Source organism: Kitasatospora sp. NPDC094019, from assembly GCF_044764505.1.
Taxonomy (GTDB): Bacteria; Actinomycetota; Actinomycetes; order Streptomycetales; family Streptomycetaceae; genus Kitasatospora.
This window is the reverse complement of sequence record NZ_JBIWIF010000003.1, coordinates 517841-561113: the sequence shown is the minus strand read 5'-3', so window position 1 is coordinate 561113 and position 43273 is coordinate 517841. Positions and strand designations below refer to the sequence as shown.

Annotated in this window: 37 protein-coding genes (1 of these 37 only partly in view); 21 read left to right on the top strand and 16 right to left on the bottom strand. The window is 73.9% G+C overall.

From position 1 onward, the window contains the following. Positions 1-235 precede the first annotated feature (235 nt). The 3 genes from efeB to ACIQ9P_RS10125 all read left to right on the top strand — a co-directional run bounded on the left by efeB (position 236) and on the right by ACIQ9P_RS10125 (position 3424). Positions 236-1549 (top strand): iron uptake transporter deferrochelatase/peroxidase subunit, encoded by a 1314-nt coding sequence (gene efeB, locus ACIQ9P_RS10135; RefSeq protein ID WP_402352697.1) that lies wholly within the window; start codon positions 236-238, stop codon positions 1547-1549. A 49-nt stretch (positions 1550-1598) separates the two neighbouring features. Further along, entirely contained in the window at positions 1599-2498 is a 900-nt protein-coding gene (gene efeU, locus ACIQ9P_RS10130; RefSeq protein ID WP_402352694.1) for an iron uptake transporter permease EfeU, read from the top strand. A gap of 278 nt (positions 2499-2776) precedes the next feature. After that, entirely contained in the window at positions 2777-3424 is a 648-nt protein-coding gene (locus ACIQ9P_RS10125; protein ID WP_402352691.1) for an HNH endonuclease family protein, read from the top strand. Between the two features lie 102 nt (positions 3425-3526). Here the strand turns inward: ACIQ9P_RS10125 and ACIQ9P_RS10120 are convergent, their stop codons facing one another. From ACIQ9P_RS10120 to ACIQ9P_RS10105, 4 genes are all read right to left on the bottom strand, one after another. Next, positions 3527-6088, bottom strand: coding sequence for an ABC transporter permease (locus tag ACIQ9P_RS10120; RefSeq protein WP_402352688.1), 2562 nt, complete (start codon positions 6086-6088; stop codon positions 3527-3529). Positions 6089-6162: 74 nt separating this feature from the next. Continuing rightward, a complete protein-coding gene (locus ACIQ9P_RS10115; protein WP_402352686.1) occupies positions 6163-6933 on the bottom strand; it encodes an ABC transporter ATP-binding protein in 771 nt (256 codons plus the stop codon). A 206-nt stretch (positions 6934-7139) separates the two neighbouring features. Beyond that, positions 7140-9341 (bottom strand): restriction endonuclease, encoded by a 2202-nt coding sequence (locus tag ACIQ9P_RS10110; RefSeq protein ID WP_402352683.1) that lies wholly within the window; start codon positions 9339-9341, stop codon positions 7140-7142. Between the two features lie 137 nt (positions 9342-9478). Continuing rightward, positions 9479-10168, bottom strand: a complete 690-nt coding sequence (locus ACIQ9P_RS10105; protein ID WP_402352680.1) for a maleylpyruvate isomerase N-terminal domain-containing protein — start codon at positions 10166-10168, stop codon at positions 9479-9481. Positions 10169-10312: 144 nt separating this feature from the next. Here ACIQ9P_RS10105 and ACIQ9P_RS10100 point away from each other — a divergent pair, with 144 nt between their 5' ends. From ACIQ9P_RS10100 to ACIQ9P_RS10085, 4 genes are all read left to right on the top strand, one after another. Further along, positions 10313-11227, top strand: coding sequence for a DUF2797 domain-containing protein (locus tag ACIQ9P_RS10100; protein WP_402352677.1), 915 nt, complete (start codon positions 10313-10315; stop codon positions 11225-11227). Positions 11228-11472: 245 nt separating this feature from the next. Continuing rightward, positions 11473-11646, top strand: a complete 174-nt coding sequence (locus tag ACIQ9P_RS10095) for a hypothetical protein (RefSeq protein WP_402352674.1) — start codon at positions 11473-11475, stop codon at positions 11644-11646. A gap of 268 nt (positions 11647-11914) precedes the next feature. Next, positions 11915-13360: a hypothetical protein gene (locus tag ACIQ9P_RS10090; RefSeq protein ID WP_402352671.1), complete on the top strand. Its 1446-nt coding sequence runs from the start codon at positions 11915-11917 to the stop codon at positions 13358-13360. 175 nt (positions 13361-13535) lie between these two features. After that, complete coding sequence (locus ACIQ9P_RS10085; protein WP_402352668.1) at positions 13536-14828, top strand: transglycosylase family protein; 1293 nt, start codon at positions 13536-13538, stop codon at positions 14826-14828. Positions 14829-14902: 74 nt separating this feature from the next. Here the strand turns inward: ACIQ9P_RS10085 and ACIQ9P_RS10080 are convergent, their stop codons facing one another. The 4 genes from ACIQ9P_RS10080 to ACIQ9P_RS10065 form a co-directional block, all read right to left on the bottom strand. Next, the gene (locus tag ACIQ9P_RS10080) at positions 14903-15208 is read right to left on the bottom strand and encodes a hypothetical protein (RefSeq protein ID WP_402352665.1); all 306 of its coding nucleotides are present in this window, start codon (positions 15206-15208) and stop codon (positions 14903-14905) included. Positions 15209-15522: 314 nt separating this feature from the next. Further along, the gene (locus ACIQ9P_RS10075) at positions 15523-16269 is read right to left on the bottom strand and encodes a succinate dehydrogenase/fumarate reductase iron-sulfur subunit (RefSeq protein WP_402352662.1); all 747 of its coding nucleotides are present in this window, start codon (positions 16267-16269) and stop codon (positions 15523-15525) included. Next, positions 16266-18212, bottom strand: a complete 1947-nt coding sequence (locus tag ACIQ9P_RS10070; protein WP_402352659.1) for a fumarate reductase/succinate dehydrogenase flavoprotein subunit — start codon at positions 18210-18212, stop codon at positions 16266-16268. The genes ACIQ9P_RS10075 and ACIQ9P_RS10070 overlap by 4 nt, the downstream gene beginning before the upstream one ends. Then, positions 18209-18913: a succinate dehydrogenase cytochrome b subunit gene (locus tag ACIQ9P_RS10065; RefSeq protein WP_402352656.1), complete on the bottom strand. Its 705-nt coding sequence runs from the start codon at positions 18911-18913 to the stop codon at positions 18209-18211. The genes ACIQ9P_RS10070 and ACIQ9P_RS10065 overlap by 4 nt, the downstream gene beginning before the upstream one ends. Before the next feature lie 83 nt (positions 18914-18996). Between ACIQ9P_RS10065 and ACIQ9P_RS10060 the strand changes: the two genes are divergently transcribed. The 3 genes from ACIQ9P_RS10060 to ACIQ9P_RS10050 all read left to right on the top strand — a co-directional run bounded on the left by ACIQ9P_RS10060 (position 18997) and on the right by ACIQ9P_RS10050 (position 23361). Then, positions 18997-19920, top strand: a complete 924-nt coding sequence (locus tag ACIQ9P_RS10060; protein WP_402352653.1) for a LysR family transcriptional regulator — start codon at positions 18997-18999, stop codon at positions 19918-19920. Between the two features lie 212 nt (positions 19921-20132). Next, complete coding sequence (locus tag ACIQ9P_RS10055) at positions 20133-22169, top strand: protein kinase (RefSeq protein ID WP_402352651.1); 2037 nt, start codon at positions 20133-20135, stop codon at positions 22167-22169. Positions 22170-22248: 79 nt separating this feature from the next. Beyond that, on the top strand, positions 22249-23361 hold the full coding sequence (locus ACIQ9P_RS10050; RefSeq protein ID WP_402352648.1) for a hypothetical protein: 1113 nt from the start codon (positions 22249-22251) through the stop codon (positions 23359-23361). 263 nt (positions 23362-23624) lie between these two features. Here ACIQ9P_RS10050 and ACIQ9P_RS10045 read toward each other — a convergent pair whose 3' ends face one another. The 3 genes from ACIQ9P_RS10045 to gcl form a co-directional block, all read right to left on the bottom strand. Next, on the bottom strand, positions 23625-24116 hold the full coding sequence (locus tag ACIQ9P_RS10045; RefSeq protein ID WP_402352735.1) for a glutathione peroxidase: 492 nt from the start codon (positions 24114-24116) through the stop codon (positions 23625-23627). Positions 24117-24214: 98 nt separating this feature from the next. Then, positions 24215-24763, bottom strand: coding sequence for a pyridoxamine 5'-phosphate oxidase family protein (locus tag ACIQ9P_RS10040; RefSeq protein ID WP_402352645.1), 549 nt, complete (start codon positions 24761-24763; stop codon positions 24215-24217). A 144-nt stretch (positions 24764-24907) separates the two neighbouring features. Continuing rightward, positions 24908-26689, bottom strand: coding sequence for a glyoxylate carboligase (gcl, locus tag ACIQ9P_RS10035; protein ID WP_402352642.1), 1782 nt, complete (start codon positions 26687-26689; stop codon positions 24908-24910). Between the two features lie 777 nt (positions 26690-27466). On the opposite strand from gcl, the gene ACIQ9P_RS10030 reads away from it, so the two are divergent. The 4 genes from ACIQ9P_RS10030 (at position 27467) to ACIQ9P_RS10015 (ending at position 30927) form a co-directional block, all read left to right on the top strand. Further along, positions 27467-28957, top strand: a complete 1491-nt coding sequence (locus ACIQ9P_RS10030) for a SulP family inorganic anion transporter (RefSeq protein WP_402352732.1) — start codon at positions 27467-27469, stop codon at positions 28955-28957. Between the two features lie 81 nt (positions 28958-29038). After that, positions 29039-29344, top strand: coding sequence for an MTH1187 family thiamine-binding protein (locus ACIQ9P_RS10025; RefSeq protein ID WP_402352639.1), 306 nt, complete (start codon positions 29039-29041; stop codon positions 29342-29344). 94 nt (positions 29345-29438) lie between these two features. Then, positions 29439-30029: a TetR/AcrR family transcriptional regulator gene (locus tag ACIQ9P_RS10020; protein WP_402352636.1), complete on the top strand. Its 591-nt coding sequence runs from the start codon at positions 29439-29441 to the stop codon at positions 30027-30029. 127 nt (positions 30030-30156) lie between these two features. Further along, positions 30157-30927 carry an SDR family NAD(P)-dependent oxidoreductase gene (locus ACIQ9P_RS10015; protein WP_402352633.1) on the top strand — a complete coding sequence of 257 codons (771 nt, stop codon included), beginning with the start codon at positions 30157-30159 and terminating at the stop codon, positions 30925-30927. 78 nt (positions 30928-31005) lie between these two features. Here the strand turns inward: ACIQ9P_RS10015 and ACIQ9P_RS10010 are convergent, their stop codons facing one another. Next, positions 31006-31281: a helix-turn-helix domain-containing protein gene (locus ACIQ9P_RS10010; RefSeq protein WP_402352630.1), complete on the bottom strand. Its 276-nt coding sequence runs from the start codon at positions 31279-31281 to the stop codon at positions 31006-31008. A gap of 128 nt (positions 31282-31409) precedes the next feature. Here ACIQ9P_RS10010 and map point away from each other — a divergent pair, with 128 nt between their 5' ends. From map to ACIQ9P_RS09995, 3 genes are all read left to right on the top strand, one after another. Further along, a complete protein-coding gene (gene map, locus ACIQ9P_RS10005) occupies positions 31410-32177 on the top strand; it encodes a type I methionyl aminopeptidase (protein WP_402352627.1) in 768 nt (255 codons plus the stop codon). Positions 32178-32407: 230 nt separating this feature from the next. Further along, complete coding sequence (locus tag ACIQ9P_RS10000) at positions 32408-33310, top strand: universal stress protein (RefSeq protein WP_402352624.1); 903 nt, start codon at positions 32408-32410, stop codon at positions 33308-33310. Further along, the gene (locus tag ACIQ9P_RS09995) at positions 33303-34163 is read left to right on the top strand and encodes a universal stress protein (RefSeq protein WP_402352621.1); all 861 of its coding nucleotides are present in this window, start codon (positions 33303-33305) and stop codon (positions 34161-34163) included. The genes ACIQ9P_RS10000 and ACIQ9P_RS09995 overlap by 8 nt, the downstream gene beginning before the upstream one ends. Before the next feature lie 48 nt (positions 34164-34211). On the opposite strand, the gene ACIQ9P_RS09990 is transcribed toward ACIQ9P_RS09995, so the two are convergent. Next, positions 34212-35126, bottom strand: coding sequence for a hypothetical protein (locus tag ACIQ9P_RS09990; protein ID WP_402352618.1), 915 nt, complete (start codon positions 35124-35126; stop codon positions 34212-34214). Beyond that, the gene (locus ACIQ9P_RS09985; RefSeq protein ID WP_402352615.1) at positions 35123-36157 is read right to left on the bottom strand and encodes an SPFH domain-containing protein; all 1035 of its coding nucleotides are present in this window, start codon (positions 36155-36157) and stop codon (positions 35123-35125) included. The genes ACIQ9P_RS09990 and ACIQ9P_RS09985 overlap by 4 nt, the downstream gene beginning before the upstream one ends. A 159-nt stretch (positions 36158-36316) precedes the next feature. Between ACIQ9P_RS09985 and ACIQ9P_RS09980 the strand changes: the two genes are divergently transcribed. Together ACIQ9P_RS09980 and ACIQ9P_RS09975 are read left to right on the top strand one after the other, a co-directional pair. Then, positions 36317-37384, top strand: a complete 1068-nt coding sequence (locus ACIQ9P_RS09980; protein ID WP_402352612.1) for a hypothetical protein — start codon at positions 36317-36319, stop codon at positions 37382-37384. Between the two features lie 217 nt (positions 37385-37601). Continuing rightward, the gene (locus ACIQ9P_RS09975) at positions 37602-39998 is read left to right on the top strand and encodes a transglycosylase domain-containing protein (protein ID WP_402352609.1); all 2397 of its coding nucleotides are present in this window, start codon (positions 37602-37604) and stop codon (positions 39996-39998) included. 145 nt (positions 39999-40143) lie between these two features. Here ACIQ9P_RS09975 and ACIQ9P_RS09970 read toward each other — a convergent pair whose 3' ends face one another. Together ACIQ9P_RS09970 and ACIQ9P_RS09965 are read right to left on the bottom strand one after the other, a co-directional pair. Next, positions 40144-41430, bottom strand: a complete 1287-nt coding sequence (locus tag ACIQ9P_RS09970; RefSeq protein ID WP_402352606.1) for a glycerophosphodiester phosphodiesterase — start codon at positions 41428-41430, stop codon at positions 40144-40146. Between the two features lie 275 nt (positions 41431-41705). Next, positions 41706-41921 carry a hypothetical protein gene (locus tag ACIQ9P_RS09965; protein ID WP_402352603.1) on the bottom strand — a complete coding sequence of 72 codons (216 nt, stop codon included), beginning with the start codon at positions 41919-41921 and terminating at the stop codon, positions 41706-41708. A 308-nt stretch (positions 41922-42229) separates the two neighbouring features. Here ACIQ9P_RS09965 and ACIQ9P_RS09960 point away from each other — a divergent pair, with 308 nt between their 5' ends. Next, positions 42230-42796, top strand: a complete 567-nt coding sequence (locus tag ACIQ9P_RS09960; RefSeq protein ID WP_402352600.1) for a DJ-1/PfpI family protein — start codon at positions 42230-42232, stop codon at positions 42794-42796. 289 nt (positions 42797-43085) lie between these two features. Beyond that, positions 43086-43273, top strand: the beginning of a protein-coding gene (locus ACIQ9P_RS09955; protein WP_402352597.1) for a serine hydrolase domain-containing protein. Its footprint extends 1081 nt past the window's final position; the window shows 188 of its 1269 coding nt (coding positions 1-188); the start codon lies at positions 43086-43088; its stop codon lies beyond the right edge, outside the window.

The window sequence follows — 43273 nt, the reverse complement described above, 5'->3', positions numbered from 1 at the left end:
GTCACCGACCCCGAGCGCAAGACCTTCTCCGACGCCGTCAACTCCCTCGGCGAACCCCTCTCCAAGCTCGCCGCCGCCGTGGTCGTCAAGTAACCGCCGCGGACCGGTGCGCGCGGCCGTCCGCGGCGCGCGCACCGGGTCCCGCACCGCGCACCGCACCCGGTACTCCGCCGTGGCGGCCCCTGCGGCCGCCACGGCATCCGTGAGTTCAGCACAGAGAAGGGTCCACCCGCCCATGGACGCCGAGAACCAGCAGCAGAACGCGACGCCGGCCGCCGCTTCCGACAGCGCCCCCGCGGCCGGCCGCGCCCCGGTCAGCCGCCGTGCCGTCATCGGCTGGGCCGGTGCCGGGGTCGCACTGGGTGCCGCCGGTGTCGGCTCGGTCGCCGCCGCGACCCGCCAGGACGACGACGACACCCCGGCCGCGCCCGCCGCCACCGCGGACATCCCGTTCTTCGGCGACCACCAGTCGGGCATCGCCACCCCGGTGCAGGACCGGCTGCACTTCGCCGCGTTCGACGTCTCGGCGACCGCCACCCGTGACTCGCTGGTCCGGATGCTGAAGGAGTGGACCAAGGCCGCCGCCGCGATGACCGGCGGCCGCGAGGTCGGCAGCGGCGCCGCCAGCGGTCTGCCGGAGGCGCCGCCGGACGACACCGGCGAGGCCCTGGGCCTGCCGGCCTCCCGGCTGACCCTCACCATCGGCTTCGGCCCGAGCCTGTTCGAGAAGGACGGCATGGACCGCTTCGGCCTCAAGGCCCGGCGGCCCGAGGCCCTGATCGACCTGCCGAAGTTCAAGGGCGACAACCTCGACCCGCAGCGCAGCGGCGGCGACCTGTGCGTCCAGGCGTGCGCCGACGACCCGCAGGTGGCGGTGCACGCGATCCGCAACCTGGCCCGGATCGGCATGGGCACCGTCAACATCCGCTGGTCGCAGCTGGGTTTCGGCAAGACCTCCTCCACCACCCCGGACGCGCAGACCCCGCGCAACATGATGGGGTTCAAGGACGGCACCCACAACATCGCCGGTTCCGACACGGCGAAGCTCGCCGAGCACGTCTGGGCCGCCCCCGGGGAGGGCCCGGACTGGATGACCGGTGGCTCCTACCTGGTGGCCCGCCGGATCCGGATGCACATCGAGACCTGGGACCGCACCTCGCTCAAGGAGCAGGAGGACGTCTTCGGCCGCACCAAGGGCGAGGGCGCCGCGTACGGGAGGACCAAGGAGCACGACGCCCCGGACCTCAAGGCGATGCCCGCCGACGCCCATGTCCGGCTGGCCCACCCGGAGTCCAACGACGGCCTGATGATCCTGCGCCGCGGCTTCTCCTTCACCGACGGCACCGACGGCCTCGGCCGGCTGGACGCGGGCCTGTTCTTCCTGGCCTACCAGCGCGACACCCGGAAGGCGTTCGTCCCGCTCCAGCAGCGGCTCGCGGCCTCCGACGCGCTGAACGAGTACATCCAGCACGTCGGTTCGGCCCACTTCGCCTGCCCCGCGGGCGTCCGCAAGCCCGGCGAGTGGTGGGGCCAGGCCCTGTTCGGCTGACCTCCCGCCCGTTCCACCCGTACCACCTCCTCACCCCCAGGGAGCCGGCGTGTTCGCCAACTATCTGATCGGCCTGCGCGAAGGACTCGAAGCCAGCCTGGTCGTCTGCATCCTCATCGCCTATCTGGTCAAGACCGGCCGCCGGGAGAAGCTCCCGCCGGTGTGGACCGGCGTCGGCGCGGCCGTCGTGCTGTCGATGGCCTTCGGCGCGGTCCTCCAGTTCGGCTCCTCCCAGCTGTCCTTCGAGGCCCAGGAGGCCCTCGGCGGCTCCCTGTCGGTCGTCTCCGTCGGCCTGGTCACCTGGATGGTCTTCTGGATGCGCCGCACCGCGCGCCACCTGAAGAGCGAACTCCAGGGCAGGCTCGACGCCGCCCTCGCCATGGGCACCGGCGCCCTGGTCGCCACCGCCTTCCTCGCCGTCGGCCGCGAGGGCCTGGAAACCGCCCTGTTCATCTGGACCGCCGTCCAGGCCACCCAGGACGGCTACAACCCGATCATCGGCGCCGCCCTCGGCCTGCTCACCGCCGTCGTCCTCGGCTGGCTCTTCTACCGCGGCGCCCTGAGGATCAACCTCGCCAAGTTCTTCACCTGGACCGGCGCCATGCTCGTCGTCGTCGCCGCCGGCGTCCTCGCCTACGGCGTCCACGACCTCCAGGAAGCAGGCTGGCTCCCCGGCCTGCACAGCCTCGCCTTCGACATCTCCACCACCGTCCCCAAGGACAGCTGGTACGGCACCCTCCTCAAGGGCGTGTTCAACTTCCAGCCCGACCCCACCGTCCTGCAGCTCGTGGTCTGGCTCGCCTACCTCGCACCCACCCTCGCCCACTTCTTCGGCCTCCTCGGCGGCCCCGCCAAACCCACCACCCCCGGCACCACCACCACCGGCACCACCACCACCACCGGCACCACCAGCGGCACCGGCGACACCGAGGCCCGCCCCACCGCCTGACACCACCACCCGACACCACCGGCCCGCGCCACCCGGCGCACCCGCACCACCACGCAACGCCCCGACCGGAACCCCCGGCCGGGGCGTCCGCGTTCCCCGGGCCCGACGGGAAAGGTTCGGTGGTGTTCTGACGGTTTGTGTACCTGACATCCGGTCAAAAAATTCACCTCTCGGATCTACCCGCGTAAACCCCTGGGGCGACATGCTGGTCGGCAGCCCGGGCCGGTTCCCCGCCCGGGGGCCTTCCGCTGCCCTTCCCGACCCAGGAGTTCCCTGTCATGTCCGCGATACGCGTGCCCCGCCGCGTCCTGGCTGCCGCCTTCGGCGCCCTGCTGCTCGCCCTCACCGCCCTGCTGACCGGCGCGGGCACCGCCCAGGCCGCCCTGCCGACCCCGGTCTCGGCCGCCACCGCCCGCGGCTACCTCGCCGCGATCACGGTGGCCGCGGAGTCCCACGACTCCACCTACGACCGCGCGCTCTTCCCGCACTGGATCACCATCTCCGGCACCTGCAACACCCGGGAGACGGTCCTCAAGCGCGACGGCAGCAACGTCGTCACCGACTCGGCCTGCGCCTCCGTCAGTGGCAACTGGGTCTCGGCCTACGACAACGCCACCACCACCAGCGCGTCGAGCTTCGACATCGACCACCTGGTGCCGCTGGCCGAGGCGTGGCGCTCGGGCGCCTGGGCCTGGACCACCGCCCAGCGCCAGGCGCTCGCCAACGACCTGGTCCGCCCGCAGCTGATCGCCGTCTCCGCGAGCTCCAACCGCTCCAAGGGCGACCAGGACCCGGCCCACTGGCTGCCGCAGACCTCCTACCGCTGCACCTACGCCCGCGCCTGGGTGCAGGTGAAGTACTACTACGGCCTCTCCGTCGACAGCGCGGAGAAGAGCGCCCTCTCGTCGATCCTCAACGGCTGCTGAGGAAACGTTTGCCCCGGGCGCCCCAAAGCTCCCGACGGCCGCAGACAGCGCGACGCCCGCCGGGAGGAGTCCCGGCGGGCGTCGTCGTTCCAGGGGTGGTGGCTACTCGCTCTTGATCGCGCCCAGGATGTCCGTCCGGGCCGCCCGGCGGGCCGGCCAGACGGCGGCCAGCAGGCCGATCACCGCGGCGGCGACCAGGAAGAGCCCGATCTGCACCGGCGGCACCACCAGGGTGATGCTCTTGAGCGCGCCCGAGATCGTCCGGACGGCGGCCCAGGCGGTCACGATGCCGAGCAGCACGCCGACCACACCGCCGAACAGCGCGATCATCAGCGACTCCAGCCGCACCATCCGGCCGATGCCCCGCCGGTCCAGGCCGATCGCCCGCAGCATGCCGATCTCCCGGCGGCGCTCGAACACCGACATCGCCATGGTGTTGACCACACCGAGGACCGCCACGATCACGGACATGCCGAGCAGCCCGTACATGACGTTCAGCACGGCGGTGACGTTCCGGCTGTTCTCCGCCTTGATGTCCTTCTCGCCCTTGACGGTGATCAGCGGGTTGCCGCCGCTGGCGTCGCGCAGCGCCTGCTTGAGCGCGGGGGTGGCGCCGTCGGCGCCCTTGACCAGCACCTTCTGCAGGCCGGAGCCGGGGGCGGCGTGCGCGCCGACCACGTGCTCCGGGGCGATCAGCCCGGCGACCCCGCTGGTGCCCTCGACCAGGGCGCCGACGGTCAGGCTGCCGCGGGCGCCGTCGGGGTAGGTCACCTCCATCGTGGAGCCGAGCTCCAGGTGGTTGCGCTCGGCGTAACCGGTGGTGGCGATCAGCTTGCCCTGCTTCAGCGCGTCGGCCGAGCCGGCGGTGACCTTGAGCTCCACCAGCCGGTCGTAGGCCGCGGCGTTCACCGAGGTCAGCCACGACGTCTCGCCGTCGGCACCGGTCTCCACCGGCAGGTCGCGCTCCGCGCTCACCGCGGTCACTCCGGGAGCCTTGGCGATCTGAGTGGCGACCTCGGGGGCGAGCATCGAGTAGTTCGACATCGCGACGGCGTAGTCGGCCTTGAGGTCGGCCGCGAAGGCGTCGTCGGACGCCTTGTTCACCGAGGCACCGACCACGGTCAGGGTGGTGATCAGGGTGACGCCGATGGTGAGCGCGGAGGCGGTGGCGGCGGTCCGGCGCGGGTTGCGCACGGCGTTCTCGCGGGCCAGCTTGCCGGGCGTGCCGAACATCCTGCGCAGCAGCGGGGCGAACAGCGCGATCACCGGGCGGGAGAGCAGCGGGGTGAGCACGAAGACGCCGATCATCAGCGCGGCGGAGGCGAGGCCCACCAGGTTGACCGACTTGGCGGCCGCGCCGGCGACCAGTCCGGCCGCGCCGACGGCGGCGAACAGCAGACCGATGATGTTGCGCACCAGCAGCGACTTCTGGGTGGCGGGCTGGTCGCCGCTGCTCATCGCGGCGACCGGGGCGATCCGGGCGGCGCGCAGCGAGGGCAGCAGGGCGGCCAGTACGGTCACCACGGTGCCGACGGCGAGCGAGCCGATCACGGTGCCGGGGGCGATCACCAGCGGGCCGTCCGGCAGATTCGCGTCCCACGGGCCGTTGAGCAGGGCCTGCAGCCCGGAGGCGATGCCGATGCCGGCGACCAGGCCGCCGACCGAGGCGCCCAGGCCGACCAGCAGGGCCTCGGCCAGGACGGAGAGGGTGACCTGCTTGCGGCTGGCGCCGACGGCGCGCAGCAGCGCCAGCTCCCTGGTGCGCTGGGCGATCAGCATGGTGAAGGTGTTGGCGATGATGAAGATGCCGACGAAGAGGGAGATCCCGGCGAAGACCAGCAGGATCGTGGACAGGCCCTTGGTGGCGTCGTCGATCATCCGGTCCTGCTCGGCGGCGAGGTCGCGGCCGGTGCGGGCCTCGATGCTGTCGGACGCCGGGGCGGCCTGCTTCACCGCCGCGAGCAGCGCGGTGTCCTCGGCGCCGGGCTTGCCCCTGACGTCGATCTCGGAGTACTGGCCGGGGGAGAGGTAGAGCTGCTGGGCGGTCGCGGTGTCGAAGGCGGCGAGCGAGCCGCCGGCGCGGATCCGCGGGTCGTTGGTGTTCAGGGTGCCGGTGAGCTTGAGCTCCATGACCGGGCCGTTGACGGCGACGCGGACGGTGTCGCCGACCTTGAAGCCGCCCTTCTGGGCGGTCTTGGCGTCCAGCGCGATCTCACCGGTGGCGCGCGGGCCCCGGCCGTCGACCAGCGGGTAGCGCGGGTCGTTGCCGTCGGCGCCGGGGACGTAGTTGGTGCCGGTGGTGGAGAAGCCGTCGCCGATCAGCGCGCCCTTGTGGTCGGCGATGCCGGCGAAGCCGCTGACCACGCCGCGCGCCTCGGCGGCGCCGGGCAGCGCGGCGATCGCCTTGCGGGTGTCCTCGGTCAGGGAGGGGCCCTCGGAGTGCTTGCCGCCGTGGTCGTACCCCTTGCCGACGGCGCCGTTGTCACTGACGGTGACGGCGATGTCGGTGTAGCTCTTGGCGCTCTGGGAGCGCCAAGCTGCGGCCAGGGTGTCGGTGAACACGAGGGTGCCGGCCACGAAGGCGGTGCCGAGGAGGACGGCGAGCGTCGTCATCAGCAGTCGGGCCTTGTGGGCCAGCACATTGCGCAGTGCGGTGCGGTACATGGGGTGGTGTCAGTCCTGGAGGTCGGGGGTCGGCCGGTTCGGGATCGGGGCGCGCGGTCGGCTGGTGCGCCGGGTCAGCTGGTGCGGCCCTTGGCGTCGAAGCGGCGCATGCGGTCCAGGACGGTGTCGGCGGTGGGGTGGGCGAGTTCGTCGACGATGCGGCCGTCGGCGAGGAAGACGACGCGGTCGGCGTAGGCGGCGGCGACGGGGTCGTGGGTGACCATGACGACGGTCTGGCCGAGTTCGCGCACGGAGTTGCGCAGGAAGGAGAGGATCTCGGCGCCGGAGCGGGAGTCGAGGTTGCCGGTGGGTTCGTCGGCGAAGACGATGTCGGGCTTGCCGGCGAGGGCGCGGGCGCAGGCGACGCGCTGCTGCTGGCCACCGGAGAGCTGGCTGGGGCGGTGGGAGAGCCGGCCGGAGAGTCCGACGGTCTCGACCACGGCGTCGAGCCACTGCTTGTCGGCCTTGCGGCCGGCGATGTCCATGGGGAGGGTGATGTTCTCCAGGGCGGTGAGGGTGGGGAGGAGGTTGAACGCCTGGAAGACGAAGCCGATGTGGTCGCGGCGCAGCTGGGTGAGCTGCTTGTCCTTGAGGCCGACGAGTTCGGTGTCGCCGATGGTGGAGGAGCCGGAGGTGACGGTGTCGAGGCCGGCCATGCAGTGCATGAGGGTGGACTTGCCGGAGCCGGAGGGGCCCATGATCGCGGTGAACTCGCCCTGGGGGAAGGTGACGCTGACGTTGTCGAGGGCGACGACGCGGGTCTCGCCCTCCCCGTAGACCTTGTTCAGGCCAGTGGCGCGGGCGGCCGCCCGGCCGGTGCGGACGGCGGTTGCGGACATCGTCACGAGGGGTCTCCTGAGGGCGTGCGAGGGAACAGCGGAAGCAGAAATCGGATGATCGTCTTCCTGTCCATTCTCGCAATCGGCCCGTACCCGGAAGGTCGCTCCCGGGTACGGACCGCCCCCGCCGACCCGGCGGTCCGACGGGGGCTCCTCTCCTCCTCGGGTATGACGGGGACTCCTCTGCCGGTCGCAGTCCCGGCCCGGCCCGGCTACTCGACCGCCACGCCCCAGCGCACCGCGAGACCGGCCAGCCCTCCCGGCACCGGGGTTCCGGCCGGCTCGAACCGCCAGGCGCCGCCGCGGCGTTGGAAGGATCCGACGGCCATCGCGCTCTCCGGCACCCCGCCGGTCGCCGCCGCCCAGTTCGCCGGGCCGTCCGCGTCCGGACCGAACGCGGCCGTCAGCGTCAGACCGTGCACATAGCCCAGCGGCAGCGCCGGCGACTCCTCCTCCTCGGTCGACACCGCCACCACCACCTCGTCCACCGCCGGGGCCAGCCGCGCGGTGTCCAGGGTGAGTTCGGCCCGGCGCACCGGCTCGCCCGGCACCGAGCGGGTGGGGTGCAGCCGGACGGCACCGTCCGGGTCCTGCGGGTTGTTGAAGAACACGAAGTGCTCGTCGTCCAGCACCCGGCCGCCCGCGCACAGGAACGCCGAGACGTCCAGCTCGACCGGGTCCCCGCCGGCCGTGCGGCTGCTCCAGGACAGGGCCACCGTGGTCACCGTGCCCGGCGCCCCCGCGTCGGCCGTCGACCCGTTCGCGTCGCCGTTCGCGTCGCCGTTCGCGCTCCGGCCGGAGCCGGACCGGCCTCCGTTCCCGCCGTCGGACCGCCCGCCCAGGCGGCCGCGCAGACCCTGCTCGGCCAGCAGCTCCACCAGCTCGGGACCGCTCACCAGGGTCAGCGGCTTGTTGCGGATGTAGTCGTACGAACCCGGCCCGAACCCGGCCGTGGTCACCAGGATCCCCTTGATCGCACCGTGGTGGCGGACCGTCGAGTCCAGGTCGCGCACCGCCGTCGGCGAGACCGTCGAACGGTAGCGCTTCGCCTGGATGACGATCCGCCCGCCGGTCACCGGATCGAGGTCCTCCGCGACCACGTCCACCCCGGCGTCCCCGCTGCGGGCCGTGGTCATCACCCGGAAGCCGCGCAGCCGGAACAGCTCGGCGATCAGCTCCTCGAACTCGATCGGGTCCATCTCGAAGAGGTCCGGATCGTCCTCGCCGCCCTGGCCCGCCACACTGCCGCCGACCGTCTCCGGCAGCCGGTCCGGCCGCACCTCGTCCAGCCGCTCGGGACGCGCGGACAGCACCCCGCCCAGCCCCTGGAAGCACTCCACCGCCGCCACCCGGTCCAGCGCCAGACCGGCGAACTCGCCCCGGTCGACCGTCACCGTGGTCAGGAAGCGCTCCGCCTCCCGGCCGGTCGCCGGGTCGATGCCGCGCACGAAGCCGTTCAGCACCACCGAGGCCAGCAGCCCGTCCCCGTCCGCCCGGTACAGCTCGGTCACCACCCGCAGCGCGCTCTGCGCCAGCACCTCCCGGTACAGCGCCTTGCGCTCGGTGGCCGGACGGGCCACCTCGGCCTCCCGGTCGTCCGTCTTCACGTACCGCACCCGGCCGGTCGCCGGGACCACGTCCGCGCCCGGCAGCTCCCAGTTCACCACCAGCTGGCGGCTGCTCGCCTCCCAGGCCGCCACCAGCCGGTGCGGGAAGCCCTCCGGCCAGCCTGCCGAGGCGTACAGCACGGCCGAGAAGTACTCCTGCACCGCCTCCGCCTCCCCGGACCGCAGCCGGCTCAGCGACTCCTCGGTCCGGGCGGCGCGCTCCTCGTCCTCCCGGCGGCACCGGGCCACCCACTCCAGGTACTGCCCGTGGTACTCGCCCAGCCGCCGCTGCCGCTCCGCCTCGGCCGCCTGCGCCGCGTACCAGTCCTGCTCGAACCGGGCCCGCGCCTGCGCCACGTACTGCTCGTACTGCTGCCGCACCCCCGGATTGCGGGCCTGCGCCCGGTCCGGCGGCGGCACCTGGTAGCGCGCCTGGTCCGGCATCGGCACCGGCTCGCCCAGCCGTCCGGGATCGAACGGCGGCACCGGGCGCGGTGCCAGCAGGCTCTGCGCCCGGAACGCCGGACGGGCCAGACCGGCCGCCAGCAGACCCCGCAACTCCTCCACCCGGCCGTCGAGTTCGGCCGTCCGCCGGGCGGCCTCGGCCTCCCGGGACTGCTGGTACTCCCGCTGCGCCTCCCGCTCGGTACGGGCCGCCGCCTTCTGCGCCTCGCGCTGCTCACGCTCCCACCGGCGCTGCTCGGCGGCCTGGGCACGCCAGCGCGCCTCCTCCCGGCGCTGCTCCTGCCGCTGCGCCTCCGCCCAGACCGTCAGCACCCCGTTGTTCCGCCGCCCCGCCACGTCCACCCCTTCGCTCCATGCCGCTCCGGCCCGGCACCGGCCTCCCGGCCGCGCCACCGCCCGCGCCCGCCACAATAGAACGTGCGCCGGGGGAGCGCGCAAAGGGCCCGCGACCTGCGGCGTCGCCCGGCGGTGAGCGGGCGTCAGGCTGCGCCGGGGGCGGTCGGGACATCCGCGTGCCAGCGCCACCCGGTGCGGCGCGGGCGGCCGGGGAGGTCGGCGCGGCCGGTCGCCCACAGCAGGGTCGGCCACGGGCCGGCGGCATCGGGCCGGACGTCCGGGAACAGCCGGGCCAGGGTGCGGGCGCAGACCCCGGCCGGCGGCTCCCACGGCAGCCCCAGTCCCTCGGCCACGTCGTGCAGGTGGACCAGGGTCTCCACCAGGCTCATCGCGACGAACCCGGCCGGGTCGGCCAGTCCCCAGGGGTGGAAGGCGCGGACCCCGGGCCCCCTGGTCCGGGCGATCGAGACCATCAGCCCGCCGCCGGCCTCCAGCACCTCCACGAGCGCCGCCGGTCCGCCCGCCCGTTCGGCGAGGACGAAGTTGTTCGGCCCGCCGGGGAAGGGGCGCCGGGTGACGAACGGCACGTAGCGGTCGCGCGGCGGCTCCTCCGGGCCGAGCTGGGCCGCGTACGCGAGCAGGTCGTCCGCGAGGTGTTCGACGGTGCTCCAGCAGTCCCAGTCGACACCGCCGGCCGGCCGGGACCAGTCGGCGTCGGCGGGGGCGGCGCGCAGGGTGTCGGTGGCGAGCCGCAGGACGGCGGCCAGGTCGTCCGGGGTCACGGGCCCGGGCGGGGTGGCGCCGGTCGCGCTGTCGGTGTCGGTGGTGATCATGCGGCGACGCTACCGGGCCGCAGGGGCGCGGGTCGGCGCGAGCGCGAGCGCGGTCGCGGTCGCACCGGCGGAGCCGGCCGCCGGCGGCCGCTGTCGGCGCCACCGGGTACCCTCGGCGGTTCGGACGGCGCGGGCGAGGTGCGGGTGAGCGGGGCGGACGGGTGGGTTTCCACCGGACTGGCGTGGCGGGACGGCCGGGCGTTGCTGAGCGCCGTCCACGGCCGCCGGACGCACGAGCGCGAGGTAGTGCCGGGCACCGAGGTGGGCTGGTCGCTGGGCGGGCCGCGCCGCTGCATCGGGGCGCTGCTGGCCGGCCGGGACGAGCGCACCCCGTGCCCGCACCGGGCCGGGATCGCCCCCGACGGCGCCTCGGTGCAGTGCGCGCCCTGCCAGAGCGTGGACCGGGGCCTGGCGCTGGCCCGCGACCGGATCCTCGACGACGGCCGCACCTACCGGCTGTACCTGGCCTGGTTCGGCGAGGGGCTGCTGAAGGTCGGCCTGACCGCCGAGCAGCGCGGCACCAGTCGGCTGCTCGAACAGGGCGCGCTGGCCTGGACGTTCGCCGCCCGGGGCGGACTGCCCGCCGTCCGGCGGGCCGAACTCACGCTCTCATCCTCCGGGTTGGCCCGGGAACGGTTCAAGGCCCGGGCCAAGGTGGAGCACTGGTGGGAGCACGGTGACACCGACCACCGCCGCGCCGTGCTGACCGACGCCCGCGCCCGCGCGCACGAGCTGCTGCACGGCCACGACGTGGAGCTGCTGCCCGGGCACCCGGTGGTCGACCACGTCGCGGTCTTCGGCCTGACCGGCGGCGCCCCCGACGCCTACCACGCGGTCGAGGGCCTGGCGCACGGCGCGGTGGTGGCCGGGCGGCTGCGGGCGCCGATCGGCCGGCACCTGCTGCTCGACCGGCCGGACGGCGAGCCGCCGTTGCTCCTGGACACCCGGCTGCTGACCGGCTGGACGCTCACCCCGGCACCCGGCCGCCCGGCGTCCGGGCTGTCGCTGGTCCCCAGGGTCCGACCGGAGGCTCCGGACACCCAGGAACCGCTGTTCTGACAGGAACCGCTGTTCTGACCGGCGGCGGGGCCCGCTCGGCGCCGTTCCGCCGACGCCCCGCGCGCGTACCCGTGACACCCGGGCCGGTGGCGGCCGAGGTGTTCCGGAGAGGCCGGTGACCGGAACGGTCCAAGGACGGTTCCGGCAGGCCAGGAGCCCTTCCACCCGGGTCGGCCAGCGACGAGAGTAGTGATCGCCGCCAGGGGAACAGCCCGGAGCGGCACCGGGAGAAACACCACCGCGGGGTGCGTCCACCGGTTGATCGCCACGACGTCGAACCAGCCGAACCGGCCGAACCGGCCGAACCGGCCGAACCAGGAGAGGGCACCCTCATGCTCCGCACCGTCGTCACCGAGGCCACCGCGGTCGCCGCACCCGCCGTACCCGCCGCACCCGGTATCGGCACCGTCCGGAGCTGACGCCCGCTCCACCCCGCCGCCGTCCGATCCGGGCCCGGCCGGCTGTTCCTGCAGGGCAGCCGTCCCACCGGTCCCGTGAGGCGGTCCGACACAGCACTTCTCCCGGCGCCTCCGTGCCGGAGCGCCAGGCGCGCCGACTGCTCCCGGAGAGCAGTACGCCGGTCCGAGCACCGTGCCGCCGCGTCCTCCTTCTTCGTCGACGAGCCCCTGAACCCGCCAGCCGCGGGCGGCCGCCGACCCACCATTACCTCTCTGGAGATCCTTCACCATGTCCGTGACCCGCTCCAAGCTCGCCAACATCGCCCTGACCGGTGCCCTCGTTCTCGGTGCCGCCCTCTCCACGGTCTCGCTGACCGCACCGGCCCAGGCGGTCGGAACCTCCGCGGTCAACGGCCCGATCACCCGCTCCGAGATCATCGCCCGGGCCCAGAACTGGGTCGACCAGGCGGTGCCGTACAGCCAGAGCCTGTGGCACTCCGACAGCAACGGTTCCTACCGGCAGGACTGCTCGGGCTTCGTCTCGATGGCCTGGCACCTCAACTCCAGCCGGGTGACCTCCACCCTCGACGACGTGTCGACCCGGCTCAACAGCCTGGACGACCTGCAGCCGGGCGACATGATCGACAACATCACCACCCACGTGGTGCTGTTCGTGGGCTGGACCGACGGCAGCCACACCACCGCGAACATCATGGAGGAGCCGCGGTCCGGTCTGACCGCCCGCAGGACCACCTACTCGCGCAGCTACCTCGTCAACAACGGTTTCCTGCCCTACCGTTACGACAAGACCGTGGACAGCACCCCGCTGCCGCCCAAGCCGGCTCCGGTGGGCTGGGGCGCCCAGGTGATCGTGAACGGCGGCGGTGACGTCTTCCACTCGACCCGCAACAGCCAGGGTTCGTGGACCGGCTTCGGCAACGTCGAGGCCGCGGCCGGGAACATCGGCGGTGTCCAGGCCATCGCCGACGCCGGCATCAACGGCGACACCCACGTCCTCGCGGTCGGCGGCAACGGCAGCATCTACCACACCATCCGTCACAACACCGGTTCGTGGGACGGCTTCGCCGACATCGGCCCGCAGACCAACCAGCTGGGCAGCGTGACCAAGCTCTCGGCGGTCTCCATCGGCGGTGACCTGCACGTCGTCGCGGTCGCCAACGGCCGGCTCTTCCACACCGCCCGGCTCGCCAACGGCACCTGGCTGCATTTCGGCGACATCACCCCGGCCTCGGGCACCGTGACCAGCGCCGCGGCCGCCAGCGTCAACGGCCAGCTCCAGGTCGTCACGGTGGCGGGCGGCGTCGTCCAGCACACCATCCGCGCCGTCTCCGGCAGCTGGCAGCCCTGGGCCAGCGCGTACGACGCCGCCGGCAACGTCGGCGCCGCCCAGGACGTCGCGATCGCCGGCACCGGTGGTGACGCGCAGATCGTCGTGGTGACGACGAGCGGTGAGCAGTACCACGGTGCCCGCTACGCCAACGGCACCTGGCAGCCCTTCAACCAGCTCGCCCCGGTGATCGGCTCCTTCACGGCGAACCGGGTCAGCGCCGCGAACGTCGACGGTGAGCTCCAGGTCGTCTTCATCACCAACGACGACCGGATCATGCACACCATCCGCGACGGCTCCGGCAGCTGGGACCCGGCCGCGCCGATCCAGCTCAGCGGCGTGGTCGGCAACCACTGGGACGTCTCGATCGGCGGCACCTACAACTGATCGACGGCGCGAGCCCTCCCGGCCGGCCCACCCGCGGTCCCCGCGCGGTGGGCCGGCCCGCTCCGCCCGCCCCGCTCAGCCCGTCCCCGGTCCGGCCCCCGCCGCCGGCCCCTGCTCAGGCTCCTTGCTCCGGCCCCGGTCCGGTAGCCGCCCCGCCGTCCTGGAAGAGGTTCCGATGTCCCGCTCGACCCGCCGTTCCCTCGCCGCCTCCCTCACCTTCACCGCCCTCGCGGCCCTGGGCCTGCCGGCCGTCGCGGCCGGTTCCGCCCACGCCGCCTCGGTGGCCACCTGGGACCGGGTGGCACAGTGCGAGAGCAGCGGCGACTGGAGCTACTACCGCGCCGGATGGCCGTACTACGGCGGCCTGCAGATCACCAGGAGCACCTGGGAGGCGTTCGGCGGGACGCAGTATGCGGCGCTCCCGCACCAGGCCACCAAGCAGCAGCAGATCCTGACGGCCGAGCGGATCCTGGCCGGCCAGGGCACCGGGGCGTGGGCGGCCAAGTGCAACGGCGGTCTGGGTACCGACCACGCCGACCCCTACCCCGCGCCGTCCGTGCCGGTGAGCTCGCCCGGGGACCTCTTCCACGCGACCCGTCTGGTGGACGGGAACTGGACGTCCTTCCAGCCGCTCAAGGGGGTCGGCACCGCTCCGTTCTTCAACGGCTCGCAGGAGGCGATAGCGGCCACCCCGGACGGGTCGACGCAGACCCTGGCCACCGGGACCGACGGCAACCTCTACCACACCGCCCGCTACGCGAACGGTTCCTGGTCGGGCTGGGCGCCCCTGGGCGGGTACGGCGGAGCGCCGCGCTTCGCCGCCAGGGCCGAGGCGATCGCGGGCATGCCGAACGGCGACACCCAGGTGACGGCGATCGGCGCGGACGGCAAGATCTACCACAACGCCCGCTTCGTCTCGGGCAGTTGGCAGGGCTGGGTGCCGATCGGCGACTGGGGCGCCGACCGGATCGCGGCGGCCGGCCTGCCGGACGGCAGCCTCCAGGTGCTGATCATCGGCTACGACGGCAACGTCTACCACACCACCCGCGCGGTGAACGGCACCTGGCAGGGCTGGAACGCGGTGGCGGGCTTCGGCGCCGACACCTTCCAGGCCAAGGACATCGCCTTCGCCGGCATGCCGAACGGTGACACCCAGGTGATGGCGACCGGTGCGGACGGCAAGATCTACCACAACGCGCGCTTCGCGTCGGGCAGTTGGCAGGGTTGGAACGCCGTGGCCGGCTACGGCGGCGCGGCGGGCTTCCAGGCCGGGAGCCTCGCGATCACCGGGATGTCCAACGGTGACGCGCAGATGCTCGCGGTGGGCAACGACGGTCAGGTCTACCACAACGCGCGCTACTCGGCCGGTACTTGGCAGGGGTGGTGGAACACCGGCTTCGGCGGGCGGAAGGTGTCCATCGCGGGGATGCCCGACGGCGGTGCCCAGATGGTCGTCGTCCGGAGCTGAGACCCGGAGCCGAGACCCGGAGCCGAGCCCCGGGTTCGAGATCCCCGGCTGTCGGCCGGGGATCTCGAACCCGGTTACGCGAGCTTGCCCCGCACACCGCCCGGGCCCGAGCGCGCCCGTCGCGACAGCGGCGGGCGCGACGGCCGTACGTCCCCCCGCCCGGTCGGCGGCCCCTCGGCCCCGGCCGCCAGCGCCCGGGCCGCGCGGGCCGTCGCCAGGGCGACCCGGGCCAGCAGCGGGTCCTCCCGGACCCCGGCCGCCCGCTTCGCGGTCTGGCAGGGAGTGCACCAGACCGGCGAGGCCGGCCCGTCGGGGTACACCATCGCTTCCGGCGGCAGGTAGTGGCTGCCGCATTCGACGCATTCGAAGACCAGTCTCATCCGACGATCACCGTCCCGGATCCGTGGCACCGACCGCATGGCGACCAAAAGGTGTGGATCTTCGGCACCATGCTCCCTTCCTCGTCCAGTTCGACCGTGGCTTCGGTCTTCTGGGTCCCCCCGGACCCACCGCACCCGGAGCAGGACTGAACCTCGGGCATATGCGTTCCTCCTCGGCGCGGGGACCACCGTAGCGCGAAATCCGAGGGGCCAGCACCGATCCTGACGAACAGTCGAAGAAGCGGGGCGCGCACGAGCACCACGCGCGCCCCGCTCCGGCTCGACGGGGGCCGTCCTCGCGGACCGCCCCGGGGTCAGCGGCCCCCGCGCAGCGAACCGCGCAGGAACTCACGGTTCATGGCGGCGATGCTCGGCAGCGGGATGCCCTTGGGGCAGGCCGTCGCGCACTCGCCGGTGTTGGTGCAGCCGCCGAACCCCTCGGCGTCCATCGCCTCCACCATGTTCCGCACCCGGGACGCGCGTTCGGGCGCGCCCTGCGGCAGCACGTTCAGGTGGACCACCTTGGCGGAGGTGAACAGCATCGCCGAACCGTTCGGGCAGGCCGCCACGCACGCCCCGCAGCCGATGCACTCGGCGTGCTCGAACGCGGTGTCGGCGGCCTCCTTGGGGACGGGCGTGGCGTGGGCGTCGGGCGCGCTGCCGGTCGGGGCGGTGATGTACCCGCCGGCGCCGATGATCCGGTCGAAGGCCGACCGGTCCACCACCAGGTCCTTGACCACCGGGAACGCCGCCGCCCGCCACGGTTCGACGTCGATGGTGTCGCCGTCCTCGAAGTGCCGCATGTGCAACTGACAGGTGGTGGTGCGCTCGGGGCCGTGCGCCCGGCCGTTGATCACCATGCCGCAGGCGCCGCAGATCCCCTCGCGGCAGTCGTGGTCGAAGGCGACGGGCGCGTCGCCGCGCAGGATCAGCTCCTCGTTGAGGGTGTCCAGCATCTCCAGGAAGGACATGTCGGGGCTGATCCCGCCGACCTGGTAGGTGGTCATCGAGCCGGGCGTGTCGGGGCCCGCCTGGCGCCAGATCCGAAGGGTGAGGTTCACGCGTAGCTCCGCTGGGTGGGGTGGACGTACTCGAAGTCGAGGTGCTCCCGGTGCAGGACGGGCGCCCGGCCGGTGCCGGTGAACTCCCAGGCGGCGGCGTAGGAGAAGTCCTCGTCCCGCCGGGCGGCCTCGCCCTCCGGGGTCTGGCTCTCGGTGCGGAAGTGGCCGCCGCAGGACTCGGCCCGGTGCAGCGCGTCCAGGCACATCAGCTCGGCCAGCTCGAAGTAGTCGACCAGCCGGTTGGCCTTCTCCAGCGACTGGTTGAGCTCCTGCCCGGTGCCGGGCACCTTGATCCGGCGCCAGAACTCCTCCCGCAGGACCGGGATCCGCTCCAGCGCGCGGCGCAGCCCCGCCTCGTCGCGGGCCATCCCGCAGTTGTCCCAGAGCAGTTCGCCCAGCTCGCGGTGGAAGGAGTCGGGCGTGCGGTCGCCGTCCACCGCGAGGATGAGGTTCAGCCGGTCCGCCACCTCGGCCTCGGCCGAGGCGATCTCCTCGTGGTCGGCCGGGACGGGGGGCAGCGACTCCCGGGCCAGGTAGTCGTTGAGCACCGGCGGCAGCACGAAGTAGCCGTCCGCGAGCCCCTGCATCAGCGCGCTGGCGCCGAGCCGGTTGGCGCCGTGGTCGGAGAAGTTGGCCTCCCCGATCGCGAACAGGCCCGGCACGGTGGTCTGCAGGTCGTAGTCGACCCACAGCCCGCCCATCGTGTAGTGGATCGCCGGGTAGATCCGCATCGGCACCCGGTACGGGTCCTCGGCGGTGATCCGCTCGTACATCTCGAACAGGTTGCCGTACCTGGCCTCCACCGCGTCCCGGCCCAGCCGGCGGACGGCGTCGGCGAAGTCCAGGTAGACGCCCTGCCCGCCGGGGCCGACGCCGCGGCCCTCGTCGCAGACGTTCTTGGCGGCCCGGGAGGCGATGTCGCGCGGCACCAGGTTGCCGAAGGACGGGTAGATCCGCTCCAGGTAGTAGTCGCGGTCCTGCTCCGGGATCTCGGCCGGCGGCCGGGTGTCGCCCTTGGCCTTCGGCACCCAGATCCGCCCGTCGTTGCGCAGCGACTCGCTCATCAGCGTCAGCTTGGACTGGTGCTCGCCGGAGCGCGGGATGCAGGTCGGGTGGATCTGGGTGAAGCACGGGTTGGCGAAGTGCGCGCCGCGCCGGTGCGCCCGCCAGATCGCGGTGGCGTTGGAGTTCTTGGCGTTGGTGGAGAGGTAGAAGACGTTGCCGTAGCCGCCGGAGGCGAGCACCACCGCGTCGGCGGTGTGGGTGGAGACCTCGCCGGTGACCAGGTCGCGGGCGACGATCCCGCGGGCCCGGCCGTCGACCACCAGCAGGTCGAGCATCTCGGTGCGGGCGTGCATCTCCACGTTCCCGGCCGCGATCTGCCGGGACAGCGCCTGGTAGGCGCCGAGCAGCAGCTGCTGGCCGGTCTGGCCGCGCGCGTAGAAGGTCCGCGAGACCTGGACGCCGCCGAACGAGCGGGTGTCGAGCAGGCCGCCGTACTCGCGGGCGAACGGCACGCCCTGGGCCACGCACTGGTCGATGATCTCCACCGACACCTGGGCCAGGCGGTGCACATTGGACTCGCGGGCGCGGAAGTCGCCGCCCTTGACGGTGTCGTAGAACAGCCGGCGGATCGAGTCGCCGTCGTTGCGGTAGTTCTTGGCGGCGTTGATGCCGCCCTGGGCGGCGATCGAGTGGGCCCGGCGGGGCGAGTCCTGGAAGCAGAACTGGACCACGTGGTAGCCCTGTTCGGCGAGGGTGGCGCCGGCCGCGCCGCCGGCCAGGCCGGTGCCGACCACGATCACGGTGTGCTTGCGCCGGTTCGCCGGGTTGACCAGCTTCGCCTCGAACCGCCGCTGGTCCCAGCGCTGTTCGATCGGTCCCCGGGGGGCCCTGGTGTCGGCGATCGGCTCGCCGACGCGGTAGTCCGGGTACGCGTTCACTTCACCACTCCGGTCATCACGGCGACGGGGACGGACAGGAAGCCGACGGTCAGCAGCAGCGCCAGCCCGTTGGCGGTCAGCTTCAGCACCCGGTCCCGGCGGGCGTTGTTGGCGCCGAGGGTCTGCGCGGCGCTCCAGAACCCGTGCCGGACGTGCAGGCCGACGGCGAGCATCGCCACGATGTAGATCACGCACGAGTACCAGTTGCCGAAGGAGGCCACGATGTTCTGGTACGGCCGGCCGTGCTCGGCGTTGGGGTTCACGGTCAGCGTGGTCAGGTCGAGGACGTGCCAGACGATGAACAGCGCCAGGATCACCCCGCCCCAGCGCATGGTCCGGGTCGCGTAGCTCGCCCGCCGCCGCTGGTGGGCGTACTTGTCCGGCCGGGCGGCGACATCCCGCCGGCTCAGCTGGAACGCGGCCACGCCGTGCAGCACGACGGCGACCAGAAGGCCGACCCGGGCGATCCAGAGGAACCACTCGTGGCCGAGGAACGGCTGCCCGATCGTGCGCAGCCAGGCCGCGTAGCCGTTGATGTCGTCCGGGCCGAAGAAGACCTTGAGGTTGCCCAGCATGTGCGCGACCAGGTACAGCAGCATGGCCAGTCCGCTGACGGCCATGACCGCCTTCTTGCCGACGGTCGACCGCCACAGGGTCGCCAGGATGGACGGATGCCGGGCCGTCCGAGTCGCGGTTGTCATGGCTTCAACGGTAGGGACGGGGCCAGGGTGCGTCCAAGACATGATGCGGCTCACGACGATAGGCCCTGCCTATGATGGGAGCTGTGCAACTCCAGCAGCTCCGCTACTTCCTCGCCGTGGCCGAGACCCGCCACTTCACCCGCGCGGCCGACGCGGAACACGTCGCCCAGCCGTCACTCTCGCAACAGATCCGCTCCCTGGAGCGGGAGTTGGGCGCCGAACTGTTCCACCGGACCAGGGGCAACATCGCCCTCACCGACGCCGGGGACGCCCTGCTGCCGCTCGCCCGCCGCATCCTCGCCGACACCGAGAGCGCCCGGCTCGCGGTGCAGGAGACCGTCCAGCTGCGCCGCGGCCGGGTCCGGCTGGGGGCGCCGCCGAGCCTGTGCACCAGCCTGGTGCCGGACGTCCTGCGGGTGTTCCGCGACCGCTACCCGGGGGTGGCGCTGGTGGTGCGCGAGGGCGGCTCCCGTGACCTCGTGCGCTCCCTGGCGGCGGGGGAGCTGGACCTCGCGCTGATCATCACCCCGCCGAGCGGCGAGGCCGCGCCGGCGCTCGCCGTCACCGAGCTGCTGCACGAGGAACTCGTCCTGGTCTCCGCCGGGCCGAGGACCCGTCGCACGGTGCGGGTGACGGAGCTGGGGAAGCAGCCGCTGGTGATGTTCCGGGAGGGCTACGACCTGCGGGAGGCCACCTTGGCGGCCTGCCGGGCGGCGGGTTTCGAGCCCGAGTTCGCGGTGGAGGGCGGGGAGATGGACGCGGTGCTGGGCTTCGTCCGGGCCGGGCTCGGGCCGGCCGTGCTGCCCGGCATGGTCGCCGACCGCTCGGGTCTCACCGTGGCCCACTTCGCCGGTCCCGGCCTCGGCCGCACCATCGCCGTCGCCCACGGCCACGAGGTGCCGCCGACCCGGGCGGCGGCGGCGCTGCGGACGACCCTGCTGGCACACCTGCGCGACGCGGCCCGGACCGGTGGACTGCCCCCGGGCACCAGGCTGCTGCTCGACTGAACACGCCCCTGCACGCGCCCGTGTGCGCCCCCGTGCGCCCGTTCCTACGCGCGCACGATTGGCACGGTGTGCGAAGCACCCGAATCGTGATCCGGTGGCTCCGCCGGCCCGGAACCCGCTGTTCACCGGGCGCGTCCCAGGGAGCGTCGGCGGTGCCGTAAGGTGCGTCGCCGCAGAGCCGAGCGGGCCGTGAACGGGGAGAGCACGAAGCGATGGACGACCGGAAGCAGCAGGACGGCAGACGGGACGGGGGCCGCACCGCCCCCGCCGCGGGGACCGCCCCGGAGCCCGCCGACGAGCGGCCCTGGGAACTCCCCGAGTACCTCCACGAGCGCGAGCTCGGCGCGGGCGCGAGCGGCCGGGTGGTGCTCGCCCGGCACCGGGCGACCGGCACCCCGGTGGCGGTCAAGTACCTGCACCGCGCGGCCGGGACGGCCGCCCTGCGGGCCGAGGCCGAAGTCCTGGCCGGACTCGACTCCCCGCACGTCACCCGGCTCTACGAGTACGTCGAGGGCGAGCGCGGCGCGGCGATCGTGATGGAGCTGGTGGACGGCATCGCCCTGCGCGACCTGCTCCGCGCCGAGGGCGCCACCACCCCCGAGGCGGCCCTGGTGGTGCTGAAGGGCTCGCTGCTCGGTCTGGCCGCCGCGCACGGCGCCGGGGTGGTGCACCGGGACTACAAGCCCGCCAACGTCCTGGTGGACACCGCCGGGACGTCCAAGCTGGTGGACTTCGGGATCGCGGTGCCGAGCGGGGACGAGCGGGACGTCTCCGGCACCCCCGCCTACATGCCCCCCGAGCAGTGGGCCGGCCGCCCCGCCTCCCCGGCGGGCGACGTCTACGCCGCGACCGTCACCTTCTTCGAGTGCCTGACCGGCGCCCGCCCCTACGGCGGCACGACCTTCGCCGAACTCGCGGTCCAGCACACCGAGGCCCCGATCCCGGCCGAGCTGACGCCGGACCCGGTGCGGCCGCTGATCCTCTCCGGCCTCGCCAAGGACCCCGGGGAGCGCCCCGACAGCGCGACCGCGCTCCTGGTCGAGCTGGAGGCGGTCGCGGCGGCCGGGTACGGAGCGGGGTGGGAGGAGAAGGGGCGGCTCGACCTGACGGCGCTGGTCGCCCTGCTCGCGCTGCTGCTGCCGGGCGCGGGCGGCGCGGCCGCCGGGACCTCGCTGGCGCACACGGCGCTGGGCGGCGGGTCGTCGGCGCTGGACTCCTCGGCCGGGGCGTCCTCGGCCACGGGCCCGGTGTCCGGGACCGGGGCGGCGCCGGCCGTCGTCGTCCGGGAGACGCTGATCCGGCGCGCCGCGCGCACCGGCACCCGCGGCAAGGCCCTCACCGGCGTCGCCGCCGGCGCGCTGACCCTCGCCACCCTGGCCGGGATGGCCATCGCCGGGGCCGTCGACGGCGACTCCCGCACGGTCGTCGGGGGAGTCGCCCCCGAGGCGACCACCAGCATCGGTCCGTTCGACCCGGCCGGTGCCGCCTCGCCCGTGGCCTCCGCCGCCGCGACCGAGGGCCCGGACACCCCGAGCCCCGAGCCCTCCGACCCCTCCGCGACGCCCGCGCCGGACGCGCCGGACGCCTCGCCCAGTGGCGCCCCGACCTCGGGCCCGCCGTCCCCCGGCGCGCCCTCAAGCCCGGGCGGCCGGAGCACCGGCCCCGCCGCCGCACCGACCGGCCGGACCTCCCCGGGGACGCCGACCGGCCCCGGCACTGTCCGGCCGCCGCTCCCGCCGGGTTCCGCCGTGCCGTCCTCGGGCCCGGCCGCGACCGGGAGCGTCCCGCCGCCCGCCCCGCCGGTGACCGTCCCGTCCACCGCTCCCGACGTCGCCCCGTCCTCGGCGACACCCGCCGGACCCGGCAGCACGCCGCCGTCCCCGACCCTCACCGCCGCGCCGACCCGGACCGTCGCCCCGACCATCGCGGTGAGCTCGGTGAACCTGGACGCGCTGTCCTGCGCCGGGCGCTGGAGCACCACCGCGACGGTCACCGTGGTCGCCCAGGGCGCGGCCACCGGGACGCTGACGCTGACCTGGTTCCACACCCTCGGCGAACGCACCGTCGACGTCGCGACCGACACCGTGGCGGTGCACGACGGCCGGGCCACGGTCAGTCGGACCCACGACTTCACCTCGGCCGACACCTTCCCGACCTGGGGCGTGCGGATCGGCACCGCCCCGGCCGCGGCGAGGCCGGGGCGGACGTCGGACACGGTGGCGGCTTTCCTCTGCGACCCGCCGCGCTGAGTCGTCCCGTCGCCGCGCAGGTCCGTCCCGCGCTCCCCGCCCCGCACTCCCCGCCCCCATCGCGCTCACTGGAGGAGCCATGTCCACGCCCCGACCCGACTCCGACCCGGCCCCGGTCGCGGACGGCGATGCCGACCGGACCGTCCGAGTCGACCCGCCCGCCGACGGCGGTACGGAGACCGTCCGGCTCGGGTCCGGGGCCGGGTCCGGCTCGGGGACCGACGCGCCGGGTGGTCCGGTCGGCGGCGGCCCGGCCGGCGAGGTCACCGTACGGATCGACGCGAGCGAGGCCACGAGCGCGACCTTCCTCGACGCCGGGGTCTGGGGAGGCGCGGGGGAGACGGTGGAGGCGCTCACGTTGCTGGACACCCCGGCCCACGGCACCGCCACCCCGGCGGAGGCGGACCCCGCGCTCACGGTCACCGTCCCGGCGGCCGGTCCGCCGTCGGTGGTCGCCGCCCCGGGCCCGGCGCCGGCCGACCTCGCCCCGGCCGTGGCCGAGGCCGCGCTCACCGTGACCGCCCCCTCCTCGACCCCCGTCCCGGCCGGTGCCACGCCCCCGCCGGGCCCGGCGCCCGCACGGCTCGCGTCGTCCGGGTCCTCGGTCTCGGGCTCAGCCGCCTCCGTTCCTTCCGTCGCGGCTCCGGCTGCCTCTGCTCCTTCCGTCGCGGCTCCGGCCGCCGCCGACCGTGAGGACGAACGGCCGCTCGCCCCCGGCGAGTTGCGGCGCTTCGGCCCCGGCGTCCCGCCGCTGGCCGCCGCCGTCTGGCACGGCGCGGCCGTCCCCGGCACCGAGCCGCCACGCCGCCGGGTGTGGCGTTGGCTGCTCCCGCTGCTGTTGCTGCTGGCGGTCCTGGCGCTGCTGTTCTGGCGGTTCTCCACGCCCGCCCTCGCCGTCACCGGCGTCGGCGTGACCACCGACCCGGCGGGCCCCGGCTGCGACTCGGTGGCGGTGGTCAAGGCCGTGGTGGAGACGAACGGCGCCGGCACCCTCCGCTACCGCTGGCTGCGCAGCGACGGCACCACCTCGGCCGAGATCGGCCAGGACATCGGCTCCGGCACCCACCGCACCGAACTGGTGCTGCGCTGGAACTTCGAGGGCCGGGGCACGCTCGCGGCCACCGCGACCCTGGAGATCCTCGCGCCCGGCTCCCGTACCGCCGCGGTCTCGTTCCCCTACCACTGCGCCTGACCCCGCGGGCTGCCCGAGGGGCCCGGGCTGCGAGGCGGGGGTCGGTGGTGTCCCACCGACCGCTCCACCGGGAGTGTGCGGCCGTCGGGCGGAGCGGTGTGCGCGGTGACCGGCGCGGGAGATCCGGCTGAGCGCCCGCCGGACGAGTGGCCCGGCGTCGACCCGCGGCCGTGTCCGCAGCGGCGCCCCCTGAACGAGAAGGCGGTACCACCGGGACGACCGGTGGTACCGCCTTCTCGGCCCGTCGCTGCGGGCGGCGTGGCTCAGGCGGTCGGCAGCACGGCCTCGATCGCGGCGATGACCTCGTCCGCCTCCGGCTCGGTGCGCGGCCGGATCCGGGCGGCCACGGTGCCGTCCGGCGACACCAGGAACTTCTCGAAGTTCCAGGAGACGTCCCCGGCCTCGCCCTCGGCGTCGGCCGTCTCGGTCAGCCGCGCGTACAGCGGGTGCCGGTCCTCGCCGTTCACATCGGTCTTCTCGAACAGCGGGAAGGTCACGCCGTAGGTGGTGGAGCAGAAGGTCTGGATCTCCTCGGCGCTGCCCGGCTCCTGACCGGCGAACTGGTTGGACGGGAAGCCCAGCACGGTGAAGCCGCGCTCGGCGTACCGCGCCTGGAGCCGCTCCAGGCCCGAGTACTGCGGGGTCAGGCCGCACTTGGAGGCGACGTTGACGATCAGCAGCGCCTTGCCCTTGTAGTCGCCCAGCGAGGCGGCCTCGCCGGTCAGCGTGCGCAGCGGGATGTCGTACAGGCTCACGGTGGTGTTCCCCATTCGGCGGAAGTGGTGGTCATCGGTGGTGCGGCGGCGGGCGGGCCCGCGCCGGTACGGTATCCCGCCCGGCGTGTCCCACCTGCTCAACCACGACCGGGCAGCGGGTGTTCCGGGGCGGGCGGCCCGGTCTGCGGTACTTCCCCGCCCTGCCGCAGCTCCCCGGCCCGCCGCCGCTCCAGGGCGGCGATGTGCGCGGTGACGGCGGAGAAGTCCGCGCTCAGCCAGCGCTCCGGGCGCATCCGCACGGTGACGTCGGCCGTCAGCTGCTCGGCGGTGGCCGTCAGGTACGCCTCGGCGGTGGCGGGCGGCAGGTAGCGGTGGGCCAGCGCGGCGCGCTCGGCCGGGTCGATGCCGTCCTCGATCGCCACCACCGGCCCGCTCACGCTCACGTACCGGCAGGGCGTCTCCTCCTGCTGCGCGCAGAGCGTGAACCGCCGGGCCGCCCGGATCCGGCGGGCCTTCACCGACTGCCGCCCGGTCAGCACGGTGACCAGCCCGCCGGGCCGGTAGGAGTACCAGATCGGCACCGAGAGCGGGGCCTCGGCGTGCTCCGCGCCGGCGACGGACAGGACGCCGACGTGCACGCCGGCCAGGAAGCGCTCGCACGCGGCGCGGGTCATCGAGAAGGGCACGGCGGGGCCTCCCGGGGCAGCCGGTCCGCGCGCGGAATCGCGCCCGGGCGTTCCCCGGTACGTACCCGCACGACCCGGGGGCCGAACACCGGACGGCCGTTCGGCCGCGCGGCGCCCGACCCCCTCGGGGCTCCGGGCAGGGGGTCAGACCGACAGCGGGCGGATCGCCGTCGGGGCGTGCTCCGGGAGGGTGGCGACCTCCTCCCACTCCATCACCTTGTCGATGTCGGCCGCGCCCATCGAGATGTTGGTGACCCGCTCCAGGATCGCCTCGACCACGACCGGCACCCGGAACTCGGCGGCCAGCTTCTTGGCCTCCTCGAAGGCCGGCAGCAGCCCCTCCGGCTCGGTGACGCGGATCGCCTTGCAGCCCAGGCCCTCGGCGACCCGGACGTGGTCCACGCCGTAGACGCCCAGCTCCGGCGCGTTGATGTTCTCGAACTCCAGCTTGACCTGGAAGTCGATGTCGAAGTTCCGCTGCGCCTGCCGGATCAGCCCCAGGTAGGAGTTGTTGACCAGCACGTGGATGTAGGGAATGCGGTGCTGCGCCCCGACCGCCAGTTCCTCGATCATGAACTGGAAGTCGTAGTCGCCGGAGAGCGCCACGACCTGGCCCTCGGGGTCGGCGGTGGCGACACCCAGCGCGGCCGGGATGGTCCAGCCGAGCGGACCGGCCTGGCCGCAGTTGATCCAGTGCCGCGGCTTGTAGACGTGCAGCAGCTGCGCGCCGGCGATCTGGGAGAGGCCGATCGTGGTGACGTACCGGGTCTCCGGGCCGAACGCCCGGTTCATCTCCTCGTAGACCCGCTGCGGCTTCAGCGGCACGTTGTCGAAGTGGGTGCGGCGCTGGAGCCGCTCCCTGCGCTCCTGGGTGGACGCGGCCCACTCGGACCGGTCCTTGAGGGTGCCGGCGGCCTTCAGCTCCCGGGCGACCTGCACGAAGAGCTCCAGTGCTGCGCGGGCGTCGGAGGCGATGCCGAGCGCGGGGGCGAAGATCCGGCCGATCTGGGTGGGCTCGATGTCGACGTGGACGAAGGTCCGGCCCTCGGTGTAGACGTCCAGGCCGCCGGTGTGGCGGTTGGCCCAGCGGTTGCCGATGCCGAGCACGAAGTCGGAGGCGAGGAAGTTCTCGTTGCCGTACCGGTGCGAGGTCTGCAGGCCGACCATGCCGGCGTTCAGCGGGTGGTCGTCCGGGACGATGCCCCAGCCCATCAGGGTCGGCACCACCGGGACGCCGGTCAGCTCGGCGAACTCCAGCAGCAGCCCGGCGGCGTCGGCGTTGATCACTCCGCCGCCGGCCACGATCAGCGGCCGCTCGGACTCCTGGAGCAGCGCGATCGCCTTCTCGATCTGGATCCGGTTGGCGGTGGGCTTGTAGACCGGCAGCGGCTGGTACGCCTCCGGGTCGAAGTCGATCTCGGTGAGCTGGACGTCGATCGGCAGGTCGACGAGCACCGGGCCCGGGCGGCCCGAGCGCATCAGGTGGAACGCCTGCTGGAACACGCCGGGGACCTGCGCGGCCTCCAGCACGGTGGTGGCGGCCTTGGTGACCGGCTTGGCGATCGAGGCGATGTCGACGGCCTGGAAGTCCTCCTTGTGGAGGCGGGCGACCGGGGCCTGGCCGGTGATGCACAGGATCGGGATCGAGTCGGCGATGGCCGAGTAGAGCCCGGTGATCATGTCGGTGCCGGCCGGTCCCGAGGTGCCGATGCAGACGCCGATGTTGCCCGCGGCGGCGCGGGTGTAGCCCTCGGCCATGTGCGAGGCGCCCTCGACGTGGCGGGCCAGCGTGTGCCGGATGCCGCCGGACGCCTTGAGGGCGGCGTAGAAGGGGTTGATGGCCGCGCCCGGCACGCCGAAGGCGACGTCGACGCCTTCGAGCTTGAGGATCTCCACGGCCGCGCGGGCGGCTGTCATTCGGGGCATCGGGTCTCTCCTGCGTCGGCCCGCAGTGGGTCGGAGGGCTCATCTCCAGAATTCCACCATACGGAAGAACGGTTTCTGTATGTGGAATAAAAGTAGGACGGGGGTCGTCGGGGCGTCAAGGGGGCTTTCAACAGAATGTGGAACCCGTGCGGAGGGGGAGTCGGTCGGTCACCCGCTCGACCAGCGAACGCGCGTACCCGCCATGAGCTCGCATTTCGGCCCGGATGCGTCGGTGGCGTGCGATTGCCATGGAGGCACGGTGTGCGAGGTCGGCAGGCTCCGAAGTGCTGGGTACCGTCGGTCCCACGCCGGGCCCGTCATGGTTGCCATGTTCAACAAGGGGGCGCGGTACGGGGGTTCACGAGGGTCGGGGGCCGTCCGGGGGCGAGCGGGGGAGCTCCGGTCGCCGGTCCCGTCCAGCACGCTCGCCGCGCCGGCGCATTCGCCGCGCCGTCGCCGCACCGCGCCACTGTCGCACCGCGCCATCGCCGCCACCAGCGGCACACCGCAGCAACGCGCCCGCCGCCGATGCGTCGCCCGCGACGCGCCGCCCCGCCGGGCGCGTGGAAGGAAGCTCCCCATGCCTCGACGATGTGCCCTGCCCGCCTGTCCTGCCGTCCTCGCCGTCCCTGCCGTCCCCGTTCGTGGCGCCGCCCCTCGGGCGGTGTGCCGGTGAACGGTCTGCCTCGACGGCGGAAGACTCCGCCCGCCGCCCCGTCCTTCCGTTCCCACCTCCGCTCCCGCTCCCGTGCCCGTTCACGGCGCGGCCCGGCCGCCGTGCTGCGCGCCGTGCCCTGGCGGTACGACCTCCCCGCCTCCCTGGTCGTCTTCCTGGTCGCCCTCCCGCTCTGCGTCGGCGTCGCCGTCGCCTCGGGGGTGCCGGCCGAACTCGGCCTGGTCACGGGCATCGTCGGCGGCCTGCTGGTCGGTGCGCTGCCCGGCAGCAGCCTCCAGGTCAGCGGCCCGGCCGCCGGTCTCACCGTCCTCGTCCACGAAGCCGTCCAGCAGTACGGCGCGGGCGCCCTCGGCGTCCTGGTGCTGCTCACCGGTCTGCTCCAACTCGCCATGGGCGCCCTGCGGTTGGGCCGCTGGTTCCGTGCCATGTCGGCGTCCGTGGTGCACGGCATGCTGGCCGGCATCGGCCTCACCCTGCTGCTCGGCCAGCTCTACGCGCTCGCCGACCGCCGGGCCCCCGGTACCGGACCGGAGAAGATCGCCGGCCTGCCCGCGCTGCTGCGCGACGCCGTCACCGGGGCCGCCGACCGGGGCGCCCTGGCGCTCGGCGTCGCCACCCTGCTGGTGCTGGTCGGCTGGAAGTACCTGCCGCCCCGGCTCGCGCGTGCCGTGCCGGGCCCGCTGGGCGCGGTCGGCCTGGCCGCCGCCGTCACCGCCCTGTTCGACCTGCCGGTCGCCCGGGTCGAGGTGGCCGGGCTGCTCGACGTCCTCCAGCTCCCCGACCGCGCCGCCCTCGGCGCACTGGCCACCACGGCCGGGGCCGGCACCGTCCTCGCCTTCACCCTGATCGCCTCCGCCGAGACGCTGTTCAGCGCGGCCGCCGTCGACCGGATGCACCACGGCCCGCGCACCGACTACGACCGCGAACTCACCGCCCAGGGCATCGGCAACGCCCTCTGCGGACTGCTCGGCGCGCTCCCGATGACGGCGGTAATCGTCCGCAGCGCGACCAACGTCCAGGCCGGCGCCCGGACCAAGGCGTCCCGCGTCCTCCACGGCGGCTGGCTGCTGCTCTTCACCGCCCTGCTGCCGGGCGCGCTCGGCCTGGTCCCGCTGACCGCGCTCGCCGCCGTCCTGGTCCACGCGGGCGCCAAGCTGATCCCGGTCCGGCGGACCGTCGCGCTCTGCCGCGAACACCGGGGGGAGGCGGCGGTGCTCGCCGTGACCGCCGCCTCGATCCTCGCCACCGACCTGTTCGAGGGCGTGCTGATCGGCATCGGCCTGGCCGTCGCCAAGTCGGCCTGGCAGACCTCCCACCTCCAGATCGGCGTCGAGGAACGGCCTGCCGCGTCCGGTGCGGAGGAATCGCCGCTGCGGGTCCGGCTCAGCGGCAACGCCACCTTCCTCCGGCTGCCCCGGCTGCTCGACACCCTCGAACGCCTCCCCGCGGACCGCCCGGTCGAACTCGACTGGTCCGGGCTGCGCCACCTCGACCACGCCTGCACCGTCGCGCTCACCGCCTGGGCCGCCCAGCACCGCGCCCGCAGCAGCGCCCCGCTGGCGGTCGACCCGCCGCTGCCGACCGTCGTCTGACCCGCTGGTTAGGCTGGTCGCCCGGTGGCCGGGGCCCGACCCGGGCCTCGGCACCGGGGAGTCGTGGGAGGAGACGGAGCCGTGATCGCTGCCTTTTCGGTCACCCCGCTGGGGGTCGGCGAGGATGTGGGGGAGGCGGTGGCCGCCGCCGTCCGGGTGGTCCGCGCGAGCGGGTTGCCGAACCGTACGGACGCGATGTTCACCAGCATCGAGGGGGAGTGGGACGAGGTGATGCCGGTGATCCGGGAGGCGATCGAGGCGGTGAAGACCTACAGCAACCGGGTCAGCACCGTCATCAAGATCGACGACCGGGCCGGGGTGACCGACGGGCTGACCCGCAAGGTCGCCACCGTGGAGCGCCATCTCGCCGGGTCCGCCGAGGACTGAGGCCCCGGTGCGCCCCGCCCCTTGCCGGGGCGGGGCGCCCGGTCCTCCACATCTATTCTTGACCGACCGATCTGGAATCGACTACCTTTCAGCTATGGTACGGACCAAGGAATTCGACCCCGACGCGGCGCTCCAGTCGGCCCTGGAGCTGTTCTGGCGGCGTGGCTACGAGGCCACCTCGATGGCCGAACTGGTCGAGCATCTGGGGATCGCCCGGGCCAGCGTCTACGCCACCTTCGGCAGCAAGCGCGAGCTCTACCTGCGGGCCCTGGAGCGGTACGGCCAGCAGCAGCAGCCGGTCCTGCTGGCCGAGCTGTCGCAGCCGGGTCCGGTGCTGCCGGCCGTCCGGGCCCTGGTCCGCCGGTTCGCCGCCGAGTCCGCGGCGGACGGCGAGGGCGGCCCGCACCGGGGCTGTTTCGTCACCAACACGGCGGTCGAACTGGCTCCGCACGACCAGGACGCGGCCCGCCGGGTGGAGTCCAACCTGCTCCACCTGGAAACGGTGCTCACCACGGCGCTGGTCCGCGCCCGCGCCCAGGGCGAACTGTCCGAGGGGCGCGACCCGCAGGCGCTGGCCCGGATGCTGCTGGTGCTGTTCCAGGGCATGCGGGTGATCGGCAAGGCCGGCGAGGGCTCGGCCCGGCTGCGCGACGCGGCGGACCAGGCCCTGACCCTGCTCGACTGACCGGTCCCCTGGCCGCTCGCGGCTTTCGTTCCGTCCCTTTCCTCCCCCCTTCTTCTTCCTCCCTCCTTCTTCATGTCCTTATTCTGAACCGAACGGTCAATTTAGACCTCGATCGAGGAGTATCTCCATGTCCCGCAGCACCACCCGCTTCACCGGCAAGTCCGTCCTGGTCACCGGCGGCGGCAGCGGCATCGGCCGAGCCGTGGCCCTCGCCTTCGCCCGGGAGGGCGCCCGCGTCGCCGTCGCCGGCCGCACCGCCGAGGCCCTGGCCGGGACCGTCGCCCTGATCGAGCGGGAGGGCGGCACCGCCGTGGCCCTGGTCGGCTCGGTGGCCGACCCCGCGGACGCCGCCCGCCTGGTCCGGGAGACCGTGGAGCGGCTGGGAGCCCTCGACATCGCCGTCAACAACGCCGGCGTACTCGGCGGCATAGCCCCCATCGCCGACGTGGCGGAGGAGGAGTGGCGGCGCGTCATCGACATCAACCTCAACGGCACCTGGTACGCGATGAAGCACCAGATCGCCCACCAGCGCGCCAACGGCGGCGGGGCGATCGTCAACATCGCCTCCAACCTGGGTACCCACATGCGGCTGGAGAACCTCGGCGCCTACGCCGTCTCCAAGGCCGCCGTGGCCACCCTCACCCGCAGCGCCGCCCGCGACCACATCGCCGACGGCGTGCGGATCAACATGGTCAGCCCGGGCCCGATCGACACCTCCATGTCCACCCGCCCCGGCGAGAACACCTCCGACAAGGCGGACCGGATGAAGGGCGACGTCCCCGTCGGCCGCGCCGGGGCCGTGGAGGAGGTCGCGGCCGCCGTCCTGCACCTCGCCTCCGCGGAGTCGGCGTTCACCGTCGGCGCCGACCTCGTCCTCGACGGCGGCATCACCGCCTGACCGGCGCCGACCCCCCCGGGGCCCGGGGGGCCGCGTCCCGGGGCCGGCCCCCCACCCGGCCCCGGTCCGTCGGCCGGGTCAGGCCGACAGCGCCGCGCCCTCGTCCTCGTTCGGGAGTACCGCCGCCGCGGCGAGCTGGTCCAGCGACAGTCCCAGCGTGTACGCCAGCGCCGCGACGGTGAAGAACGAGGGTGTCGGCGCGCGCCCGGTCTCGATCTTGCGCAGCGTCTCGGCCGACACCCCGGCCGCCGCCGCCACCTCGACCATGCTGCGCCCGCCCCGGGCCTCGCGCAGCAGCACGCCGAAGCGCTCACCGCGCTCGCGTTCCCCGGGGGTCAGCGGAGTCCTCACCATGCCCCCGATGGTAGGCCACCCGGGTTGCCGGGCGTCCAGCCCCCCGTTCGCGCCCTCGTGTCGGCCCGACCTCCTCGACCGTGATACAAATACCGGTATAAGAATTGGAGCCATGTCCGGAGGGTCCCATGGTGGAGTTCAAGTCGGAGGCGGCGCTGGCCGCGATGCGGGAGTCCGGGCGGGTGGTCGCCACGGCGCTGGCGGCGGTCGAGCGCGCGGCCGGGGTCGGGGTGAGTCTGCGCGAACTCGACGAGGTGGCCCGGGAGGTGCTGCGGGAGGCGGGGGCGACCTCGCCCTTCCTCGGCTACCGTCCGGCCTTCGCCCCGGTGCCCTTCCCCGCCGTCATCTGCGCCTCCGTCAACGACGCCGTCGTGCACGGGATCCCGACCGGCTACCGGCTGCGCGAGGGCGACCTCGTCAGCATCGACTGCGGCGCGCTCCTGAACGGCTGGGCGGGCGACGCCGCCGTCAGCTTCACCGTCGGCCCGCCCCACCCCGAGGACCGGCGGCTGATCGACACCGCCCGCCGCGCCCTGGAGGCGGGCATCGCCGCCGCGGTGGTCGGCAACCGCACCGGCGACATCGCCCACGCCATCGGCACCGTCGCCCGCGGCGAACGCTACGGCCTGCTGGAGGGCTACGGCGGCCACGGCATCGGCCGCCGGATGCACGAGGACCCGCACCTCCCCAACGAGGGCCGCCCGGGCCGGGGCTACCCCCTGAAGCCGGGCCTGGTCCTCGCCATCGAACCGATGCTCATCGCGGGCGGCACCGACACCCACACCACCGACCCCGACGGCTGGACCCTCCGCACCACCGACGGCACCCGCGCCGCCCACGTCGAACACACCGTCGCCATCACCTCCACCGGCCCCCGCGTCCTCACCCTCCCCTGACCGGCGCCCCGAACCGTTCGTGATCGGAAGCTTGTCAGCGTGTGACCCGGTTCGAGCACCTCGAGAGCGGCGGGGTGGTCGAACGGAATCCCGACCGCCGGACCCTTTGCCCGGGACCACCGGACGGGTGGTGGGGACCTTGGACTCTGGGTGGGGTGGGACGGGGGTGGGGAGGGTGAGGGTGCGGGCGAGCGCGTGGTTCGTCCGGGTCCGGTTGGGTGGAGGCGGTTGTGAGCGGGTTCGTCGTGGTCGGGGTGGATGGGTCGGGCGAGAGTCTGGCGGCGTTGGACTGGGCGGCGGAGGAGGCGGTGGGGCGGGGTGCCGGGCTGCGGGTGGTGCTGGCATGGCCGGACGTGGTGACGCCGTTGTCGGTGCTGGGGGCGGTGGAGCTGGCGCACCGGCAGGCGGAGGTGACGTTGCGTGAGGCGGAGCTGCGGGTGCGGGAGCGGTGGCCGGAGCTCGCGGTGGTGGCGGTGCGGGTGCCGCAGGACCCGGTGCGGGCACTGGTGGCGGAGACGGCGGAGGCGGAGCTGCTGGTGCTCGGGTCGCGGGGGCTCGGGGCGGTGGCGGGCTTCCTGGTCGGGTCGGTGGGTCAGCGGGTGCTGGCCAGGTCGGACGTGCCGGTGGTGCTGGTGCGGGAGGGGCGGGCGGAGGGCGGCGAGGTGGTGGTCGGCGTCGATCCCTACCAGGGGGCGGCCGAGGTGCTCGGCCACGCCTTCGCGGTGGCCGAGCGGCGCGGGCTGCCGGTGCGGGCGGTGTACGCCTGGACGCTGCCGGTGGCGTACCAGTACGCGGGCATCGCGGCGAGCGTCGACGTGTCCGGCGAGATGCAGACCTTCGCCGAGGGTGAGCTGGCGCGGCTGGTCCAGCCGTGGCGGGAGGCGCATCCCGGGGTGACAGTGGTCGAGGAGGTCCTGAACGCGCGCCCCGCCAAGGTGCTCGCGGAGCGGGCGGCGGCGGGCGCGGAGCTGGTGGTGGTCGGGCGGCGGGTCCGCCGGTCGCCGCTGGGCGCGCACCTCGGTTCGGTCGCGCACGCCGTGCTGCACCACGTGCCGTGCCCGGTCGCGGTGGTGCCCTACGAGCGCACCCAGGAGCGCACCCCCGACGAGACGCAGGAGGCGGGCGATGAGTGACCCGGTGCTGGTGGGGGTGGACGGTTCGGAGGCGAGCCTGGCCGCGGTGGACGTCGCGGTCCGGGAGGCGCGGCTGCGGGGCTGCGGCCTGCGGATCGTGCACGCGTTCATCTGGCCGCTGATGCATGTCTCCCTCGGTCCGGCCGAGGGCGGCCCGGAGGAGGGCGGGCTGCGGCACCAGGCGGAGAACGTGCTGGCGGACGCCGCGGCCCGGGCCCGGGCGCTGGATCCGCGACTGGAGATCGGCACCGAGCTGGTCACCGGCGAGCCGCTGACCGTACTGGCCCGCCGGTCGCGGGACTCCTGCCTGGTCGTGGTCGGCAGCCGGGGGCTGGGCCGGTTCGGCGCGCTGCTGATCGGTTCGGTGGCCGTGCACCTGGCCGCGCACGCCGCCCGCCCGGTGCTGATCGTCCGTGGGCGGCCGGAGCCGGACGGTCCGGTGCTGGTGGCGGTGGACGGCTCGGGGGTGGGCGCGGAGGCACTGGGTTTCGCCTTCGCGGAGGCCGCCGCCCGCCGGGTGCCGTTGACGGCGCTGCACGTGGCGCACCCGAGCGCGAGCTGGCCGGACCAGGAGGAGCGGGTCCTCGCGGAGGCGCTGGCCGGTTGGCGGGAGAAGTACCCGGACGTGGAGCTGCGGTCCGAACTGGTCGAGGCGCACACCCGGCCGGCCCTGATCGGGGCGAGCCGGGCGGCGCAGCTGCTGGTGGTCGGCGCCCGGGGGAGGGGCGGGTTCGCGGGCATGCTGCTGGGGTCGACGAGTCAGGCGATGATCCAGCACGCGCACTGCCCGGTGGTGGTGGTCCGGCACGAGGAGCATCCGGCGCCGGCTCCGGCGCCCACCCGCGACGCGTAGCTCGCGACGCGTGGCCCGCACCGAGTGGCCCGCGACGCGTCGGGCCGCTCAGCCGAGCAGCCGCAGCCGGGTGGCCGCGACGCCCACCCGCACCGTCTGCCCCCGGACGAGGTCCAGCGCGTCGCTCTCGACGCCGTCGCCGAAGGCCACCAGCCGGTCCGACTCGACGGTCAGGACGAGCCGTTGCTCCCCGTCGAGCAGGCCGTGCACCCGGGTGGTGCCGGTGGCGGGGGAGGGCCACGCCTCGCGGACGAACCAGGCGAGCGCCGGGTCGGCGGGCGCGGGCAGGGCGAGCGGACCGCCGCGGTCCTGCCAGACGGAGCGGCACCAGCCGGTGCCGCCGGTACCGGTGCCGACCAGGACCCCGGACGATGCCTGGGCCTCGTCCCCGTCCGGTGCGCCGGGGTGCTGTTCGACGGCCAGCCGGTAGCGCGCCGTCTGGTGGCCGGGCTGGCCGACGTAGACCTCGTTGAGCGCGAGCAGCCGCTGGGTGTCGTCGGCGACGGCCTCGACCATGGTGCGTTCCTCGGTCCGCCGGTCGGCGCCGGGGCCGACGGCGGCGGGGAGGAGACGCGGCAGGTCGAGGGCGCGGTGGCGGACCAGGACCCCGGGGTTGCGGCCGGGTTCGGTGTCCACGCCGATCACGGGCTGTCCGCCGAGGTACTTGGCGACGTTGGCGACCAGGCCGTCCTGGCCGACCACGACGACGACGTCTTCCGGTTCGAAGAGGAACCGGGGCAGGTCGGCGCGTTCGACCCGGGTGCGGCGCCAGTCGAGCGGGACGGCGCCGCCCGCCCGGGCGAGCGCCTCCTCCTGCCGGGCGTGGCGCCGTTCGATCTCCTCGACCGACCGGCCCCGGCTGTTCAGGAAGTAGGCGGCCTGGCCGGGCGTCCCGTGGTGGGCGACCAGCTCCTGGTACTCGCTGCGGCGGTGGACCAGGACGGCCCGGGGTGCGAGCGTCACCGTCCGCCCCCGTCGGTGCCGCCGGTGAGCGGGCCGGACGTCGCGCCGAGCTTGGCGAGCAGCCCGGTGAGCACGTCCGGGGTGAGGGTGAGGCTGTCGATCCGGGGCAGGTGCTCGGCCAGCCGCATCAGCGCGAGCGCCCGCAGCACCGCCGGGTCGGCCTGCTGGTGGGCGGTGAGCCAGGCGGCCTCGGCGGCGGCCTTCGCCTCGCCGAGGGCGCGGGCGGCCTCGGCCTCGGCGCCGGCGAGGCGGGTGCGGCGCTGGGCCTCGGCGTCGGTGCGGATCCGGTCGGCGACGGCCTCGTCCTCGGCCTGGCGCTGGGCGTTGGCGCCCTCCTGGGTGATCAGCTGTTCCTGTCGCCGGGCGAGCTCGATCCGGTTGGCCAGCTCGTTCTCGGCGATGCCGCGTTCGTGCTCGACGGCGACGGCGCGCCGTTCGAAGGTGGCCCGGTCGGCCTCCTGCTGGACGAGTTCCCGGGCGGGGGTGCGCAGGGCGCGTTCGACGTCCGGTTCGGGGCGGAGGGCGACGACGCGGACGGAGATGACCGCGAGCCCGGTCTCGGCGAGGCGGGGCTCGGCGGCGAGGCCGGCGGTCATCCGCTCGCGGACACCGGCGATGCCGTCAGCCAGGGCAGCGGCGAGCGGGGTGCGGGCGAGCAGGCCGAGGGCGTGCTGCTGGGCGGTCTCGGTGAGCAGGGTGGCGAGCTGGTCGAGCGGGGCGGAGCGCCAGGCGCCGGTGTCGGGGTCGATGCCGAAGTCGACGCGGGCGGCGGCGGTGGCCGGGTCGGTGATCCGGTAGGTGAGGGTGCCCTGGACGGTGACGTCCTGGAAGTCGGCGGTGCGGGCGTGGAAGAGCATCGCGAGTTCGCGGTCGTCGACCGGCACCTCGGAGAGGGCGGCGGTGAGCGGGCGGAACCAGAAGGCGAGCCCGGTGCCGTCGTGGGCGAGCCGACCGCGGCGGACGTGCCGGATGTGGGCGGTGGGGCGGGCGCGCAGGTGGCGCAGTCCGAAGCGCTTGGTGATGTCGGCCATGGCGACTCCTTTTCGTCGCACTGACGATATTGAAGCCGAAGGGATCTCGTCAAGGTGACGAAAAATGATCCCCCGGTGGAAGGAGGGCGGGACGTGCGCGCCGAACGAACGGGCAACCGGCCGGGAGGGCGGCCGTGGGAGGATCGAACGGTGCTGAGGATGCGAACGACCAGGCTCCCCGCCGCGCTGCTCGCCGCGGCCTGCGCCACCGCCGCGGTGGCTGTCGGCGCCGGTGCCACCGTCGGCGCCCCGTCCGCACACGCGGCCGACCCGGGCGGCCAGGTCTTCACCATCGCCGACCCCAGGATCACCGAGTCCAGCGGCCTCGCCGCGAGCCGGCAGCACCCCGGCGTCCACTGGACCCACAACGACAGCGACGACGGCCCGTACGTCTACGCGATCGACTCCCAGGGCCGTACGGTCGCCACCGTCACCCTGCGGGGTGTCGAACCCCGCGACGTCGAGGCGATCTCGCTCGGCCCGGACGGCCGGCTCTACGTCGGCGACCTCGGCGACAACCTCGGCGGGAAGTGGCCCGAGGTCTGGATCTACGCCTTCGCCGAACCCGCCGAGCTCCACGACCAGGCGGTCGACGTGACCCGCTACAAGGTCCGCTACGAGGACGGCCCGCGCGACGCCGAGGCGCTCATGGTGCACCCGGTGACCGGCCGCGCCTACATCGCCAGCAAGAAGCAGGGCGGCGGCGCGCTCTACCAGGGCCCGGAGAAGCTCTCCCCGACGGGCGTGAACACCTTCCGGAGGATCGCCGACGCGCCCTGGACGACCGACGGCGCCTTCTCGCCGGACGGCACCCGGCTGGTGCTGCGCGGTTACTTCTCGGCGACCCTCTACCGCTGGAAGGACGGCATGCCGGGCGATCCCTCGCCGCTGTCGGTGCCGTTCCAGCGGCAGGGGGAGTCGGTCACCTTCACCTCGGACGGGAGGGCGCTGCTCTACGGCACCGAGGGCAAGGACAGTCCGGTCTGGCGTGCGCCGCTCGACGACGCGCAGCTCCCGGACACCGTCGAACCCCTGCGGAGCGCCACGCCGGCGCCGTCGGACTCCTCGGGCCCGGCGGCGCCGGCGTCCGGTGCGGCCGCCCCGCCGTCGACCGCCGCCGGGGACGGCCCCCCGGCGAGCACCGGGGACAAGGCGCTCGGGGTGGCGTTCCTGGCCGCGATCGCGATCGCGGTGCTCGGACTGCGGCGCAAGAAGCGCGGGGGCTGAGGGCCGGATCCCGGTGCCCGAAGGCGCACCGCCCGGACGTCCGCCCGTTCTTGATCGAGTCCCGTCGAGCGTGGGCGAACGACCTGCCCCCGGAACGGGCCGGCCCGTCGGCCGTCCCGGGCGCCACGCCCAACGCCGGTGATCTGTCGCCGATTTGTGACAAAGGTTGGCCAACACCGGCCCCACGGGCGGTTTTCGTGGACGTAGTGTTCCGACTATGTCACGGAGAAGCCGCCGCACGCCCTCTTCGGAGCCCCACGACACCTGGGTCCCGCGCCCCCGGCGCCGCGAGACCCCGCTCGGCCTGCTCGGCCACGGCGTGAAGTTCCTCGGTTACAGCACCCTGGCGGGCGTCCTGCTCGCGGGCATCGCCCTGCCGGCCGCCGGCGCGCTCGGGCTGGGCATGAAGAGCGGTGTCGAGGAGTTCGACAGCATCCCCGCGGACCTGAAGACCCCGGCCCTGACCCAGGCCAGTTGGATCTACGACGCCAAGGGCCAGCAGATAGCCAAGGTCTACGAGCGCGACCGCCGGGTGATCACCGGCGAGGAGATGGGCACGCTGATACGCCAGGCCCAGGTGGACATCGAGGACGCGCGCTTCTACGAGCACGGAGCCGTCGACCTCAAGGGCGTCCTGCGGGCCATCACCAAGAACGCGGAGAGCGGCACCGCCGTCCAGGGCGCGTCCACCCTCACCCAGCAGTACGTGAAGAACGTGAACGTGGAGAAGGCCGGCGACGACCCGGTGGCGGTGCTGGAGGCCCAGCGCAAGACCCTCGGCCGCAAGGTCCAGGAGCTCAAGTACGCCATCAAGCTGGAGGAGGAGCTGACCAAGGACCAGATCCTCACCAACTACCTGAACATCACGTACTACGGCCAGCAGGCGTACGGGATCCAGGCGGCCGCCCAGCGCTACTTCAGCAAGAACAGCAAGGACCTCACGGTCGCCGAGGCCGCGACCCTGGCCGGACTGGTGCAGAACCCCTCCCAGTTCGACCCCAAGGCCCACCCCGAGGCGTCGCGCAAGCGCCGGGACGTGGTCATCGACAAGATGGTCGAGAACAAGCACCTCACCCCGGAGCAGGCCAAGGAGGCCAAGTCCGGGCCGGTCGCCCTGCACTACCAGGCGCCGCAGAACGGCTGCATCACCGCCGACGCGGGCATGGGCTTCTTCTGCGACTACGTCCGGCACGTGATCAAGCAGGACCCGGTCTTCGGCAAGACCGCCGCCGAGCGCAAGAAGCTGTGGGACCAGGGCGGCCTCTCCATCCACACCACCCTCGACCCGGTGAAGCAGGCGGCCGCGCTCAAGGCCGTGACCACCAAGGTGAAGGTCACCGACCAGGTGTCGGCGGCGATGACCATGGTCGAACCGGGCACCGGCAAGATCCTGGCGATGACCCAGACCCGGCCGTACGGGATCGACCCGGCGAAGAACCAGACCGTCGTCAACTACAACGTGGACGCGGCGATGGGCGGTGGCAACGGCTTCCAGCCCGGCTCCAACTTCAAGCCGATCGTGGCCGCCGCCGGACTGGAGGCCGGGCTGACGTCCACCCAGTCCTACTCCGCGCCGAACAAGATGGACTGGCCGACGATGACCACCTGCGAAGGCACCTGGAAGAACCTGGAGAAGGGCAAGAAGGGCGGCGCCATCCCCAACGAGTCCGCGGGCGAGGTCGGCCCGTACGAACTCAAGGAGGCGATGGCGCTCTCCGTCAACACCTACTTCGTGCAGATGGAGCAGGAGATCGGCCTCTGTGCCGTCAAGCAGATGGCCAACAAGCTGGGTGTCGCGGGCAAGGCCAGCGGCAAGCCGCTGCAGGAGCTGCCCGCCCTCGGCCTGGGCACCCAGGAGGTGAGCCCGCTGGTGATGGCCAACGTCTACGCGACCTTCGCCAACCGCGGCACCTACTGCACGCCGGTCGCGATCAGCAGCATCACCACCATGGACGGCAAGGACGTTCCGGTCAGTCCGACCAAGTGCGACCGGGTGCTGTCCGAGAGCACCGCCGACATCATCAACACCGTGCTGCTCGGGGTCACCGAGAAGGGCGGCACCGCCCGTGACCTGGGCCTGGACGGCGACCGGCAGATCGCCGGCAAGACCGGTACCTCCGACGAGAAGAAGTCGGCCTGGTTCAGCGGTTACACCGGCAACCTGGCCGCCTCGGTCTGGCTGGGCGGCCCGGCCGGCGGCGTGCCGATGAAGAACATCCGGATCGGCGGCAAGTGGTTCGACGAGGTCTTCGGCGCCACCGGCCCGGGGCCGATCTGGCAGATGGCCATGAACGACGCCGTCCGGGGCATGCCGGAGAAGGAGTTCGAGACCGTCTACATCCCCAACCCGCCGCCGAAGCGCGACCCCTCGGCGAGCCCGGGCTCGGGCAGCGGCTCGCCGGGGACGTGGCCCGGCGGCCAGCCGACCGACGTCGCCCCGACCTGGCCCGGCGGACGCACCCAGGCCCCCGGCCGTCCGCCCACGCGCAAGCCCGCCCAGCCCACCACCCAGCAGGACCAGCCGACGCAGCAGGACCAGGGGCAGCAGGGCCAGGCACCGCAGGGACAGGCACCGCAGGGCCAGGGGCAGCAGACCCAGCCCGAGGACCAGTAGACGGCGCCGCGCCCCGGAACGTCGACGGACGTTCCGGGGCGCGGCGGTTCGGCGGTGGGCCGGCCAGGCCGGTCAGGTGAGTGCGGTCGGCGCGGTCGGCGCGGTGTCCGGACAGTGCGGTGTCCGGACACCCCGGTCGGTCCGGTCAGTGCGCGCCCTTGGCGTCCCAGAAGTCCTGGCGGGCCAGCACGCTGGTGTCGGTCTGGTCGGTGAAGAAGCCGTCCACCCCGAGCTCGTACAGGTACTTCGCCCAGCCGATCGCGTCGCCGTAGGCGTTGGGGTCGGTGCCCCGGCGGTAGTCCAGCGGCAGGAAGGCGTTCTCGTTGCGCACCGTGTACGGGTGCAGCAGCAGGTCGGCCGCGTGCGCGTCCCGGACCAGGGTGGTCGGCGGCAGCAGCTTGCCGGCCGCGTCGACCGGGGCGATCAGGGTGGTGGTCGGGCCGATGCCGTGCGCGAAGCCCGCGATCCAGCGCAGGTTCTCGGGCTTCACCAGGTCGGCCACGGTGCGCTTGTCGCCCGACAGCACGAAGTCGTACGGCTGGCTGGTGGGACCGCTGAGCAGGAAGATCTTCGGGTTGTCGACCAGCTTGGCGAGCCGCTGCAGGCTGCTCGGCTCGAAGGACTGCAGGATCGCCCGGCCGTTGCGCCCGGCCAGCCCGGTGCGGCGCAGCTCGTCGACGAGGCGCTCCTCCAGCGGCAGCCCGATCGAACGGAAGTAGCTGGGGTGCTTGGTCTCCGGGTACACCCAGACGTCCCGGCCGAGCTCGCGGCCGCGCTTGCGGGCGAAGTCGGCGACCTCGCGGAAGGTCGGGATCGCCCAGCGGCCGTCGTAGAGCGTGTTGCGCTGGCGCTGCAGCGGCAGCCGCTCCTTGGCGCGCAGGGTGCGCAGCTCGGCCAGGGTGAAGTCCTCGGTGAACCACCCGGTCTGGGTGACACCGTCGATGGTCTTGGTGGTGCGACGGCCCGCGAACTCGGGGTGGTCGGCGACGTCCGTGGTCTCCACGATGTTGTTCTCGTGCCGGACCACCAGCTGGCCGTCCTTGGTGGGGACGAGGTCCGGCTCGATGACGTCCGCGCCCAGCCGCAGCGCCAGGTCGTAGGAGCCCAGGGTGTGCTCGGGGCGGTAGCCGGGGGCGCCGCGGTGACCGACGATCAGCGGGTGCGGCAGGCGGTCCAGACCGGTACCGGTGCGGACCGGCGGGCGGGTGCCGGCCGGGCGGTCGGACGCGACGCCGCGCTCGTCGTCGGCGCCGGACCGGTCCGTGCCCGGCTGGTCCCCGCCGGGGGCGGCGAACGCCTCCCCGGACCCGGCGGCGAGGGCCGCCGCGCCGAGACCGGCGGCGCCGGTGGCCCGCAGGAAGGTGCGGCGGGAGGAGGAGGTGCCCTCGGCGGACTCCGCCGGGGCGCCGCCGTCGGTCGGACGGTACGTCATGGAAGCTCCTAGCTCGCGCGGATGGCGTCGAGGTGTCGGTGTCGCGCTTGGGCGTCGGGGTGTGGCTGCCGCCCGCAGACTAGGAGCAGTCCCGCCCCGCCGGGTGGCTGTCGGGCGAACTGCGGGAGAAGTTCCGGCACCTACCGTCCCTGCCGGGCCCGGCGGGTGCGGCCGAGAGGACAGGCGTGGCGGACGGGTCGGACGCGTCGGACGTGGCGGTGGCCGGTCGCGGTCAAGCGCCGCGGCCGGTCACCGTTCCTCCGGCGAGGGGTACGTCAGCCGCTGACCTGGCAGAGGCCGTAGGACTTCTCGGCGTGCAGCAGTGCCTCCACGTCCCCGTAGCCGAGCTGCTTGTAGGTGTAGTAAGCCACGGTGTACTCGACGTCGCACCGCTTGCCGGCGGCCGAGGCGCCCGGCGCGACCGAGATACCGCCGACCACGGCGGTCGCGGCGACCGCGAGCACGGCGAGCGAACGGGACAGACGGGTCATCAGCGGAATCCCTTCGAGGTGGTTCCCCGGGTGACCGGGCTGCGCCGATTCTGACCCGGAGGGCGGCCGCCGTCCCATCCCCGGATCCTGGGATGCGAGGGCCCGCCGGCCCGCGGGAAGGGGGCGTCCGCGGGGGGCGTGTGCCGCCGAAGGGCGGCGCGCGGGAGCGCGGTCGGCGTGGTCTGTGCCCGGTGCGCCCCGTTGCGCGGGTGTGACGGGTGCGGAAGGTTGGTCCCGGCCCGTGCCGGGCTCCCCGGCCCGGGCCGGAACCAGGTCCGACGATCGATCGATTCGGAGGGATGTCGGCGATGGCATCGAAGATCCTGCTCGTCACCGGGGACGCCGCGGAGTCGCTGGAGGTGTTCTACCCGTACCAGCGGCTGCGCGAGGAGGGCTACCAGGTCGACATCGCGGCACCGACCCGCAAGCGGCTGCAGTTCGTGGTGCACGACTTCGTCGAGGGCTACGACACTTACACCGAGAAGCAGGGTTACACCTGGCCCGCCGATCTGGCCTTCGCCGAGGTGGACCCGGCGGACTACGTCGCGCTGGTGATCCCGGGCGGCCGCGCGCCCGAGTACCTGCGCAACGACCCGGAGGTGCGGCGGATCGTCCGGCACTTCTTCGAGAGCGAGAAGCCGGTCGCGCAGATCTGCCACGGCCCGCTGGTGTCGGCCGCCGCCGGGGTGCTCGGCGGGCGGACCAGCGCCGCCTACCCGGCCCTGGAACCGGATGTGACGGCGGCCGGCGCGACGTACGTGGACGGCGAGGCGGTGGTCGACGGTGTGCTGGTCTCCGCCCGCGCCTGGCCCGACCACCCGGCGTGGCTGCGGGCGTTCGTCGAAGTCCTGCGGGTCAAGGCCCCGGTCGCCTGACCTCCTGCTCGGGGAGGTGTCTCCGCCCCGGGGCGGAGACACCTCCCCGAGGGGCGTCAGGGGTGGCCCGTACTGGAAGCGGCCGCCAGGGGCGCGCGAAAGTCGGCCCTGAGGCGGAGCGGGTCCGGCCCCTGGTCGGAGGAGATCCGCCGGTGCTCCTGTCAGAGTGTCAGCTGACGTACCCGGCAGTGGTCCTGTGGGGATCTCAGGCTCCGACGTGGGAGGAAGCATGGACGGGACGACGGGAAGCGGCACCGGCAGGACAGGGCGCCGACGGCGTGGCCCGGCCGTGCGCGTCGTGGCACTCGCGCTGGCCGGCGCGGGCCTGGTGGGCGTGACGGCCCCGACGGCCGGCGCGCTGGGCGCGACCGGGCCGACCGGGAGGCCGACGGTGACGGGCACGCAGGACGGCGCGGACGCGGGGGCCGCCGCGCGCGGGGGCGTCGACGCCCGGGCGCTGGACGCCGCCGTCCGCGG

Excerpts from the sequence above, each read along its gene's own strand:
- efeB (WP_402352697.1), top strand. The coding sequence starts at position 236 with ATGGACGCCGAGAACCAGCAGCAGAACGCGACGCCGGCCGCCGCTTCC.
- ACIQ9P_RS10125 (WP_402352691.1), top strand. The coding sequence starts at position 2,777 with ATGTCCGCGATACGCGTGCCCCGCCGCGTCCTGGCTGCCGCCTTCGGC.
- ACIQ9P_RS10120 (WP_402352688.1), bottom strand. The coding sequence starts at position 6,088 with ATGTACCGCACCGCACTGCGCAATGTGCTGGCCCACAAGGCCCGACTG.
- ACIQ9P_RS10105 (WP_402352680.1), bottom strand. The coding sequence starts at position 10,168 with ATGATCACCACCGACACCGACAGCGCGACCGGCGCCACCCCGCCCGGG.
- ACIQ9P_RS10090 (WP_402352671.1), top strand. The coding sequence starts at position 11,915 with ATGTCCGTGACCCGCTCCAAGCTCGCCAACATCGCCCTGACCGGTGCC.
- ACIQ9P_RS10085 (WP_402352668.1), top strand. The coding sequence starts at position 13,536 with ATGTCCCGCTCGACCCGCCGTTCCCTCGCCGCCTCCCTCACCTTCACC.
- ACIQ9P_RS10080 (WP_402352665.1), bottom strand. The coding sequence starts at position 15,208 with ATGAGACTGGTCTTCGAATGCGTCGAATGCGGCAGCCACTACCTGCCG.
- ACIQ9P_RS10065 (WP_402352656.1), bottom strand. The coding sequence starts at position 18,913 with ATGACAACCGCGACTCGGACGGCCCGGCATCCGTCCATCCTGGCGACC.
- ACIQ9P_RS10055 (WP_402352651.1), top strand. The coding sequence starts at position 20,133 with ATGGACGACCGGAAGCAGCAGGACGGCAGACGGGACGGGGGCCGCACC.
- ACIQ9P_RS10050 (WP_402352648.1), top strand. The coding sequence starts at position 22,249 with ATGTCCACGCCCCGACCCGACTCCGACCCGGCCCCGGTCGCGGACGGC.
- gcl (WP_402352642.1), bottom strand. The coding sequence starts at position 26,689 with ATGCCCCGAATGACAGCCGCCCGCGCGGCCGTGGAGATCCTCAAGCTC.
- ACIQ9P_RS10020 (WP_402352636.1), top strand. The coding sequence starts at position 29,439 with ATGGTACGGACCAAGGAATTCGACCCCGACGCGGCGCTCCAGTCGGCC.
- ACIQ9P_RS10015 (WP_402352633.1), top strand. The coding sequence starts at position 30,157 with ATGTCCCGCAGCACCACCCGCTTCACCGGCAAGTCCGTCCTGGTCACC.
- ACIQ9P_RS10010 (WP_402352630.1), bottom strand. The coding sequence starts at position 31,281 with ATGGTGAGGACTCCGCTGACCCCCGGGGAACGCGAGCGCGGTGAGCGC.
- map (WP_402352627.1), top strand. The coding sequence starts at position 31,410 with ATGGTGGAGTTCAAGTCGGAGGCGGCGCTGGCCGCGATGCGGGAGTCC.
- ACIQ9P_RS09995 (WP_402352621.1), top strand. The coding sequence starts at position 33,303 with ATGAGTGACCCGGTGCTGGTGGGGGTGGACGGTTCGGAGGCGAGCCTG.
- ACIQ9P_RS09985 (WP_402352615.1), bottom strand. The coding sequence starts at position 36,157 with ATGGCCGACATCACCAAGCGCTTCGGACTGCGCCACCTGCGCGCCCGC.
- ACIQ9P_RS09980 (WP_402352612.1), top strand. The coding sequence starts at position 36,317 with ATGCGAACGACCAGGCTCCCCGCCGCGCTGCTCGCCGCGGCCTGCGCC.
- ACIQ9P_RS09975 (WP_402352609.1), top strand. The coding sequence starts at position 37,602 with ATGTCACGGAGAAGCCGCCGCACGCCCTCTTCGGAGCCCCACGACACC.
- ACIQ9P_RS09970 (WP_402352606.1), bottom strand. The coding sequence starts at position 41,430 with ATGACGTACCGTCCGACCGACGGCGGCGCCCCGGCGGAGTCCGCCGAG.
- ACIQ9P_RS09965 (WP_402352603.1), bottom strand. The coding sequence starts at position 41,921 with ATGACCCGTCTGTCCCGTTCGCTCGCCGTGCTCGCGGTCGCCGCGACC.
- ACIQ9P_RS09960 (WP_402352600.1), top strand. The coding sequence starts at position 42,230 with ATGGCATCGAAGATCCTGCTCGTCACCGGGGACGCCGCGGAGTCGCTG.